Source organism: Marinobacter vulgaris, from assembly GCF_003344045.1.
Classification (GTDB): domain Bacteria; phylum Pseudomonadota; class Gammaproteobacteria; order Pseudomonadales; family Oleiphilaceae; genus Marinobacter; species Marinobacter vulgaris.
In genome coordinates this window covers 168,520-226,190 of record NZ_QFWX01000002.1, presented here as the reverse complement: position 1 = coordinate 226,190, position 57,671 = coordinate 168,520, and the positions used below count along the sequence as shown (strand labels likewise).

At 59.8% G+C, this 57,671-nt stretch carries 51 protein-coding genes (2 of these 51 only partly in view); 28 read left to right on the top strand and 23 right to left on the bottom strand.

Annotated features, from left to right (window positions below; genetic code table 11):
- The 4 genes in view from recC to DIT71_RS04315 are tightly spaced (at most 45 nt apart) and all read left to right on the top strand, a layout consistent with a single transcriptional unit that may run on beyond the window.
- A protein-coding gene (gene recC / locus DIT71_RS04330; protein ID WP_114611985.1) for an exodeoxyribonuclease V subunit gamma crosses the window boundary here: on the top strand, positions 1-1,099 show its 3' portion. Its footprint begins 2,495 nt before the window's first position; the window shows 1,099 of its 3,594 coding nt (coding positions 2,496-3,594); its start codon lies beyond the left edge, outside the window; the stop codon is at positions 1,097-1,099.
- Entirely contained in the window at positions 1,099-4,806 is a 3,708-nt protein-coding gene (gene recB / locus DIT71_RS04325) for an exodeoxyribonuclease V subunit beta (RefSeq protein WP_114611984.1), read from the top strand. Before recC ends, recB begins: the two co-directional genes overlap by 1 nt.
- On the top strand, positions 4,803-6,989 hold the full coding sequence (gene recD / locus DIT71_RS04320) for an exodeoxyribonuclease V subunit alpha (protein WP_114611983.1): 2,187 nt from the start codon (positions 4,803-4,805) through the stop codon (positions 6,987-6,989). Before recB ends, recD begins: the two co-directional genes overlap by 4 nt.
- A 45-nt stretch (positions 6,990-7,034) precedes the next feature.
- A complete protein-coding gene (locus DIT71_RS04315) occupies positions 7,035-7,493 on the top strand; it encodes an META domain-containing protein (protein ID WP_114611982.1) in 459 nt (152 codons plus the stop codon).
- A 13-nt stretch (positions 7,494-7,506) separates the two neighbouring features.
- Here DIT71_RS04315 and DIT71_RS04310 read toward each other — a convergent pair whose 3' ends face one another.
- Genes DIT71_RS04310 through DIT71_RS04295 form a run of 4 tightly spaced genes read right to left on the bottom strand, consistent with a single transcriptional unit; the run spans position 7,507 to position 13,091 of the window.
- The gene (locus DIT71_RS04310) at positions 7,507-8,037 is read right to left on the bottom strand and encodes a YqiA/YcfP family alpha/beta fold hydrolase (protein ID WP_114611981.1); all 531 of its coding nucleotides are present in this window, start codon (positions 8,035-8,037) and stop codon (positions 7,507-7,509) included.
- A gap of 22 nt (positions 8,038-8,059) precedes the next feature.
- Entirely contained in the window at positions 8,060-9,064 is a 1,005-nt protein-coding gene (locus DIT71_RS04305; RefSeq protein ID WP_114611980.1) for an LLM class flavin-dependent oxidoreductase, read from the bottom strand.
- A 56-nt stretch (positions 9,065-9,120) separates the two neighbouring features.
- Positions 9,121-11,400, bottom strand: coding sequence for an ATP-dependent DNA helicase (locus DIT71_RS04300; RefSeq protein WP_114611979.1), 2,280 nt, complete (start codon positions 11,398-11,400; stop codon positions 9,121-9,123).
- Positions 11,397-13,091: a VRR-NUC domain-containing protein gene (locus DIT71_RS04295; RefSeq protein WP_227537943.1), complete on the bottom strand. Its 1,695-nt coding sequence runs from the start codon at positions 13,089-13,091 to the stop codon at positions 11,397-11,399. The genes DIT71_RS04300 and DIT71_RS04295 overlap by 4 nt, the downstream gene beginning before the upstream one ends.
- 81 nt (positions 13,092-13,172) lie before the next feature.
- On the opposite strand from DIT71_RS04295, the gene DIT71_RS04290 reads away from it, so the two are divergent.
- Positions 13,173-13,712, top strand: a complete 540-nt coding sequence (locus DIT71_RS04290) for a glutathione peroxidase (RefSeq protein WP_167507446.1) — start codon at positions 13,173-13,175, stop codon at positions 13,710-13,712.
- Positions 13,713-13,722: 10 nt separating this feature from the next.
- Here the strand turns inward: DIT71_RS04290 and DIT71_RS04285 are convergent, their stop codons facing one another.
- From DIT71_RS04285 to DIT71_RS04270, 4 genes are all read right to left on the bottom strand, one after another.
- The gene (locus tag DIT71_RS04285; RefSeq protein WP_114611976.1) at positions 13,723-14,352 is read right to left on the bottom strand and encodes a metallophosphatase domain-containing protein; all 630 of its coding nucleotides are present in this window, start codon (positions 14,350-14,352) and stop codon (positions 13,723-13,725) included.
- Positions 14,349-14,498, bottom strand: a complete 150-nt coding sequence (locus DIT71_RS04280) for a hypothetical protein (protein ID WP_199490947.1) — start codon at positions 14,496-14,498, stop codon at positions 14,349-14,351. Before DIT71_RS04280 ends, DIT71_RS04285 begins: the two co-directional genes overlap by 4 nt.
- Positions 14,499-14,546: 48 nt before the next feature.
- Positions 14,547-15,593, bottom strand: coding sequence for an NAD(P)-dependent alcohol dehydrogenase (locus tag DIT71_RS04275; protein WP_114611975.1), 1,047 nt, complete (start codon positions 15,591-15,593; stop codon positions 14,547-14,549).
- 112 nt (positions 15,594-15,705) lie between these two features.
- A complete protein-coding gene (locus DIT71_RS04270; protein WP_114612329.1) occupies positions 15,706-16,581 on the bottom strand; it encodes an AraC family transcriptional regulator in 876 nt (291 codons plus the stop codon).
- A 147-nt stretch (positions 16,582-16,728) separates the two neighbouring features.
- Between DIT71_RS04270 and DIT71_RS04265 the strand changes: the two genes are divergently transcribed.
- The 13 genes from DIT71_RS04265 to DIT71_RS04205 all read left to right on the top strand — a co-directional run bounded on the left by DIT71_RS04265 (position 16,729) and on the right by DIT71_RS04205 (position 30,127).
- A complete protein-coding gene (locus tag DIT71_RS04265) occupies positions 16,729-18,219 on the top strand; it encodes a CoA-acylating methylmalonate-semialdehyde dehydrogenase (RefSeq protein ID WP_114611974.1) in 1,491 nt (496 codons plus the stop codon).
- A 9-nt stretch (positions 18,220-18,228) separates the two neighbouring features.
- Entirely contained in the window at positions 18,229-19,395 is a 1,167-nt protein-coding gene (locus tag DIT71_RS04260) for an acyl-CoA dehydrogenase family protein (protein ID WP_114611973.1), read from the top strand.
- Between the two features lie 14 nt (positions 19,396-19,409).
- The gene (locus DIT71_RS04255; protein ID WP_114611972.1) at positions 19,410-20,189 is read left to right on the top strand and encodes an enoyl-CoA hydratase; all 780 of its coding nucleotides are present in this window, start codon (positions 19,410-19,412) and stop codon (positions 20,187-20,189) included.
- Positions 20,190-20,216: 27 nt separating this feature from the next.
- Positions 20,217-21,302, top strand: a complete 1,086-nt coding sequence (locus DIT71_RS04250; RefSeq protein WP_114611971.1) for an enoyl-CoA hydratase/isomerase family protein — start codon at positions 20,217-20,219, stop codon at positions 21,300-21,302.
- Between the two features lie 53 nt (positions 21,303-21,355).
- Positions 21,356-22,249, top strand: a complete 894-nt coding sequence (gene mmsB / locus DIT71_RS04245; RefSeq protein WP_114611970.1) for a 3-hydroxyisobutyrate dehydrogenase — start codon at positions 21,356-21,358, stop codon at positions 22,247-22,249.
- Positions 22,250-22,348: 99 nt separating this feature from the next.
- Positions 22,349-23,998 carry an AMP-binding protein gene (locus DIT71_RS04240; RefSeq protein WP_114611969.1) on the top strand — a complete coding sequence of 550 codons (1,650 nt, stop codon included), beginning with the start codon at positions 22,349-22,351 and terminating at the stop codon, positions 23,996-23,998.
- The gene (locus DIT71_RS04235; RefSeq protein WP_114611968.1) at positions 23,995-24,411 is read left to right on the top strand and encodes a PaaI family thioesterase; all 417 of its coding nucleotides are present in this window, start codon (positions 23,995-23,997) and stop codon (positions 24,409-24,411) included. Before DIT71_RS04240 ends, DIT71_RS04235 begins: the two co-directional genes overlap by 4 nt.
- Positions 24,374-25,225, top strand: a complete 852-nt coding sequence (locus DIT71_RS04230) for an alpha/beta fold hydrolase (RefSeq protein ID WP_227537942.1) — start codon at positions 24,374-24,376, stop codon at positions 25,223-25,225. The genes DIT71_RS04235 and DIT71_RS04230 overlap by 38 nt, the downstream gene beginning before the upstream one ends.
- 71 nt (positions 25,226-25,296) lie before the next feature.
- Positions 25,297-26,073 carry an ABC transporter ATP-binding protein gene (locus DIT71_RS04225; RefSeq protein WP_114611966.1) on the top strand — a complete coding sequence of 259 codons (777 nt, stop codon included), beginning with the start codon at positions 25,297-25,299 and terminating at the stop codon, positions 26,071-26,073.
- The gene (locus tag DIT71_RS04220; protein ID WP_114611965.1) at positions 26,070-26,792 is read left to right on the top strand and encodes an ABC transporter ATP-binding protein; all 723 of its coding nucleotides are present in this window, start codon (positions 26,070-26,072) and stop codon (positions 26,790-26,792) included. The genes DIT71_RS04225 and DIT71_RS04220 overlap by 4 nt, the downstream gene beginning before the upstream one ends.
- A gap of 113 nt (positions 26,793-26,905) precedes the next feature.
- Positions 26,906-28,120: an ABC transporter substrate-binding protein gene (locus DIT71_RS04215; RefSeq protein WP_114611964.1), complete on the top strand. Its 1,215-nt coding sequence runs from the start codon at positions 26,906-26,908 to the stop codon at positions 28,118-28,120.
- 121 nt (positions 28,121-28,241) lie between these two features.
- Positions 28,242-29,129, top strand: coding sequence for a branched-chain amino acid ABC transporter permease (locus DIT71_RS04210; protein ID WP_114611963.1), 888 nt, complete (start codon positions 28,242-28,244; stop codon positions 29,127-29,129).
- Between the two features lie 2 nt (positions 29,130-29,131).
- On the top strand, positions 29,132-30,127 hold the full coding sequence (locus tag DIT71_RS04205; RefSeq protein ID WP_114611962.1) for a branched-chain amino acid ABC transporter permease: 996 nt from the start codon (positions 29,132-29,134) through the stop codon (positions 30,125-30,127).
- 65 nt (positions 30,128-30,192) lie between these two features.
- Here the strand turns inward: DIT71_RS04205 and DIT71_RS04200 are convergent, their stop codons facing one another.
- Entirely contained in the window at positions 30,193-30,696 is a 504-nt protein-coding gene (locus DIT71_RS04200; protein ID WP_227537941.1) for a hypothetical protein, read from the bottom strand.
- A gap of 337 nt (positions 30,697-31,033) precedes the next feature.
- Between DIT71_RS04200 and DIT71_RS04195 the strand changes: the two genes are divergently transcribed.
- Together DIT71_RS04195 and DIT71_RS04190 are read left to right on the top strand one after the other, a co-directional pair.
- A complete protein-coding gene (locus DIT71_RS04195; protein WP_244311930.1) occupies positions 31,034-32,083 on the top strand; it encodes an efflux RND transporter periplasmic adaptor subunit in 1,050 nt (349 codons plus the stop codon).
- Positions 32,080-35,190, top strand: a complete 3,111-nt coding sequence (locus DIT71_RS04190; protein ID WP_114611959.1) for an efflux RND transporter permease subunit — start codon at positions 32,080-32,082, stop codon at positions 35,188-35,190. The genes DIT71_RS04195 and DIT71_RS04190 overlap by 4 nt, the downstream gene beginning before the upstream one ends.
- On the opposite strand, the gene DIT71_RS04185 is transcribed toward DIT71_RS04190, so the two are convergent.
- Genes DIT71_RS04185 through DIT71_RS04165 form a run of 5 tightly spaced genes read right to left on the bottom strand, consistent with a single transcriptional unit; the run spans position 35,181 to position 41,125 of the window.
- Positions 35,181-37,148: a hypothetical protein gene (locus tag DIT71_RS04185; RefSeq protein ID WP_114611958.1), complete on the bottom strand. Its 1,968-nt coding sequence runs from the start codon at positions 37,146-37,148 to the stop codon at positions 35,181-35,183. The two genes, DIT71_RS04190 and DIT71_RS04185, sit on opposite strands and share 10 nt — an antisense overlap.
- Positions 37,149-37,151: 3 nt before the next feature.
- On the bottom strand, positions 37,152-37,970 hold the full coding sequence (locus DIT71_RS04180) for an ABC transporter permease subunit (RefSeq protein WP_114611957.1): 819 nt from the start codon (positions 37,968-37,970) through the stop codon (positions 37,152-37,154).
- The gene (locus DIT71_RS04175) at positions 37,963-38,862 is read right to left on the bottom strand and encodes an ABC transporter permease subunit (protein WP_114612328.1); all 900 of its coding nucleotides are present in this window, start codon (positions 38,860-38,862) and stop codon (positions 37,963-37,965) included. The genes DIT71_RS04180 and DIT71_RS04175 overlap by 8 nt, the downstream gene beginning before the upstream one ends.
- Positions 38,863-38,896: 34 nt before the next feature.
- Positions 38,897-40,015 carry a polyamine ABC transporter ATP-binding protein gene (potA, locus tag DIT71_RS04170; RefSeq protein WP_114611956.1) on the bottom strand — a complete coding sequence of 373 codons (1,119 nt, stop codon included), beginning with the start codon at positions 40,013-40,015 and terminating at the stop codon, positions 38,897-38,899.
- Between the two features lie 3 nt (positions 40,016-40,018).
- Positions 40,019-41,125, bottom strand: coding sequence for a polyamine ABC transporter substrate-binding protein (locus tag DIT71_RS04165; RefSeq protein WP_114611955.1), 1,107 nt, complete (start codon positions 41,123-41,125; stop codon positions 40,019-40,021).
- A gap of 288 nt (positions 41,126-41,413) precedes the next feature.
- Here DIT71_RS04165 and DIT71_RS04160 point away from each other — a divergent pair, with 288 nt between their 5' ends.
- Positions 41,414-42,778: a glutamine synthetase family protein gene (locus tag DIT71_RS04160; RefSeq protein ID WP_114611954.1), complete on the top strand. Its 1,365-nt coding sequence runs from the start codon at positions 41,414-41,416 to the stop codon at positions 42,776-42,778.
- Between the two features lie 7 nt (positions 42,779-42,785).
- On the opposite strand, the gene DIT71_RS04155 is transcribed toward DIT71_RS04160, so the two are convergent.
- The gene (locus tag DIT71_RS04155; protein WP_114611953.1) at positions 42,786-44,303 is read right to left on the bottom strand and encodes an aldehyde dehydrogenase; all 1,518 of its coding nucleotides are present in this window, start codon (positions 44,301-44,303) and stop codon (positions 42,786-42,788) included.
- Positions 44,304-44,515: 212 nt separating this feature from the next.
- On the opposite strand from DIT71_RS04155, the gene DIT71_RS04150 reads away from it, so the two are divergent.
- Complete coding sequence (locus tag DIT71_RS04150; protein WP_114611952.1) at positions 44,516-45,799, top strand: NAD(P)/FAD-dependent oxidoreductase; 1,284 nt, start codon at positions 44,516-44,518, stop codon at positions 45,797-45,799.
- Between the two features lie 4 nt (positions 45,800-45,803).
- On the opposite strand, the gene DIT71_RS04145 is transcribed toward DIT71_RS04150, so the two are convergent.
- The 5 genes from DIT71_RS04145 to DIT71_RS04125 all read right to left on the bottom strand — a co-directional run bounded on the left by DIT71_RS04145 (position 45,804) and on the right by DIT71_RS04125 (position 49,555).
- The gene (locus DIT71_RS04145; RefSeq protein WP_114611951.1) at positions 45,804-46,310 is read right to left on the bottom strand and encodes a gamma-glutamylcyclotransferase family protein; all 507 of its coding nucleotides are present in this window, start codon (positions 46,308-46,310) and stop codon (positions 45,804-45,806) included.
- A gap of 16 nt (positions 46,311-46,326) precedes the next feature.
- The gene (locus tag DIT71_RS04140; protein WP_114611950.1) at positions 46,327-47,952 is read right to left on the bottom strand and encodes a phytoene desaturase family protein; all 1,626 of its coding nucleotides are present in this window, start codon (positions 47,950-47,952) and stop codon (positions 46,327-46,329) included.
- Positions 47,953-47,995: 43 nt separating this feature from the next.
- Positions 47,996-48,397, bottom strand: a complete 402-nt coding sequence (locus DIT71_RS04135) for a hypothetical protein (RefSeq protein WP_114611949.1) — start codon at positions 48,395-48,397, stop codon at positions 47,996-47,998.
- Positions 48,398-48,433: 36 nt separating this feature from the next.
- A complete protein-coding gene (locus DIT71_RS04130) occupies positions 48,434-49,324 on the bottom strand; it encodes a mechanosensitive ion channel domain-containing protein (protein ID WP_167507447.1) in 891 nt (296 codons plus the stop codon).
- A 90-nt stretch (positions 49,325-49,414) separates the two neighbouring features.
- Positions 49,415-49,555 (bottom strand): helix-turn-helix domain-containing protein, encoded by a 141-nt coding sequence (locus tag DIT71_RS04125; RefSeq protein WP_264756325.1) that lies wholly within the window; start codon positions 49,553-49,555, stop codon positions 49,415-49,417.
- Between the two features lie 278 nt (positions 49,556-49,833).
- Here DIT71_RS04125 and DIT71_RS18370 point away from each other — a divergent pair, with 278 nt between their 5' ends.
- From DIT71_RS18370 to DIT71_RS04105, 5 genes are all read left to right on the top strand, one after another.
- Positions 49,834-50,028 carry an FAD-binding protein gene (locus DIT71_RS18370; RefSeq protein WP_264756322.1) on the top strand — a complete coding sequence of 65 codons (195 nt, stop codon included), beginning with the start codon at positions 49,834-49,836 and terminating at the stop codon, positions 50,026-50,028.
- The gene (locus tag DIT71_RS04115; RefSeq protein WP_264756321.1) at positions 50,025-50,456 is read left to right on the top strand and encodes an FAD-binding protein; all 432 of its coding nucleotides are present in this window, start codon (positions 50,025-50,027) and stop codon (positions 50,454-50,456) included. The genes DIT71_RS18370 and DIT71_RS04115 overlap by 4 nt, the downstream gene beginning before the upstream one ends.
- 88 nt (positions 50,457-50,544) lie before the next feature.
- Positions 50,545-50,811, top strand: coding sequence for a hypothetical protein (locus tag DIT71_RS18100; RefSeq protein WP_227537940.1), 267 nt, complete (start codon positions 50,545-50,547; stop codon positions 50,809-50,811).
- The gene (locus DIT71_RS04110) at positions 50,811-52,469 is read left to right on the top strand and encodes an acetolactate synthase large subunit (RefSeq protein WP_114611947.1); all 1,659 of its coding nucleotides are present in this window, start codon (positions 50,811-50,813) and stop codon (positions 52,467-52,469) included. The genes DIT71_RS18100 and DIT71_RS04110 overlap by 1 nt, the downstream gene beginning before the upstream one ends.
- A gap of 429 nt (positions 52,470-52,898) precedes the next feature.
- Positions 52,899-53,522: a response regulator gene (locus DIT71_RS04105; RefSeq protein WP_114611946.1), complete on the top strand. Its 624-nt coding sequence runs from the start codon at positions 52,899-52,901 to the stop codon at positions 53,520-53,522.
- Here the strand turns inward: DIT71_RS04105 and DIT71_RS04100 are convergent.
- The 3 genes from DIT71_RS04100 to DIT71_RS04090 form a co-directional block, all read right to left on the bottom strand.
- Positions 53,519-55,267 carry an ATP-binding response regulator gene (locus DIT71_RS04100; protein WP_114611945.1) on the bottom strand — a complete coding sequence of 583 codons (1,749 nt, stop codon included), beginning with the start codon at positions 55,265-55,267 and terminating at the stop codon, positions 53,519-53,521. The genes DIT71_RS04105 and DIT71_RS04100 overlap by 4 nt on opposite strands.
- Positions 55,268-55,276: 9 nt before the next feature.
- Entirely contained in the window at positions 55,277-55,786 is a 510-nt protein-coding gene (locus tag DIT71_RS04095) for a hypothetical protein (RefSeq protein ID WP_114611944.1), read from the bottom strand.
- Positions 55,787-55,958: 172 nt separating this feature from the next.
- A complete protein-coding gene (locus DIT71_RS04090; RefSeq protein WP_114611943.1) occupies positions 55,959-56,984 on the bottom strand; it encodes a DUF2235 domain-containing protein in 1,026 nt (341 codons plus the stop codon).
- 274 nt (positions 56,985-57,258) lie between these two features.
- On the opposite strand from DIT71_RS04090, the gene DIT71_RS04085 reads away from it, so the two are divergent.
- On the top strand, positions 57,259-57,671 hold the 5' end (the start) of the coding sequence (locus DIT71_RS04085) for an NAD-dependent malic enzyme (RefSeq protein WP_114611942.1). The gene runs 1,267 nt beyond the window's last position; 413 of the gene's 1,680 nt are visible here — the first part of the coding sequence; it begins with the start codon at positions 57,259-57,261; its stop codon lies off the right edge, out of view.

Genomic DNA, 57,671 nt, shown 5'->3' with positions numbered 1-57,671 from the left:
GTTGTCTGGCAGGCGGCTGTTTACCTACGACAGCGAATGGCTGAGTGCTCACCAGGCACCGAAAGCCGAAGCGGAGCAGGTCGAGCTATCCTACTTGCCGCCGGCGGACCCGATCACCCTGGGCGAACTCGGCGCCTTCCTCAAACGGCCGGTGGAAGTCTTCTACCAGCGCCGCCTGCAGGTGCGGTTTGCCGATGTGGAAAACCTGGATACCGACAACGAAGCGTTCGCCATGGACGGACTGCAACACTGGCGCCTGGAGGACGAACTGATACGCCATGCAGTCATGAAAGCCGATACCGTTGAGGCACTGCAGCAGTATCTGGACGACTCTCTGGCCAGTATGGCGCGCCGCGGCGAGCTCGGCATGGGGCTCACGGAATACGCCCTTGCGCAGCAGCTGGAAAGCCGTATGCCGGACCTGCATAGGCGTTACCAGGAGGCGCTGGCACTTTGGCCCGAGGCCATTGAAGAAGTAATCGGCTTCGAAGCCCACCATAAAAGTGGCGCGGATACCGTGGATGTCAGCGACCGCCTGGGTAACCTGCGCACCCGTCCAGACGGAAGTGTCTGCAGGGTCGTCATTGCCAGCAGCAATCTCCTGGAAGGGCCCAGGGGCTCACGCCAGCTGCGATTCCCGGCTCTGCTGGACCACTGGGTATCGCACCTGGCGGGCAACCTCCGCTTTGAAGCTTTTCATACTCTGGTCATCGCCAAGGAGGAACAGCGGGTGGTCAATCTGCTGCCGATGGAAAAAGCGGCCGCCGGCGAATGTCTGGCCACCTTGCTGGATTACTGGATGCAGGGCCAGACACAGCCGTTGCCCGTTGAGTCCGCGGCTGCCTTTGCCTATCTGAGGGGGCTATATCCCGCCAGGGGTGAGGGTAATGAAGATAAAGCACTACAAAAAGCAGAAGAAGCCTACAACAAGGCCCTGGCCCGTGACAGCGGCTACCTGCACAGGGCTTACCCGGAGTTCGCACAGTTGCTTGCCAGTGGGCAATTCCCGCTATTGGTGTCCGCACTCTACGAACCGCTCTGGCACGCAGAACAGGCGGGCCGGGTGAAGCCTGGCGGCGCCAAAAGGGAGAAAACCTAATGACCGGCAGCGTTCACACACTCGACCCCCTGACACTGCCCCTGCGCGGCAGCCAGTTGATCGAGGCCAGCGCTGGCACCGGCAAGACCTTCACCCTGGCTCTGCTCTACGTACGCCTGGTACTGGGGCATCGCACCGCGGAAGAGTCCCTGGGGGAGGGCCTCATGCCGCCCCATCTTCTCGTGGTGACCTTTACCGAGGCCGCCACCAAGGAGCTCCGGGACCGTATCCGTGCCCGCCTGACCGAAGCCGCTGCGCTCTTCGCGAAAGACCCGGATACCGCTGATACCACGGCAACCGCGAAAGATCCGCTGGTCAATCTGCGCAACGCCTGCCCGGAGGCGGACTGGCCGGCCTGTCGCCGCAAACTGCTGCTGGCGGCAGAATGGATGGACGAGGCCGCCGTTTCCACCATCCACGGCTGGTGTAACCGCATGCTCAGTGAGCACGCCTTCGACAGCGGCAGCCTGTTCCGCCAGACCCTGGAAACAAGCCAGACCGAGCTGCTGGACAATGTGGTCCGGGACTACTGGCGCACCTTTGTGTACCCGCTGCCGCCGGAATTGATGAACGAGGTACTGGATAACTGGAAAACCCCGGAAAGCCTGCGCCAGTCGGTTCGTAACCTGTTACCCCATGTCGATGCGCTGCCGCTTCCCGGCCGGGACCCGTTGGCGGCCGCGCAAGAAGCGAAAGCTCGGCGGGAAGCCAGGCTCAGGGAGCTTAAAGCGCCTTGGCCGGCCTGGTGTGATGAGCTGGATGAGTTGCTGGCGGAAACCGCAAAGCGCAAACCAAAGCCATTGCACGGCGGCACTAAAAATTCCATCCAGAAGGCTGTGGACTCCCTGCGGGAATGGGCCACCACCGACGCTGCCGAACCCCCTGATTTCCTGTCCAGAAGTCGCCCCAAGGGCTTCGATACCCTAGAGGCCGACGCCTTTGCGGAAAAATGGACCGGCGATGACGAGCCACCCCATCACCCGGCCATGGACGCCATTGCCGAGCTCAGGCCGGCCCTGAAAGCTATGCCGGTGGCAAAGCCGGACATCCTCAATCACGCCGCCTGCTGGATAGCCCGGCGCCTGGACAGTGAAAAACAGCGCCTTGCCAGCATGGGCTTTGACGACCTGCTCACGCGGCTGGATGAGGCTTTGGGCGGCCCCCAGGGCGAGAGACTGGCCGAAACCATCCGCCGCCAGTTTCCGGTGGCGATGATTGACGAGTTCCAGGATACCGACCCGGTCCAGTACCGGATCTTTGATCGTGTCTATCGGGTGGCCAGCAACGACCAGGATACTAGTCTGCTGATGATCGGCGACCCCAAGCAGGCCATTTACGGTTTCCGGGGCGCCGACATCTATACCTATCTGGACGCCCGCCGCGCTGTCAGCAGCCGTACCTACACACTGGGCACCAACTTCCGCTCCGCCGTCGCCATGGTGGATGGTGTTAACCGGGTGTTCGCGCAGGCTGACCAGTCACTGCCGGAGGGGGCGTTCCTGTTTCGTGCCGGCGACGACAACCCGCTGCCGTTCAACCCGGTGAATGCCAGGGGTACCGACCAGCACTGGTGCGTACAGGGCCAGGGCCAGACACCGCTAACCTTCTGGACCCTGGCGGATGAGCGTCCTGTCGCCAAAGAAGCCGGTCGCGAGGCTATGGCAGACGTCTGCTCGGCAGAGATTGCCCGCCTGCTGAACCTGGGCCAGGCCGGTGAAGCGGGCTTCCGGGCCGTGGACCGGGCATTCGAAGCTTTGCGACCCGAACATATTGCGGTGCTCGTGAACAAACGCGACGAGGCGGATGCGGTCAGGCAGGCCTTGGGTGAGCGGGGAATTCGCAGTGTCTACCTGTCAGACCGCAACTCGGTGCTGCACTCGGCTCAGGCGCTGGAGCTGCTGCAATGGTTGCAGGCCTGTGCCGAACCCGGCCAGTTGGCGCTGATCCGTGCCGCGCTGGCCACGCCCACCATGGGCCTGGCCTACCAGGACCTGGACCGGCTGCTCAGTGACGAGAATGCGCTGGACCGGGAGATCAACCGCTTCCAGGGTTACCGGGAACTCTGGCAGCAGCAGGGTGTACTGCCCATGCTGCGGCGCCTGCTGATGGACTATGAAGTGCCCGCAAAACTGCTGGCGGGGCGGGACGGTGAGCGCGGTCTGACCGATATCCTGCACATTGCCGAACTGCTTCAGCAGGACAGCCAGCAGCTGGACGGCGAACACGCCCTGATCCATCACTACACCGAGATGCTGCGGGAGTCCGACGACGAGGATGAGCATCGCAACATGCGCCTGGAAAGCGACGCCGGCCTGGTCAAGGTGGTCACCGTGCACAAGTCCAAGGGCCTGGAATACCCGTTGGTGTTCCTGCCTTTTGCCACCGAGTTTCGCGAGGAAAAGTCGAACCAGGCCTTTATCAAGTACCACGACGACGACGGCAAGCTGCGGATCTCACTGGAACCGGATGACGACACCCTGGCCCGGGCGGACCGAGAGCGACTCGGCGAGGACATCCGCAAGCTCTATGTGGCGCTGACCCGTTCCCGCCACGCTACCTGGGTGGGTGCCGCGGGCATCAAGGGCTGGCGCCAGAGCGGCCTGGGGCACCTGGTGGGGCGTGACGCCACCGAGAACGACACTGACCTGACACCCTTCCTGCAGACCATGGCCGCCGGCGAGCCTGCCATCGCGGTGGCGCCAGTCCCGGAACCGGGAGAGGATGCTTATGCCGGCGAGGCGGAACCGGAGCTTGGCAGGGCTCTGGAGCCCGTGCGCGACGCAAAGGAAAACTGGTGGATTGCCAGTTATTCCGCCATTACCTATGGCGCCCGCAGTGGTTTTGCCGACGACTTTGCCCCCGCCAGTGAAGACGCCGAGCAGGAGAACCTGCGGGAAGAAGACGAGACAGAAGGCGCCGATGCCGTAACCTCCGTCGATACCGGCGCCAACGGACCGCAACCTTTCAATCAGCACAGTTTCCCCAGGGGCGCCGGTCCCGGCACCTTCCTTCACGACATTCTGGAATGGTGCGCCACCCAGGGATTTGGCCGGGTGGCAGACGAGCCCGAAGAGCTACACGCACTGCTGGAGCGACGCTGCAAGCTGCGCAACTGGAGCGACTGGGCGGACACGCTGAAAGCCTGGATCCATACCCTGATCACCATGGACATTCCCCTGCCCGATAGCGGTGGAACCTGCGCACTTGCCAGTCTTGCAACCCTCCGCCCGGAACTGGAGTTCTGGTTCGAGAGCCACCAGGTCAATACCCGCACCCTGGACAAACTGGTTCGCGCACACACACTGAAGGGAGAGAGCCGGCCGGAGGCTCACGAAACCACCTTCAACGGCATGCTCAAGGGCTTTATTGATCTGGTCTTCGAGCATCAGGGCCGTTACTACGTGCTGGACTACAAATCCAACTCTCTCGGCGAGGATGATCAGGCTTACGTGAGCGAGGCCATGAAAGAAAAGATTCTCGAAAATCGATACGACCTGCAGTACGTCATCTACCTGCTGGCATTGCACCGCCTGCTGAAGTCGCGCCTGCCGGACTATGACTACGACACCCACGTTGGAGGTGCGGTCTATCTGTTTCTGCGGGGATGTGACACGGCGGGCGCCGGCGCTTTCACCGAACGGCCTGGGCGGGCCCTGATCGAAGAGCTGGACCAGCTGTTCAGCGGCCAGCGGGGGAAAGCCGCATGATTGGCGAAAGCGGATACATACAGGACCTGTTCGACACGCCCCCGGCGGAACCGCCAACCGTGCCCCAAACCGCCGCGGAGGCGCTGGCGCTGATGGACGACTGGGTCGAGCGGGACTGGATCCGTGCCCTGGACCATGCATTTGCGGCTTTCGTCTGCAACATCGTCGGTGAACAGGGCGAGCAGCCCTCGCACATGCTGGCACTGCTGGCCGCCATGGTTTCCCATCAGGTGGGGCGGGGGCACGTTTGCCTGGACATAAGGCACCTTTGCCGCGACACCGAGCCTACACTGGTGCTGCCGTCGGAGGGAGTGGCGTCGCTCCCGGCAGACTGCCTGCGGCCGTCGGACCTGTTTTCCGGTATCAGCCCGGACGAACTGATCGCTGACCTGGGCCGAAGCTGCGCGGTTGGTAATGGCGGGCAGGCGACACCATTGGTTCTGGACGGCACGCGGCTTTATCTGCGCCGGTTCTGGCGATACGAGCAGGCCATAGCCGCGGGCATCCGGGATCGCCTCGAAAACCCTGTGGAGCTGGACGATGCCGGCCTGCTGGCGCAAGCGCTGAATGCCCTGTTCGGCACGGGGCCTGAACCGGATTACCAGAAGATTGCCTGCGCCCTGGCAGCCAGGAACAGTTTCAGCGTGATCACCGGTGGCCCCGGCACCGGCAAGACCACCACAGTGGTGAACCTGCTGGCGGCCCTGCAGTCGGTAGCCTGCGAATCCGCGGGTGCCGGTGATGCCAGCCCCTACCTGCGCATCCGCCTGTCAGCACCGACCGGCAAGGCCGCTGCAAGGCTGAGCGAGTCTATCGGCGGTGCGGTGGAACGCCTGCCGCTCGCGGAGCTGCCAGGGCGACCGGATAAGTCCGCCATCCCCACCCAGGTCACCACCCTGCACCGGTTGTTGGGCAGCCGCCCGGGTTCCCGGAGATTCCGTCACGATCAGGACAACCCGCTGCCGCTGGATATTCTGGTGATTGACGAAGCCTCCATGGTGGATGTGGACCTGATGGCTTCGGTCTTTGCGGCGCTCCCCGCCAGAGCCAGGCTGATCATGCTGGGGGACAAGGACCAGTTGGCTTCGGTGGATGCCGGTGCGGTACTGGGAGAGTTGTGCCAGCGCGCCGAGGCTGCCCATTACCTGCCGGCGACGGCCCGGTGGCTGGAGTCGGTGAGCGGATGCCGCTTGCCAGCGGAACTGACAGACCCGCAAGGCCTGCCACTGGACCAGGCGGTCGCCATGCTGCGCAAGAGCTATCGCTTTGATGAGCACAGCGGTATCGGTGTGCTGGCCGCGGCCACCAACGCTGGCAAACTCGACAGGGAACTGATCAATCGGTGTCGGCAACAGGGCTTCGAAGACGTGGCCTGGGTGGCACCGGCCAGTGGTTCGGTGCGTCCCCTTGCCAGCGAACCGGGTACGGCACTGCTGGCGGACCATGGCCTCACCGGCAGCCCGGAACGCTTCCGCAACAGTGGCGAGGGCCGTCGGATCAATGATGTGTCGGTTGCCCCACCGGTGGGCTATGGCCATTACCTTCGCCTCATCAGGGACGGCAGGCCAGTGTTAGCGGCCGCCACTGAAGAGCGCGAGCGATGGGATGCCTGGGCCACCGACGTGCTTGAGGCCTTCAACCATTTCAAGGTTCTGTGCGCGCTGCGCCAGGGCCCCTTCGGGGTGGAAGGGCTAAACCGGGAGATTGCCGGGCGCCTGCGCCAGGCCGGCCTGATTGATCGCACCGAGGGCTGGTACAACGGACGTCCGGTACTGATCACCGGAAACGACTATAATCTGGGCCTGATGAACGGCGACATTGGCGTTACCCTGAGCGTGCCCTGGGATCGCGATGACAGCAACAAGCCGGTTGGCACCCTGCGGGTGGCGTTTCCCTCCAGTGACGGCAGCGGTACGATCCGGTGGATCTCCCCGAGCCGGTTGCAGTCACTGGAAACCGTCTACGCCATGACCGTTCACAAGTCCCAGGGCTCGGAATTTACCCATGCCTGCCTGGTGATTCCGGACCGGCTGACGCCAGTACTGACCCGCGAGCTGGTCTACACGGGCATCACCCGCGCCCGGCACTGGCTGAGCCTGGTAGTAAGCCAGGAAGGCGTGCTGAAAGAAGCCGTGGGTCGCGGTGTGGTTAGGGCGTCGGGGCTGGCCAGGTTGTTGGCCTGAGTTGGCCCGAAAAGTGATCATGGACTCAGAACAGGGAGAAGTGGGATGAAAAAGAAAGTGGTGGTTCCGGCGTATGTGCTCGCCCTGTTCGCTGTGCTTTTGCTGGCCGGTTGCGCAGGCTCGCCGGCTGGCAGTAGCCCGGGCGGTGATATTGCGGCGATGCCCCTGACCAACACCTATTGGCAACTGCTGAGCGTCGCCGGCGAACCGGTGCCTGAGACCGACCGCGAACAGAAAGCTCATATTCTGTTTCTGGACGATGGCCGGGTGAGCGGGTTCAGCGGCTGCAACCAGTACATGGGGAACTACCGGGTGCAGGGCGAAAACCTGCTGTTTGACTCGATGAGCAGCACCCGCAGAGCATGCCCTGACAACCAGACGGAACAGTTACTGTTTGCAGCGCTCGCAAAGACCGTGGGCGTGAACCTGGACGGTATCGAGCTACGCCTGTTGGGTGAAGCTGGAGAGGAACTGGCGGTGTTCGAGGCCTCGCGGATGAAATAGGGGCCCCTGCCCGTCAGTCTACGGCCAGGCAGCGGGTCATGAAAATCCGGAACTCGCTCACCAGCCTCTCGAGGCTGTTTTCCAGCCGGTGCCCGTCCGGCAGCACCAGTAACGGCAGCTTCTGTTCCCGTGCCAGTTCGATTACCGGCATGGGCAGTACCACATCATCGTCCCAGCCGTGAATGATCTGGGTATGCCGGGCCTGAATCCGCGGGCTCGATTGGGGATAGGCCGACATTGCCAGCGCCGGTGCCAACAGGAAACAGCCCCGCACCGGCGTTTCCGCGCTGGTGCGGGCACATACCCAGCCACCCATGCTGGAACCGGCCAGGATGGTGTGTTCCGGACTCGCGCCCGCCTCGGCAATGGCCGCTTTCATTTGCTGCAGGCGCTCAACGGGATCTTTGGTGTGACGATGGTCCAGCGCAATCGCGGTAACCCCGGCGAAGGTTTCAGCTTCCGCTTTCAGGGCCTGCACCTTGGTGCTGCCGGGGCCACTCTCCAGCCCGTGGGACAGGAATACATGAATATCGGGCGTTGCCATGGTTATTCTCCGGTAAGCGGGTTCAGTGTCGGGTTGCGGCCAGAATGTCCAGGGCGTGCCGGCGTTTCTCCGGATCATACAGGTCCACGGTGAACATCAGTTCATCCACCTCAACCGTCTGCAGCAATCGTTCCAGCTGATCGCGGATGCTGTCCTCGCTGCCCAGTAACTGTAGCGACAGGAAGTCCTTCACCCCCGCTTTTTCGCCAGGGTTCCACAAACCGTCCATGGATGTCACCGGCGGCCGCATCCACAGGGGCTGGCCACGGAACAGCGACAGAATGCGCTGGTAACTGGTTGTCGCCAGGAACTGCGCCTCCTCGTCGGTATCCGCCGGCACCGCAGGCACAGCCAGTATCACGTAGGGCTTGTCCAGCTGTTCCGAGGGCTGGAAATTGTCCCGGTACACCTGAATCGCCTCGCGGTAGAGCCGCGGCGCAAAGTGGCCGGCAAAGGCGTAGGGCAGCCCACGCATGGCGGCAAGCTGGGCGCTGTACAGGCTGGAACCCAGCAGCCAGATGGGCACGTTGGTGCCGGCGCCGGGTATGGCTTTAACCTGCTGGCCCGGTTGCAGCGGTCCGAGCAGCGTTTGTAGCCGGGCCACGTCCTCGGGAAACTGTTCCGCACCCAGACCTTCACGTCGCAGGGCGCGGCTGGTAATGGGATCGGTGCCTGGTGCCCGGCCCAGGCCCAGGTCGATCCGCCCCGGGTAAAGGCTTTCCAGGGTGCCGAACTGTTCGGCGACCACCAGCGGCGGGTGATTGGGCAGCATGATGCCGCCGGACCCTACCCTGAGGGTTTCGGTGGCACCGGCAATGTGTCCCACCAGGACCGCCGTGGCGGAACTGCTGATACCTTCCATGTTGTGGTGCTCGGCCAGCCAGAAACGCCGGAAGCCGAGGCTCTCCGCATGTCTGGCATAGGCCACGCTGTTGGCCAGGGTCTCGCCCACGGAGTCGCCCTCGCGGACCGAGGCCAGCTCCAGCAGGGAATAGGCGGGAAATTGAACGGTGGAAGACTGCGACATTGAATGCTCCGATTCTGAACTATGCGGCAGCATAACAAAAACCGGCGGGCATGCCGCTATAGGGAATCGTCGGTATCTTTGCTCGCGATCCACCAACCCGGCAGCAACTGGCGGATGTCAGGCTGCAGGAAGCGGTCATCAATCAGCCAGATCACGCCCCGGTCCTCTGGCGTGCGGATCACCCGGCCTGCGGCCTGGGCCACCTTCTGCAGTCCCGGGATCAGGTAGGTATAGGCCTGGCCGGCGCCAAAACGGCGCTCCAGTCGCTGGCGCAGGATTTCATGCCAGGCGTCGAACGGTGGCAGGCCCAGGGTCGCCACGAAGGCCCCGATCAGGCGGTCGCCGGGCAGGTCGATGCCTTCGCCGAACACGCCGCCGAGGACGGCAAAGGCAACACTGGCGTCACCTTCCCGGAAGTCCTCCAGAAAGGCGGTACGCTCCTCGCCGGACATGCCCGGCTGCTGGGCTCGCAGGGGAATGTCCGGGGCAAGGTCGGCCAACGTGTCCCGCACGCGGTTGAGATAGGCGAAACTGCTGAAAAAGGCCAGGTAGTTGCCGGACCGTTCCCGGTATTGCCGTGCAATGAGTTCGGCAATGGGCCGCAGTGAACGCTCCCGGTGAGCCTGGCGGGTGCTGATACGAGGGGTGAAATGCACTTCCAGCTGGTCTGCGGAAAACGGGCCGGGCAGCGACTGGAAACAGGTGTCTTCAGGCATGCCCAGCAAGTCGCGGTAGTAGAGACCCGGTGACAGGGTCGCCGAGAAAAGCAAGGTGCTGCTGGCCGCTTCAAAACGGGGGCGGAGGAAATCCGCCGGAATCAGGTTGCGGATGGCTACTTCCGCCTTGCCGCGTCCTGGCCGGACCAGTTCGCACAGGGAGTGGTCGCCAAACACCTCTGCCAGCCTGGTAAAGGCCAGGCTCTCGAACATCAGTTCCTGCAGCGCCAGATCCGGCGGGTGGTCGGCGAGGTAGTCGGTGATGGCGGACACCAGGCGGTTCAGGGCGCCGGTCAGTGAACCGGGCAGGTTATCAAGAATTACCGGCTCGCGGCTGATCTCGGGGGCATGGTCGCGGATGACTGATTGCCAGGCCCGGGAGACCCCGTCCAGCCCGGCTTTGAGTGCCTTGGGAGCCTGCCGCCGCAGCCTTAGCAGGCGGGCCTGGCTCAGTTCCACCGAGTACATACCCCGGGCCCGGTCCACCAGGTTGTGGGCCTCGTCTATCAGCAGGCTGGCTTTCCAGTCATTCTGCCGCACCAGCGCATGGAGCAGGGCGGACTGGTCGAACATGCGGTTCACATCTGCCACCACCACGTCGCACCAGCGGGCCATTTCCTGGGCCAGGAAATAGGGGCAGATACCATGGTCGCTGGCAATGTCCGCCAGTACCGCCTGGGTCAGGGCGCCGGTATGGCAGACCGCCTCCGCCCGGGCCTGCGGCAGCCGGTCGAAGAAGCCCTTGGCCAGCGGGCACGAATCCCCGTGGCAGGCCTTGTCCGGGTGTTCGCAGGCGTGGTCCTTGGCCACCAGTTCCAGGGTTCGCAGTGGCAGGGCATTTGGCTGCTTCTCCCGCAACAGGTGGACTGCATCCACTGCCAGGTGACGGGCGGTGTTGCGACTGGTGAGGTAGAACAGCCGGTCCTGGCTCGCCGCCGGCATGGCCATCAGCGCCGGGAACAGGGTGCCCAGGGTCTTGCCCAGGCCGGTCGGGGCTTCCAGCAGCAGTTTGCGGTTGCGGAGGCTGTTACGGTACACGGTTTCGGCCAGGGCCCGTTGCTGCGGCCGAAAGTGGGGAAAGGGGAACGTCAGTCGTGATAGCGCCTGGTCTCTCGCCTGGCGGTGACCTGCTTCCTGTTCCGCCCAGCCGCTGTAGAGTGCACACAATTGTTCCAGCTCCTGCCAGAGTTCTTCTGCGCTGGCAGTTTCGACGATGGGGGTTTCCCGGTCCTTGCCCACATCGTAGTAGATCAGGGCCAGCTCGAGCTTTTTCAGGTTCTCCTGGCGACACAGCATTGCCCCATAGACCCGCAGTTGCGCACGATGGAGGTTGCGCTGGGCTTCCCGGACCCGGGACAGATCACCCCGGTGGGTCTTGATTTCTTCCAGGCGGCCGGCAATCGGGTCGTAGCCGTCGGCCCGGCCGCTGACCATCAGCGGGCCGCATTGGCCTGCCAGGGCAACCTCGCTCTGATACCTCGGCCCGCGACGGGCCTGCACGGCACTGTGACCGGCAATGCCTTCCTCCGAGGTGGGTGCAGGCGTGTAGCGCAAGTCCAGGTCCCCCTTGCGGGCCGCGAATTCGCAGAGGGTCCGCACGGCAACCCTGAGTTCATTCATTCGCTCGCTCCGGCCCAGCGCACGTAGCAGACGGATACGGGAATGCCGTGGCTGACACAGAACTCCAGCCAGCGGGTCTGGTGGTCCTGCAGACGATCGCCTGGGCCTTTCACTTCGATCATCTCATAGCGCCGATCGGGATCGCTGTGGGCGGGCTGAAAGCGGATCAGGTCGGGGAAGCCGCTGCGGTGCTCCCGCAGGTTGTCCAGCAGGCGCCGGAACATCAGCTCCAGGTGGCGTGCGGGGATACACTCCAGGGCCAGGTTTAACAGGTCTTCCGACAGCACCGGCCAGATCACAAAGGGCGAGGCAATGCCCTGCTTTTCGTGCCAGGTGTTGCGGATCCTGGTTTTGTAATTGTCGCTGATCAGGGTATTCAGGCACTCGTCAAAAAGGGCCTGGCGACGTTCCACGAAATCTTCCCGATGCAGGTCAACGGGGCCGGTGTGAAATGGGTGGAAAAAGGCACCGGGCACGGGTGCGAACAGGGCACGCCAGCACAGCAGGCCGAACAGGCCGTTGATCAGGGTGTTTTCCACATAGGCAACCGGGGCGTGGGGTTCGCTCAGGTGTTGCAGTGCCAGCCCTTCCACCGGGTGTCCCCCGGGATTATCCAGTTCGATGGTAAAGGCCGTCAGTGCCGGGCGTGGGGACGGCCGGGGAGGAGCTTCTCCCAGTTTTCTGGCCAGTCGTGACAGGATGCGCTCCAGCCCTGGTTCTTCCGAGCCGACACCGGACTCCTTGCCCGCCGCTATCGCCAATGTCCAGGCTTCGCGGTGCCGCTTCAGCCGCTCCAGCAACCTCAGGTGGCGCAGGCGGGCTTCACGGTGGCCACTGTGCTGGTAGGCGGTCAAAGCCAGATCCGTGTTGCCGCCTCGCTCCGCCTGTTTGCCCAGCTCGAACAGCAAACGACCGCGCCTTGCCTCGAGCCACGGGTTGTCGTTGCCCGGTGGCACGTCCTGCCATACTGTTTCCGGCGGTTCGCCCTCGTCCAGGCGTTCACGGCAGCGGTGCATGACCAGGTAGCGGTCGACCTCATCGCGCTCGTCAAAGGCCCGGGACTCGGCGGAAAGCGGGACCTGCTCGTATTGCTGGTGGCCCAGTTCCACCAGCACGAAATCGGACCAGCTCTGGCGCAGGTTGCCGAAGAACATCAGCCGCAGGCGATCGAACAGGGTCATGTGGTTCAGCCGGATTACCTGTGAGGAAAGGCCTGGCAGCCAGTGATGCACGGGAAGTGAACCGGGATGCAGTGGGATAAGGGTGTCTTTCAACAGCCCCTTGGCGGCTCCCGTTGGCAAACCGGCAGCGGAGATCCTCTCGGCCAGGCCAGGACGAAGCTCGGCGAGGGTGAACAGACGAAACACCTCAACCAGGGGCAGCTGCGGGTTGTCTTCAACCCAGCCGCTGTGTGCCAGGGCTTTTGCCGTGGCGACGACTGGCGCGCCAAGCTCCGGGTAGTTGAGTTTCTCCAACCGGAACAGATCACCGGTGCGCATCACCATGCGGGCAACCAGCGCCCTTGCGGGCTGGTCCAGTGCCAGCAGGCTGTCTACAAGGCCGGTTTCCCTGGAGGTCAGCAAATCGCTGTGGTGCTCACGTACCCATTTCACGACCGTTTCAAAGTTCTCAAGGTAGTAGAGCGGATTGTCCAGATCGGCGGTGCCGGGCATGGCGGAGTGTCGTGTCAATGCGGGTGTCATAGGAACTGTTTGGCTGGCCGGATCGTAAGCATAGAATGACCAGTGATGATGCCTTATGGAGAAGCCGATATGCGAGCTCTGATTGCCATGATTTTCATGTTGTCCTCAGCGGCGGTGGCGGCTGCTGAGTGCCCGGCTTTCCTCAACCACGATCTGCGCAAGCTGCATTCTTCGGATTCCGTCAACCTGTGCAGCGTGGCTGGCGGAAAACCCATGCTGGTGGTCAACACCGCCAGCCGTTGCGGCTACACAGGACAGTTCGAGGGGTTGGAGGCCCTGCACAAGGAGTACAGCGACAGGGGCCTGGTGGTGGTTGGCTTTGCCAGTGATGACTTCCGCCAGGAGGCAGCAACCGAGGAGGAGGCTGCCAAGGTCTGTTTCGTCAACTTTGGTGTCAGCTTCACCATGATCGCCCCGACGGCGGTAACCGGAAGCGACGCCAACCCGGTGTTTCAGGCCATCAACAGCCAGAGCAGCCAGCCAAGGTGGAACTTCCACAAGTATGTGCTGAATGCTGAAGGCGAGGTTATCGGGGCGTTTCCCAGCCGCGTTACCCCGGACGCTCCCGAGCTTCGCAGTGCCATTGACCGTGTGGTGGCCGACCGCTGAATCTGCCGGGTTACAGGTCCACAACCACCGGCGGGTGCAGCGGATTGTAGCTGCTGGTACAGGTGCTGGCGTTAATGAATACGCAGTTATTCACCGTCTGCTGGCCGTAGCTCTCGTGAATATGCCCGAACACGTGCATCTTCAGCGCTAATTGCTCCAGTCTCCGGGCCAGGTCGTCGCAGCCGACGGACTGGGAGTCGCTGGCGGTGATCACCTGGTCAAGTATGCCGGCGGGCGGACCATGGGTGACCAGAACGTCGGTATCGGCCGGAATCTGCTGCCATCTTTCTGCAATGGTGGGCCCCCGGGCAAGGTTGAACGCCCAGTCATAGAAGACCGGTGTCCACGGGCTGCCCCAGAACTTCAGGCCCTCAATTTCAGTGCCGGTATCCCGCAGATAGATCGCATTCCTGATCAGCGCCTCGGCCTCTGCCGGTTCATCCTGCAGGCACCAGTCGTGGTTGCCCGCTATCAGTATCTTGTGACGGTGGGGTTGTTCGGAAAACCAGTTGTCGAGGTCTTCCAGTTCCTCAAGGGTGCCCACTCCCAGGCAGTCACCGGCGTGGATCAGGATGTCACCATCCGGCACCTTTACCTGGCGGTGCATGCTGTGGGTATCCGATATGCAGACCAGTCTCATGAAGGCTCGCTGGGTTTGTTGGCGGTGTTGAAAGCCCCGTGACGTCCGGCACCGCCCGCAAACCGGCCGGCGCCCTCAATCGCTTCTTCGAATACCACAGGATAGCCCCCGGCACCTTCCGCAGCCAGTGCTTCATGCAATTGCATGAAGCACTGGTGCATGGCCGAATGGCGGTCAGCCCGCAGAGATTCGGCTCATAGGGTTTTCATGTCGATCACGAAGCGGTACTTCACGTCACCTTTCTTCATGCGCTCATAGGCTTCATTGATGTTCCTGATATCGAGCATTTCCACATCGCAGGTGATGCCATGCTCGGCGCAGAAATCCAGTACTTCCTGGGTTTCCGGCATACCACCGATCAGCGAACCACCCAGCACGCGACGCTTGCCTACCAGGGCACCGGCCTGCAGCGGCGGCTCAACAGGGTCCAGCAGGCCAACCAGAATATGGGTGCCATCAAATTTCAGGCAACTCAGGTAGGGGTTGAGGTCATGCTGAACCGGTACAGTGTCCAGCATGAAGTCAAAGGATTCCCTGGCGGCTTTCATCTGGGCCCGGTCGGTGGAAATCACCACGTGGTCCGCACCCTGCTTTTTGGCCTCGGCAACCTTGCTCTCGGAGCGGGTAAAGATGGTGACTTCTGCGCCCAGGGCCTTGGCAAACTTCACGCCCATGTGGCCGAGCCCGCCCATGCCGATCACACCGACCCTGTCGCCGGCTTTCACGCCATAGTGACGCAGGGGGGAGTAGGTGGTGATACCCGCGCAAAGAATGGGGGCGGCAGAGGCCGGGTCCAGTTTTTCCGGAACTCTGACCACAAACCGTTCGCTGACCACCACTTTATCGGAGTAACCACCGTAGGTGATGGAACCGTCGTGACGATCCTCACCGTTATAGGTGCCGGTCATGCCCTCCAGGCAATACTGTTCAAGACCGGACTCGCAGGCGGCGCAACTGCGGCACGAGTCGACCATGCAGCCGACACCGACCGTGTCGCCGACCTTGTAGTTCTTCACCTCGGGGCCGACCGCCGTTACGTGGCCTATGATCTCATGGCCCGGCACCACCGGGAACTCGGTCACGCCCCAGTCGTTCTGGGCGAAATGGATATCGGTGTGGCATACCCCGCAATAATCTATATCGATGGAGACGTCGTCCGGGCGCGGGTCGCGGCGGTCAAAACTGAACGGGGCCAGCTTCGAGTCTGCAGACTTGGCTGCGTAGGCCTGGGTATTTGCCATGGTGAGTGTTTCCTTTTTTGCCAATGAGTGTGCGAGGCGATACGCACTAACTTCGGTTTCATGTCAGTTTTTCAACTGTAACTCTTTTTTTATTAAAGAAGTGTCACCGGGTTCAGTGACGATGGGTATGACGATAGTCGGTGGGGGACTGGCCCATCACTTTTTTGAACAGCCGCGAGAAATAGTAGTTGTCGTCGTACCCCAGCATGCTGCTGATCTGGGTGAATGAGTGGTCCGTGGTGTCCAGCAACTGGCAGGCCTGCTCCACTTTCAGGTGCAGAAAATGCTGGACGGGAGAAACGCCGGTGAGGGCACGGTAGCGGGTGGCAAAATGGGCCGGCGACAGGCCGGTCAGGTCCGCCAGCTGGCCAAGGGTGATGCGCTCGTCCAGGTGTTCCCGCATGAAGCTGTGGATGATGTCCAGGTCCGGCTGCTGGGCATGGCCGGCCTCGCCAACACTCAGGGGTACCGCAGCCAGCAACTGCCGCAGGCGATTGGCCACGTGCACCAGGCCCGGCGTGCGGAAGCCGGTCTGCCTGACTGACAGCAAGCCGTTGAAGTCCACAAGCAGCCTGGGCTGCCGCCCGATGTGCAGGATACGTGTGCCATCGGTAAACCCCATGTGCTCGCGGAAGTTTGCCGCCAGCGGGCCGGCATAGTGCACCCAATGAATTGTCCATGGGTTTTCCGGCGCGGCCGTATAGCGGTGCGCTGCCCCGGCAGGTATCAGCACCAGGTCGCCACCCCGGACCAGGCAGGGCTCGTCTTCAATGTTGAGGTAGGCCTCTCCCTCCGTGCAATGGATCAAAAGATCATCATTGTGATGCTCCCGGTGCATATGATGGCCTGCCGCGCGCCGGTAGTGGCCAAAGGCCAGCGGGTACAGGTCGCGGGTCAGGGGATGGCGTGAAAGGCTGCGTATTACCGGGTCCGGGATGACATAACGGATGCTGTCTGCGGGTACCGGCCACTGGGAGGTCTTGGTCATAATTGTTGGCTGCATTTCTCATGTATCGAAAGATAATCCATCATGGTCGAAACTTAGTCAATCATGAGCAGGCAGATTGCTGTGCTAGGCTTGATGTCAACCTGAGGGCATCGACCCACACCTACAACAATGACAGGGAACATCGCTATGAAAAACGTACCCCTTTATATCGCCGGTGAGTTCGTAGAGAGCCAGACCGACCAGTGGATTGACGTAACCGATCCTGCCACCAATGAAGTGATTGCCCGCGCCCCGTGCACCACGGACGCGGAAATGCGCCGCGCCATCGACAATGCCGGTGAAGTATTCAAGGCCTGGAGAGAAACCCCGGTTTCCGAGCGTGCCCGGGTGATGATGCGTTACCAGGCGCTGCTGAAAGAACATCACGATGAAATTGCCGAGATTCTTTCCAGTGAAACCGGCAAGACGTTTGAAGATGCCAAGGGCGACGTATGGCGTGGCATCGAGGTTGTCGAGCATGCAGCCAATATCCCGTCCCTGATGATGGGTGAAACCGTTGAGAACGTGGCCCGTGAAGTTGACACCTATTCCTACACCCAGCCCCTGGGTGTCTGTGCCGGCATCACTCCGTTCAACTTCCCGGCGATGATCCCGCTGTGGATGTTTCCCATGGCCATTGCCTGCGGTAACACCTTTATCCTCAAGCCGTCCGAGCAGGACCCGCTGACCCCGATGAAACTGGCCGAGCTGTTTGAGCAGGCCGGTGCTCCCAGGGGTGTGTTGCAGGTAGTCCACGGTGGCAAGGAGCAGGTGGACATACTGCTGACCGACCCGGCCATCAAGGCGGTGTCTTTCGTGGGTTCCGTGCCGGTAGGCCGCTACATCTACGAGACCGGCACCCGTAACATGAAGCGTGTACAGAGCTTCGCCGGTGCCAAGAACCACATGGTTGTGCTGCCGGATGCCAACAAAGACCAGGTGGTCAAGGCCCTGGTAGGCGCCTCCGTTGGCGCTGCCGGCCAGCGTTGCATGGCTATTTCCGTGGCAGTCTTCGTGGGCGAGGCCCAGGAGTGGATCCCCGAGGTAAGGGACGCCCTGGCCGCAGCCAAGCCCGGCGCCTGGAACGACAAGTCCGCCAGCTACGGCCCGATCATTAGCCAGAAAGCGAAAGAGCGTGTGGAGTCACTGATTACCCGCGGTGAGGAAGAAGGCGCCAACCTGCTGCTGGACGGCCGTAATTGCACTGTCGACGGCCTGCCGGATGGCAACTGGGTAGGTCCTACCCTGTTCTCGGGCGTCAAGACCGATATGGATATCTACAAGGAAGAGATTTTCGGCCCGGTGCTGTCCTGCATGGAAGTGGATACCCTGGCGGATGCCATCGCCCTGGTGAATGACAGTCCCTACGGTAACGGTACTTCCATCTTTACCAGCTCCGGTGGTGCGGCACGCCGCTACCAGCACGAGATCGAAGTAGGCCAGGTGGGCATCAACGTACCCATTCCGGTACCCCTGCCGTTCTTCTCGTTCACCGGCTGGAAGGGCTCCTTCTACGGTGACCAGCACGCCTACGGCAAGCAGGCGGTGAAGTTCTACACCGAAACCAAGACCATCACGGCGCGCTGGTTCAGCAGCGATGCGGTTGCCGAAACCAACTTCTCCATCCGCATGCGGTAAGGGGAGCTCATGAACTTTGATCTGACGGAAGATCAGCTGGCTTTCCGCGAGGCTGCCAAAGCCTTCGCGGAAAAAGCCATGGCGCCGCACGCGGCGAAATGGGACGCAGAGCATGTGTTTCCGGTGGAGGTGATCCGCGAAGCCGGCGAAATGGGCTTCTGTGGCATCTACACCCCGGAAGCACAGGGTGGCATGGGGCTGTCACGGCTGGATACCAGCGTGATCGTGGAGGAGTTGGCCGCGGCCTGCCCCTCCACCGCCGCCTACATCACCATTCACAACATGGCCACCTGGATGGTAGCGCAATTCGGCAATGCCGATATCCAGGGGCAGATCGCACCGAGAATGGCCAGCGGTGAATGGCTGGGTTCTTACTGCCTGACGGAACCGGGTGCCGGCTCCGATGCCGGTAATCTGCGTACCAAGGCCACCCGGGACGGTGACAGCTATGTGATCAGCGGCAGCAAGGTGTTCATTTCCGGCGCCGGTGCTACCCAGATGCTGGTGGTCATGGCACGCACCGGTGCCCCGGACAGCGGGCCTAAAGGCATCAGCGCCTTTGTGGTGCCCGCCGACAGCGACGGCATTCACTACGGCAAGGCCGAGGAAAAGATGGGCTGGAACAGCCAGCCCACCCGCCAGATTACCTTCGAGAACGTCCGCGTGCCTGCCAATAACCGCCTGGGCGAGGAAGGCCAGGGCTTCATGATCGCCATGAAAGGCCTCGACGGCGGGCGGCTGAATATTGCTACCTGTTCCATTGGTGGTGCCCAGGCAGCCCTGCTGCGGGCCCGCAACTACATGCACGAGCGTGAGCAGTTCGGCCAGGCACTGGCGGGCTTCCAGGCACTGCAGTTCAAGCTGGCGGATATGGCCACCAACCTGGTGGCCTCGCGGCAGATGGTTCGCCTGGCGGCTTACCGCCTGGATGAGGGCGACAACGAAGCCCCCCTCCATTGTGCCATGGCCAAACGTTTCGCCACCGATGCCTGTTTTGATGTCTGCAACGAGGCACTGCAGCTCCACGGCGGTTACGGTTACATCCGCGAATACCCGCTGGAGCGATACGTACGCGATCTCCGGGTACACCAGATACTGGAAGGCACCAACGAAATCATGCGTCTGATTGTGGCCCGCCGGCTGCTGGAACCCGGTGTTGCCGAGGCCATTCAATAATAAGGAAGCATCACATGAGCGAACTGATTCAGCTGGAAAAACGCGATCACACCGCGATCATCACCATCAACAACCCCCCGGCGAATACCTGGACGCTGGACTCACTGAAAGCGCTGGAAGACACCATCGAAGCGCTGAATGAGGACCTTAATATCTTTGCACTGGTGGTGACCGGTCAGGGCGAGAAATTTTTCTCCGCCGGCGCCGATCTGAAGAGCTTTGCCGATGGCGATATCGCCAATGCCGAATTGATGGGCAAGGCCTTCGGCCGGGCCTTCAGTGCCCTCAGCCGTTTCCGGGGAGTGTCCATTGCGGCGGTAAACGGCTACGCCATGGGTGGCGGCCTGGAATGTGCCATGGCCTGCGATATCCGTATCGCTGAGGAGCATGCCCAGATGGCCCTGCCCGAAGCGACCGTGGGGCTGCTGCCCTGTGCCGGTGGTACCCAGAATCTGCCCTGGCTGGTCGGTGAAGGCTGGGCCAAGCGCATGATCCTGTGCGGCGAGCGCATCAAGGCGGATAAGGCGCTGAGCATTGGTCTGGTGGAAGAAGTCGTGCCCTCCGGCAGCGCCCTGGACAAGGCTCTGGAGCTGGCACAGATGGCCAGCAAGCAGAGCCCGTCGTCCGTCGCCCGCTGCAAGACCCTGGTAATGAGCGCCCGCGATGGCCGCAGCCATGATGATGGCTGGCGTATGGAGCGTGAGCTGTTTGTGGACCTGTTTCGCACCGAGGACCAGCGCGAAGGGGTCAACGCGTTTCTTGAGAAGCGTACCCCTGAGTGGAAGAACCGATAAGTCTGGCAGCGATACCGAGTCAACATTATGAGCAACCAAGCAATCGTATTTGAAGAACTGGAAGCCGCCGGTGGCAGCCGTATTGGCGTCGCGCGGCTGAACGTCCCCCGTGCCATGAATGCCCTGTCGCTGGAAATGATCCACCTGCTGAAAGCGAAGCTGGACCAGTGGGCGGCGGATGACACTATCGGTGCGGTGTGGCTGGAAGGAGAGGGTGACAAGGCCCTGTGCGCCGGCGGCGACATTGTGGCGCTGTACCGGGACATGACCGAGCCCCGCTCAGACAGCCGTGCTCCCGGCGAAGGGGAGACTTTCTTCACGGACGAGTACGAGCTGGATTACCAGATCCACACCTATCCCAAGCCGTTTATTGTGTGGGGTAACGGCATCGTGATGGGCGGCGGCCTGGGCCTGATGGCGGGCGGCTCCCACCGGGTAGTGACCGAGCACTCGCGCCTGGCGATGCCGGAAGTGGGCATCGGCCTGTATCCGGATGTGGGCGCAGGCTGGTTCCTCAACAGGATGCCCGGCCGTACCGGGTTGTTCCTGGGCCTGACCGGTGCACGGATGAATGGCGCAGATGCGATGTTTGTGGGGCTGGCGGACCGGTTCATCCGCCACGAGATGCGTGAAGAAGTGAAGCAGGCCCTGCAGCACTCCGGTTTTGGTGCCGGGGCTCATGCTGCGGTCAACAAGGTATTGCGCAGGTTCGAGGCCGGTTCCCGGGATGCGTTGCCCCAGGCTGTTGTCCGGGAGCACTTTGATGTGATTCAGTCGCTCACCGACGGCGATTCGCTGCTGGATGTGGTGGATAACCTGGGCAAGTACGCCGGTGAGGATCCCTGGCTGATCAAGGCGGTGAAAACCGTGGCAGCGGCTTCGCCCGCTTCCCTGACCCTGACCTGGCGGCACTATCACAACACCCTGCATGACAGCCTGTCCCAGGTGTTCGACAAGGAACTGCAATTGTCACTGCGCAGCCTGAAAATGGGCGAATTTGCCGAAGGCATCCGCGCACTGCTCATCGACAAGGATCTGAAGCCGCGCTGGTATTTTCCAACCCTGGAAAGCGTGGACCCGGAATGGGTCGAGCGGTTCTTTATAAAACCCTGAATAACACCGAACAGACCTGACCAAACCTGATCAAAAAAGCGGAGAACAATAATATGGCGACTATCACGTTTATCGGTCTTGGCAACATGGGTGGCCCCATGGCCACCAATCTCGTCAAGGCAGGCCACGATCTGACAGTATTTGATCTGTCTTCGGAGGCCGTGAAGGCACTCACCAGCGAAGGCGCGAAGTCCGCGGCGACGATTCAGGAAGCGGTCGAAGGCGCTGAGGTGGTTATTTCCATGTTGCCTGCCGGGAAGCACGTGGAGTCGGTTTACCTGGGCGATAACGGTCTGCTGAAAAACCTGCCGTCTTCAACCCTGGTGATCGACTCCTCGACCATTGCGCCGGAGACCGCAAAGGATGTGGCGCAAGCCGCCGTTGAAGCCGGTATCACTTTCATGGACGCGCCGGTTTCCGGAGGTGTCGGTGGTGCCAAGGCCGGCACGCTGACCTTTATCTGCGGCGGTGAGGCAGACGCGTTCGAGCGCGCCAGGCCGATCCTGGACGCCATGGCCAAGAACATTTTCCACGCCGGTCCCCATGGTGCCGGACAGATCGCCAAGATCTGCAACAACATGCTGCTGGCGATATTGATGAGTGGCACCAGCGAGGCTCTTGCCCTGGGCGTGAAGAACGGCCTGGATCCTGCGGTGCTGTCGGAAATCATGAAGCAGAGTTCGGGCGGCAATTGGGCACTGAATGTCTACAACCCCTGGCCGGGAGTGATGGAAGGCGTGCCAGCCTCACGCAACTACGAGGGGGGCTTCCTGGTTGATCTTATGAACAAGGACCTGGGGCTGGCCTTTGACAATGCCGTCAAGAATCACGCACCCATCCCCATGGGGTCGCTGGCCCGTAACCTGTTCGAGCTGCACGCCAGCGAGGGCAATGGCGGGCTGGATTTCTCCAGCATCCAGAAGTTCTATTACCGCGGGCAGAACTGAAGGCGTGTATTTTCTGCTTATAGTTTACCTTTACGTAAACTAAAGCCTGTGCTAAAAATTGACAACAGAAATCGTCCACAACAATAAAAGGACCAGATTATGAGCCTCCCGGATTACCAAACGGTCTATGACAATTTCGATCCCGCCAGCCTCGAAGCGGAGGCCCTGGAGGGCAGCCTGGACGCTGGCCTGAACGTTTGTACTGAAATCTGTGACAAATGGGCAGGCGACCCTCAGCGGGTTGCCCTGTATTACGAAAGCGCTGACGGCGGCTCGGGCAAGCTTACTTTTGCCGAACTGAAAGAAAAATCCGCCCGTTTTGCCAACTACCTGACATCCCGTGGCATTGGTAAAGGCGATCGGGTTGCGGCCCTGCTGCCCCGCGGGCCGGAATTGCTCATCGTTATTGCGGGTACCCTGAGGGCCGGCGCTGTCTACCAGCCGCTGTTCACCGCTTTCGGCCCCGGCGCGATCGAGTATCGCTTCGAGCGCGCCGACACCAAGCTGGTGGTCACCGACCCGGTCAATTACCCCAAGCTTATCGAAGTCAAGGACTGTGCTCCGGTGGTATGTGTGAACGCCGTCGAAGTCAGTGGCGACATCCCCGACTTCGACAAGACCCTGGCCGAGCAGTCAGACCAGTTCGAGCCGGTGCTGATCAAGGGCAGTGACCCGTTCCTGCAGATGTTCACCTCCGGAACTGTCGGCAAGTCCAAAGGTGTGGCGGTGCCGGCCAAGGCACTGCTCGCATTCTATGTCTATATGAAATACGCCATCGACCTGCGGGACGATGATGTGTTCTGGAACGTGGCTGATCCGGGCTGGGCCTATGGCCTTTATTACGCGGTGATCGGTCCGCTGCTGATGGGCCATGCCACCCATTTCAATCCGGGCGCATTCACCCCGGAAACCACCTACGACATGATCCGCAAGTACGGGATTACCAACCTGGCGGCGGCACCAACGGCCTATCGCCTGCTGAAGGCCAATGATCATGTGTTGCCGGAAGGTGAAAACCTGGGCCTGCGGGTGGCCAGCAGTGCCGGCGAGCCGCTGAATCCGGAAGTGGTGAACTGGATTGAAAGGCGCCATTTCTGCCCGGTCAAGGATCACTATGGCCAGACTGAAACCGGCATGACCTGCTGCAACTTCCACGGCCTTGAGCATCCGGTACGCCCGGGCTCCATGGGCTACTCCTCCCCCGGCCACAAAGTGGTTGCCCTTAACGAGAAGAACGAGGAAGTGGGTGAGGACGAAATCGGCCAGCTGGCGGTGGATGTGAACGCCTCGCCGCTGTTCCACTTCGATGGCTACACCTGGGGTGAGAAAGACCCGTTCGTAAACGGCTACTACCTGACCGGCGACATGGTGGTGAATCACGGTGATGGCTGCTTCTCGTTCAGTGGCCGCGATGACGACATCATCACCACTGCCGGTTACCGCGTGGGCCCGGCCGACGTTGAAAGCACTCTGCTCGAGCACAAGGCGGTCGCTGAATCCGGTGTGGTGGCCAAGCCTGACGAGAAACGGGGCTCCATCATCAAGGCCTATGTGGTAATCAAGGGCGACCAGGAGCCGGAAAGTGAAGATGCCCTGAAGGACGAGCTACAGGAGCTGGTGCGCCACCGCCTGTCTGCCCATGCCTATCCGCGGGAAATCGAATTCGTGGATGAATTGCCGAAAACGCCCAGTGGCAAGATCCAGCGCTTCGTGCTGCGCAATCAGGCCAAGGAAGAGAAACACGGATGATTGTTACCTTCGAGGAGCTGCAGGCGTTTCTCGCCGAACAGTTTCCCCAGGGGGCCCGTTACGGCACCCTGGAGAAGCTGGGGGACGGTTGGGCGGAAATGAAGCTGGATGTTGACGACGAACATCTGCGCCCCGGTGGCACCGTTGCCGGCCCTGCCATGATGGGGCTGGCGGACGTGGCCCTGTACGCGGCGCTGCTGGGGAAGATCGGCTTGGTGCCGCTGGCGGTAACCAGCAACCTGAACATCAACTTCCTGCGCAAGCCGGTGGCCCATAGCCCGATTCGGGCCCGGGCCAACATGTTGAGGGTCGGCAGGGCCAGCGGCGTAGGCGAAGTTTATGTTTACTCTGACGGCCTGGAAGACCCGGTGGCCCATGCCACTATCACCTACGCCATCCCAGCAAAGCGGTGATCCCGTGAAGGTCAGCGACGTCTCTGTTCCGCTGGGAGACGAAGTGAGGGTTCAGGCGCGGCGCATGAGCCATGAAAAACGCAGCGGACCGGTGCTGGTCTTCCTTCACGAATCCCTGGGCAATATTGCCCTCTGGAAACAGTTTCCGCGGAGATTGGCGGAAGCGACGGGCCTGGACGCTCTGGTCTATGAGCGTCGGGGCTACGGCGCTTCTACTGATGAGCCGCTGCCGCGCCCCTATGATTACCTGGAGCAGGAAGGCACGGTCTGGCTGCCCCGGCTACTGGATGAACTGGAGATCGACAAGGTGATACTGGTAGGCCACAGCGACGGTGGCTCCATTGCCCTGATTGCCGCCGCCGCTCTGGGGCCGCGGGTACAAGGACTTGTCACCATGGCGGCCCATACCTGGGCGGATCATCTGACTCTTGCCGGCATTCGTGACATGCAGCGGCGCTATCTTGAGCAAGGTGTTCGCCAAAAGCTGCTGCGCCATCATGGCGATCGCACCGACACGCTGTTTAATGCCTGGCTGGAGGTTTGGCTGGACGACGGCTTCCAGCGGTCCCTGAATTTCGCGCCCTGGCTGGACGCCATCCAATGTCCGGCTATGATCATTCAGGGGGCGGACGACGAATACGGGGTTCCGGAACAGGTGACCCGTATAGTGGAAGGCATCGGAAACCACGCAGTGCCGGTTTTCATGGCAGAAACCGGCCACTCGCCGCATTTGCAGCAGGCGGACCGGGTGCTGTCGCTGATATGCGACTTTTTGCGCATAAATATCGATCAAAAAAGTGCGAGTTTTTGTTGACGTTTACGTATACGTCAATCTACTCTGTGAGTAGTTTAAATGCACAACAATAACAAAAGGTAGGATGGCTCATGAGTGAACCGTTCGTTCTGGAGACCCAAAGCCTCGTCAAAGAATTCAAGGGCTTTGTTGCGGTCAATGACGTCAACTTGAAGGTGCAGCGTGGCCATATTCATGCCCTGATCGGCCCCAATGGCGCTGGCAAGACCACGGTATTCAACCTGCTTACCAAATTCCTGATACCGACCCGGGGCAAGATCCTGTTCAAGGGTATGGACATCACTTCCATGAAGTCGGCTGCCATCGCCCGCGAGGGCGTGGTTCGCTCGTTCCAGATTTCTGCCGTATTCCCTCACATGACCGCGCTGGAGAATATTCGCGTAGCCCTGCAGAGCTTTGAGGGCAACTCCTTCCGTTTCTGGAAGTCCGGCGAATCACTGAACAAACTCAATGACCGCTGCATGGAGCTGCTGGACAGCGTCGGGCTGACCGAGTTCGCCAACACCACCACGGTGGAGCTGGCCTATGGCCGTAAACGGGCACTGGAACTGGCAACCACCCTCGCCATGGAACCTGAGCTGATGCTGCTGGATGAGCCCACCCAGGGCATGGGCAGTGAAGACGTGGAACAGGTGGTGGAACTTGTGCGCAAGGCCGCACAAGGCCGCACCGTGCTGATGGTCGAGCACAACCTGAGCGTGGTCAGCAAACTCTGCGACCGGGTTACCGTGCTGGCCCAGGGGTCGGTGCTGACAGAGGGTGATTACCAGCAAGTGTCCGACGATCCCCGGGTGCGTGAGGTGTACATGGGTGGCACTGCGACCAAGAAGCAGGAGACAGCGGAATGAGCCAGGCCCACCAGAAAGAATACGAACAGTTGCGGATATCGCGGCTTCATGCATTTTACGGCGAGTCCCACATCCTCCACGGCATTGATATGGAGGTTAAGCGTGGCGAATTGGTGACTCTGCTGGGGCGCAACGGTGCGGGCCGCAGCACGACCCTGAAAGCGATTATGAATATGGTGGGCCGGCGCACCGGCTCCATCATGATCAACGGTGAGGAGACCATGTCCTGTGCTCCCCACCACATTGCAAGGTTGGGAGTCGGGTATTGCCCCGAACACCGGGGCATTTTTTCCGGCCTTAATGTCATGGAAAACCTGACGCTGCCACCGATAGTGAGAAGCGGAGGACTGGAGCTGGAAGAAATCTTCTCCATGTTCCCGAATCTGTATGAACGTCGTGCAAGCCAGGGCTCCAAGCTCTCGGGCGGCGAACAGCAGATGCTGGCCATGGCCCGGATCCTGAGAACCGGGGCCAACATGCTGCTGCTCGATGAAATCACCGAGGGTCTGGCTCCGGTCATCGTTGAGAAACTGGGCGATGTGCTGGTCAAACTCAAGGAGAAAGGCCTGACCATCGTTCTGGTGGAACAGAATTTCCATTTCGCCGCACCCCTGGCCGACCGTCACTACGTGATGGAACACGGCCAGATTGTGGAGGAGATCAGCGCCGGCGAGCTTGAAAGCAAGCAGTCGATGCTGGACAAGTACCTGGGCGTTTGATGCCCGGGTTCGATAGTGCCTGTAGAAAGTGCCTGTAGAAAATACAGAGTGCAATAAAAGCAACAACAACGAATCCCGAAAACCAACGCAAAGACAGTAGCGGAGAAACAACAATGACAATTACCAAAAAGCTTCTGACATCAGCGGTTGCATCAGCCATGCTTGTGGGCGGTGCCCAGGCTGAGATATCCAACGACACGGTCAAGATCGGCTACCTCGCCGACATGTCCGGCACCTATCGTGACCTGGCGGGACCCAACGGCCTGACAGCTCTTGAAATGGCTATTTCCGATTTCGGGGGCACGGTCAACGGGGCGAAGATCGAGGTTGTCAGCGCCGACGATCGCAACAGCCCGGACTCATCCTCAAGTACGGTCCGCCGCTGGGTTGAGAACGAAGACGTGGACATGGTGGCAGGCCTGGTTGCTTCCTCGGTCACCATCGCCGTGAGCAATATCCTGGAAGAAAGCAACAAGCTGGGCATTGTCTCCGGCTCCGCCGCTTCCAGCATCACCAACGAGCACTGCACCCCGAACCACATTCACTATGTGTACGACACCTATCCGCTGGCCAACGGCACTGCCAGCGCCGTGGTGAAAGAGGGTGGCGAAACCTGGTTCATCCTGACCGCCGATTACGCGTTCGGGCACGCTCTGGAAAATGACGTAACCCGCGTTGTGGAAGAAAACGGTGGTGAAGTGATTCAGACCGTGCGTCATCCGTTCCCGACATCCGACTTCTCGTCCTTCATCCTGCAGGCCCAGTCATCCGGTGCTGACGTGGTTGCCCTGGCCAACGCTGGTGCAGATACCACCAACGCCATTACCACGGCCGGTGAGTTCGGCCTGACCCAGTCCGGGCAGACCCTCGCAGCCCTGCTGCTGTTCCTGACTGACGTTCATGCACTGGGCGCACAAACGGCACAGGGTATCCAGCTGACTACCGGCTGGTACTGGGACATGAACGACGAAACCCGTGAGTGGTCCGACCGCTTCATGGAAGAGACCGGCGTTCGTCCCACCATGGTTCATGCCGGCATCTACTCCAGCACCATTCAGTATCTGAATGCGGTCAAGGCAACCGGCTCCGACGATTCCCAGACTGTGCGCAAGCAGATGATGGATACACCCATCAACGACATGTTTGCCAAGAATGGCATTATCCGTGAGGACGGCCGCATGGTGCACGACATGTACCTGGCGGAAGTGAAGACGCCGGAAGAGTCTGAGAATGAATGGGATCTTTACGAAATCGTGCGGACCATTCCCGGTGACGAGGCCTATCGCCCGCTGTCCGAGAGCAAGTGCAAGCTCGTAACCCAGAACTGATGATCTGACCGACCGGGCCGTCCCGCCTTAACCAGCAGTTCTGGCTGGGCGGCCACTGACCTGCAGAAACGCACTTCGCCACTGGTAAGTTGAACGCTGCGCTGCTTTTGGAGTTTGTAACATGACCGAGATTCTGGGAGTCCCCGTGGCTGTGCTGTCTGGCCAGCTAATGCTCGGGATTATCAATGGTTCCTTTTACGCCCTGTTGAGTCTGGGGCTGGCGGTCATTTTCGGCCTGCTTAAAATCATCAACTTTGCCCATGGTGCCATGTACATGCTCGGTGCCATGTGCACTGTTCTCATGTTTGACGTCTTCGGTATCAACTACTGGGTGGCTCTATTTCTGGCTCCCGTGGTCGTGGGTTGCTTTGGCATTGTGCTTGAGTATTTCCTGTTGCGCCGCATTGCGGGCCAGGACCATATCTACAGCCTGCTTCTGACCTTTGGTATCGCGCTTATTCTCCAGGGTTTGCTGACCAATATTTACGGCGTTTCCGGCCTGCGTTATTCCATGCCGGAAATGTTCAGGGGTGGCATGAACCTCGGTTTCATGTTCCTCCCGTACTATCGTGCCTGGGTTATCGTGGCTGCCCTGCTGGTATGTTTCGGTACCTGGTTCATGATTGAAAAAACCCGGCTTGGCTCCTACCTGAGGGCCGGTACGGAAGACTCCCAGCTGATGCAGGGATTCGGCATCAACGTGCCCCTGCTGATCAGCCTGACCTACGGCTTTGGCGTCATGCTTGCCGCGTTTGCCGGCGCTCTTGCCGCACCCATCTACTCGGTCTCCCCGGTGATGGGGTCCAACATACTCATCGTGGTGTTCGCCGTGGTGGTGATCGGGGGCATGGGCTCCATAGCGGGTGCGGTGATTACCGGCCTGATGATGGGAGTTGTGGAAGGATTTACCAAAGTATTCTACCCGGAAGGGTCTGCAGCCGTGATCTTCCTGGTGATGGTGGTTGTTCTGTTGATTCGGCCATCGGGCCTGTTCGGTAAGGAGGCGTAACCATGGCGACCACAACCACTCAGACTGATATTCAGCAAAGTATCGTCAAGCAGCAGAAGGCAGAGCAACGCAAGAAGCTGATCCTCAACCTGGTGTTGCTGGCCCTGCTGCTGCTGGCGCCCGCGGTGTTCTACCCCGTGTTCCTGATGAAAATACTGTGTTTTGCCCTATTCGCAGTGGCATTGAACCTTCTGCTTGGCTACACCGGCCTGCTGTCTTTCGGACATGCAGCCTTCCTGGCGGCGGGTTCCTACACGACCGGCTACCTGCTATCGAGTTTCCCGGGGCTGACCACGGAAATGGGCATTGTCGTCGGTACAGTGGCGTCACTGGTGCTTGGCCTGGGCTTTGGTCTCGTGGCCATACGTCGCCAGGGCATCTACTTCGCGATGATTACCCTGGCCCTGGCGCAGCTGGTCTATTTCTTCTTCGTCCAGGCCCCCTTCACCGGTGGTGAGGACGGCATGCACGGGGTGCCCCGGGGTTACCTGCTCGGCATGGTGGATCTGAATGATAACACCGCCATGTATTACTTTGTGCTGGCGGTATTTCTGGCCGGTTACCTGCTGGTGCAGCGCATCGTAGGCTCACCGTTTGGCCAGGTGCTCAAGGCGATCAAGCAGAACGAACCAAGGGCGGTATCCCTGGGCTACAACGTTGACCGCTACAAACTGATGGCCTTCGTGCTCTCCGCAGGCCTCGCCGGCCTGGCCGGTTCGGTGAAAACCGTGGTCTTCCAGTTGGCCTCCCTGAACGACGCCCACTGGCACATGTCCGGCGAGGTCATCCTGATGACACTGCTGGGCGGCACCGGCACCCTGCTGGGCCCGGTGGTGGGTGCAGGCTTCGTGGTGACCCTGGAATACCAGCTGTCACAGGGTCCGCTGGGCGATTGGGTCGATCCCATCCTGGGTGCGATCTTCGTACTGACGGTACTGGCCTTCCGCTCGGGTATTGTCGGGGAAATCCAGAACTTCATGCGGAAGAACCTGAGCTAGCGTGTAAGTCATTTACTTAGTCTGACAGAGGCCGCCTATCAGGCGGCCTTTTGGTGATGGTGATGTCAGAAAGCGCGAGCCGGACTTCCAATGTAAAGATAAACCGACCGGCGCCAGCGATCCTCAATGTTATGCACAGAAACGACGGGTTTGGTGGAGGCGGGATGGTGGAAACGGGTCACCACACCGTCCGTCTGGCCGTCGCGTTCTCGCGCTTCTTCCGTGAACGTCCATTCTGGTCCCAGGCAGCCTGACAGTTGCTCTACTGCCTGCGTATAACGTCCAGTTGCGACCTGGGAGTCGGGAGCACCCACGGTACAGACATAGGCTGAATCCCCGTTGCCCCAGGCCCAGACTTCGCAATGACCCTTGATAAGTTCTTCTCTTGACCGGTAGATCGTCACCGACCGGTAATCGGTTCCGCCTCTCCGAAAGGCAGCAAATTCAGCGGGGTAGTTCTCCACAATGTTTTTCAGGGTGGCACAAGGGTCTTCAGAGCCGCTTTTCAGGGTTTCCTGAAAGGCGCAGCCACTGAGCGAAAGGGCTAGCAAGGCAATTGGAATAGTCACTCGAGTTGTCATCGTTTTATCCGTCAAACGATCGGAGGTCGGTATCCTGTCATTTAGCTTAAATACCCCTTGAACGCAAAAAATAAACCGGCTGGGTGATTAATAAATAGCCAGCTTTTGGGGTGTTGACTATCATTGAGTTCGAACCTGAGCATGCATTCCGGGCCCCTTTCGATTTCAAGGAAGACATGAGATGTTCAGCTCCCGGTATACCAGTCGGCTTGCCCGGAACCAATCTGCTACTTTTCTCGCTTTGTGTTTTTCGCTAGCTGCGATTGCAGGATGTTCTGAGTCAACGGAAACCCCCGAAACGCAACCGGTATCGGTGTCTGTGGTGGTGGCGGATAACGCTGAAGTGAGGCCATCCCGTGAGTTTGTCGCCAGAACCGCGGCGTCGGCGAAGGCCGGTATTTCCGCCCGAATTGAAGCAGAAATTCAGGAAATACATTTTAAGGAAGGCTCACGGGTCGAGAAGGGTCAACTGCTGATAAGTCTGGAAAGTACCAGTGCCGGGGCGGATCTCAGGCAAGCCGAAGCAGAACTGACCGCATCCCGGGCGGAATTACAGTCCGCCACCCGGAATCTCCAGCGTGGGGAGGACGTAGCCGATAAAGGTTTCCTCTCGGCCGCTGACCTGGACAAACTGAGAGACCGCTTCAGTGCTGCCGAGGGGCGGTTGCAGGCGGCGGAAGCAGCGGTGCAAAAGGCTGCCAATAACCTGGGTTATACCGAAATACGGGCCCCCTTTGACGGCTGGGTTGGCAAGCTGAAGTTTGATGTGGGGGCGGTGGTCAGCCCGGCCAGCGGCGCGATCACCGAAATCCTGGTAACCGATCCCATTTACGTGGAATTTCAGCTCAATGAAGCCGACTTTATCGCGTTTCGGAGGGCAGGCAGGGAGGCTGCCGAGAATATGGCCAGCAACCTGTCCTTGTACCTGACGTTACCGGACGGGGAACGTTATCCCCAGGGTGGTGTGCTGGATTTCGCCGATGTCAGCACTGACGCCAGTACCGGGACCGTTGCCATGAGGGCCGTGTTTCCGAATTCTGCCGCTGTGCTGGTGCCCGGTTTGTATGTGACCCTGCACATCGAAGGGCAGGCCGGCGAGCCCCGGATTCTTGTGCCGCAGGTGGCACTGCAGGAGACGATCGAGGGCCAGTTCGTGCTGGTGGTCAATGACCAGGAACAGGTTGTCCAGCGCTTTATAAAAACCGGCCCCCGCCAGGGTGCCATGGTGGTGGCGGAAACCGGGATCGAAGCCGGCGAGCGGGTGATTGTCGAGGGGATGCAGAAAGTCCGTTCGGGAGTGACGGTCAATCCGGTATCGAAGCGTATCGATCCCGATACGGGCGTGCTCGCGGGTGAAGAAGAGGCTGGCCAATGATCAGCGGCGTTTTCATCCAGCGGCCGAAGTTCGCCTTTGTTATTTCCATCCTGATCACCCTCGCAGGCCTGCTTGCCCTCCGCGGGCTTCCTGTGAACATGTATCCCGATATGGCGCCGCCCCAGATCCAGGTGTCTGCATCCCTGCCCGGTGCCAGCGCCGAGGTGGTAGAGGAAGCGGTAATTCGCCCGGTCGAGCAGCAGCTCAACGGTGTCGAGGGGATGATCTACATTGAATCCACGGCATCCAGCGATGGCGCAGCAAAGATAACCCTGACCTTTGAAAGCGGAACCGATACCGATATTGCCCAGGTCAACGTACAGAACCGCGTGGCTCTGGCGGAACCCTTCCTGCCGGATGAAGTGCGGCGGCAGGGGGTGGTCGTCAGCAAGCAGGCCGGCAACATGCTATTGGGTATTAACCTGACGTCTGACCGGCCGGATCTGGACGGTGTGTTCCTCAGCAACTACGCATCCAATAACCTGGTGGAGGCTCTGGGTCGCGTGCCAGGCGTTGGCTCTGCGGAAGTCATGGGGGCAAAGGACTACAGCATGCGTATCTGGCTGGACCCCCGTCGCATGTCGTCCCTTGATATCACGGTAGCCGATGTGGCTTCGGCAGTGCGGGAGCAGAACCAGATTGTGGCTGCCGGCAAGCTCGGACAGTCGCCGGTGCCCGCGGGGCAGCAGTTTGTTTACAGCATCCAGAGCCGGGAGCGGCTTTCCGATCCTGACGAGTTTGCCCAGACTATTCTCAGGGCAAAGCCCGATGGCGGATTTGTGCGGTTAAGAGACGTCGGTCGCATCGAGCTGGGCTCGCGGTCCTACGCTTCCACCGCCAAGCTGAACAACCGGGATACCGCATTCGTGGTGATCTACCAGTTACCCGATGCCAACGCGCTTGAGGTCGCAGAGCGGGTAAAGCAGGTTGTTGAAGATGCAGCCCCCGGTTTTCCAGACGGCGTCGAACACAGCATTCTTTTTGACAGCACCGAGTTTATCAGCCGCTCTATCGATGAGGTGGTTGTTACCCTGCTTCAGGCTGTTGGACTGGTCATCCTCGTGGTGTTTCTGTTCCTGCAGAACTGGCGGGCCACACTGATCCCAAGCATTGCCATTCCGGTTTCACTCATTGGTACCTTCGCGGTGATGGCGGTGCTTGGGTACTCCATCAACACCATCACCCTGTTCGGGCTGGTGCTCGCCATCGGTATCGTGGTGGATGATGCCATTGTCGTGATCGAAAACGTTGAGCGCCTTCTGCAGGAAGAGAAGATGCCCATCCGCGAGGCGGTGACCAAAGCCATGGCAGAGGTCACCGGTCCGGTCATTGCCACCACCCTGGTGCTGCTGGCTGTGTTTGTGCCGATGGGCTTTATGCCGGGCATAACCGGTGAGCTTTACAAGCAGTTTTCCGTCACTATCTCGGTGGCGGTGATTATTTCCTCGATCAATGCGTTGACCCTGAGCCCGGCGCTTTGCGTTTCGCTGCTGGGCCGAGGTGGCAGTCAGTCGATTCGCTGGCTGGGCCCTGTCGAGAAGTTGATTGCCAGTGGCACCAGAGGCTACGACGGACTGGTGACGCGGCTGCTTCGCAAGGGCGCCCTGATGGGTGTGGCGCTGGGGGCGATCCTGCTGGCCAGCGCTGGACTGTTCAAAGCGGTGCCGACGGCGTTTGTGCCTCCGGAGGACCAGGGATTTCTGTTTGTGGACGTGCAGCTGCCAGATGCGGCGGCCCTTGAACGCACGGATGTTGTGCTTGGCAAAGTCACCGATATGGTTCTGGAAGACCCGGCGGTGACCGATGTCATCACCGTGTCGGGGTTTTCATTGCTGGGCGGCGCCAACTCCAATAATGGTCTTGGCATCATTACCCTGAAGGACTGGGAAGAGCGTGAGGATGACCCATTGGGCCTGGGGCAGATCATTCCCCGGCTGTCGGCACGTCTGTGGACGTTGGCTGAAGCACAGGTGATGGTGTTCAACCCACCGCCCATCCCCGGGCTGGGCACCTCGGCCGGGTTTGATTTCCGGCTGCAGGACAATCTCGGGCGAGACGTTTCCGAGCTTTCCCAGGTCATGAACGGGCTGATTTTCGAGGCCAACCAGCAGGAATCCCTGTCCCGGGTTTACAGTACCTATCGCGCCAATATCCCCCAGTACCTCTTGCAGGTGGATCGCAACAAGGCCAAGGCACTGGGCATACAGCTTTCCGACATCTTTTCTACGCTGCAGACCCAGCTCGGCTCGCTTTACGTCAACGACTTCACCCGTTTTGGCAAGAACTACCGGGTACTGCTGCAGGCTGAGGGCAGCTTCCGGCAAGGTCCTGAAGACCTGTCCTACTACTACGTGCGCAACCAGCAGGGTGACATGGTGCCCCTGACCACCCTGGCGTCCCTGGAGCCGGTGCTGGGGCCTTCGAGTATCCAGCACTTCAACCTCAAGCGCTCAGTGACCATCTCCGGTGAGGCGGCAGCCGGCTTTGCCAGTGGCGATGCGCTCGCAACCATGGCAGCGCTGGCGGATAAACTGCCCCAGGGCTACGAATTCAGCTGGGCGGGCCAGAGCCTGCAGGAGATAGAGGCGGGTAGCCTGGCCGCAGTGATCTTCCTGCTGGCCATTGTGTTCGTATACCTGTTTCTCGTTGCCCAATATGAAAGCTGGAGCCTCCCGCTCGCCGTAATCGGTGCCGTTCCGCTGGCCATGTTTGGCGCCATGGGCGGGCTCTGGTTACTGGGGCTGGCCAACAATATCTACGCCCAGGTGGGGTTGGTGCTGTTGATCGGCCTGTCCACCAAGACCGCCATTCTGATCGTGGAGTTTGCGATGCAGCTGCGGCAGTCCGGCCTCAGTACGGGAGAGGCCGCCAGGAAAGCGGCCGTACTCCGGTTCCGGGCCGTGCTGATGACGGCGTTCTCGTTTGTGCTTGGTGTCCTGCCGCTGGTATTTGCCAGCGGTGCCGGCGCCGCCAGCCGCGTGAGCCTCGGTATTACCGTGCTGAGCGGAATGGTTGCGGCGACCATACTGGGTACGTTACTGGTGCCGGTTTTCTATCAATGGATCCAGTCGGTGCGGGACAGGCTTGGCGCCTCGCATCATCCATGAAGTTTTTCCTCCTCAGTCGCCGCCCAGCTGCCGTACCCCAGCTCCATGACTTTGGCCACTTCGGCCTCGGGAATGGCAGTCAGGTCTCCCAGCTCCAGGGTGTCATAATGGAAGGCATACAAACGCGAGGCAAATTCCGCGACGGGCAGGGATGCCTCGCCTCGTATCTCGCCGTTCCCGCGCGTTGAGCAGGTAATGCCCTGGCCCCAGTCCTGGCCGCTGTCGTTGTTGGGATTGAAGAAGTACACCCGCATCTCGTTGTCCGGGCTCAGTGCTACCCGCTGGATGGTGATGGCGTGTCGACCGACAAAACGGGCGGCGCTGTCGGTCACGGCAATACCGGCCGGCTGGTGGTGAATCACCGGAAGGTTACCGTTGTAATAGGGGTGGTAACTGGCATAGAAGTGGCGGATGAAACTGTCATAATCCTTTATTTCGCCGGTGTGGATGTCCGCTACCACCCTGAAACCGTGGCTGACCCACCAGCCATAGAATTCCGGGTTGATCCAGCGGTGGGCGTCGTCGTCCCGATCTTCACAGCGGCGCCACATTTCAGCGTAGATGCGATCCAGATGGGGGATCAGGATCAGCGACACCGGGTCCACGTCCACGGGTGTGTCCTTGACCAGGCCTGGCTCCAGATTCTTGGATGACACTTCCCAGCCCTCGAACCGACCCAGCACTTCATTGTCACGGGCTGCCCAGGCCAGTACCTGCAGAAGATAGTCCGCCTCGTTGGCCGCCCACATGGATAGCCCGATGGCAGACTGGCAGCTGGGATTGTTGCCCTGCCCGACGCCCAGCGGCTGCCCGAGCAGGTTCAGTACCCCGGCCAGCAGGAAAACCCGTGGCGGGACGGCGTTGCCAAATGCTTCGATGAGCGCCTGTTCGGTTTCTGTCGACAGTTTGAGCTTGATCTGCCGCCACAGCGCCTGGGCCGTCGCGGGAGTAAACAGCGAGCCGCGCTCCAGCATCATGGTGAGACCAAACACGGCCTGGCAGGTTTGCGGATAGATGGCTTCGTCGATCAGGGTGTGAACCAGCTGGTTGTAGCAATAGAAATCATCCAGCCCGGTCATGGTCAATCCCAGCGCCGTGGGAATCAGCTCTTCGTCGTTGCTGGTTCGCAGAAACCTGAGGAAAACCGCATGGTAAGGCGATGCCAGACCGGTATCGTGCATGTTGCGGGCAAATTTCCTGGCCTCGTCCGACAGCGCCAGCTCGTCCATCTGGGTCAGGCGCAGCTGGTAGATATCCAGGCCGGGGTCTTCCTTGCTACCCGGGGTAGGCGCGAACAGGGCGCGCACCAGGCGGGTGGCATCGGCAGCGCCGGTGGTCTCCAGCTCCGGGTCGTACAGGCACTTGGCGATCTGGCCGATCATGTCGCAGATGCTGTCCACCTGCACCGGGCCTTGCTCCAGCAGCCGCCAGACTTCGGCTACCAGGCTGTCCAGCAGGCTCTCGTAGCCGAGGTGGGAGATCAGGTACTGGTAAAGCCCTTCCACGATGATGCCAAGCTGCTTGGGCCGCTCCCGATCCGCTTCGGTCAGTGTGCCGGACAGCAGATCCAGGTTCAGTGCCATTACCTGGGTCAGGAAGTGCCGGGCCTGCTCCGAGGATATGCCGCGGTGGAAATAGTCGCCACGTACCACCGCCAACAGCCGGATCTCGCTGATAGCCTCGACCACGGTGGTGACTGCGCTCGCCTCACGCAGCGAGTGTTTTGCCAGGGCGGGCTGAAGGAGGCCCGGCCTGGACCAGTCGCTGGTGCCGAAAATACCCGCTGACTCCAGCGCAGGAACGCGTCGGTACAGCACGTCAAATCCGCCTGGCAGTGTCATCAGTATCCGGGCCCGCTCCAGCAGGCTGAGACTGGAAGCCTGGGGAGACACGCTCCGGGCGCGGGCGAAATCTGCCAGGGCGGCATCAAATTGTATTGAGGCCTGGGCGATATCCAATGGTCAGCTCCTTTTCCGTTTTTCCTCACTTCGTCGCATCAGGTACCAGGCGACAAATGCAACAAGAGATACGACGATGATGATGATGGTGGCCAGGGCGTTGATCTTAGGGGATACACCCATCCGGACAGACGAAAAGACCACCATGGGCAGTGTAGTCGCACCGGGGCCAGAAACGAAACTCGCGATCACCAGATCGTCGAGCGAAAGCGTGAACGCCAGTAACCAGCCGGACACCAGTGCAGGGGCAATTACTGGCAGAGTGATCACAAAAAACGTTTTCAGTGGCGTGCAGCCCAGGTCCATGGCCGCCTCCTCCATGGAACGGTCCACTTCTCGCAGGCGGGCACTGACCACCACCGCCACGTAGGCACTGCAGAAGGTGGTGTGGGCAATCCATATGGTCGCCATGCCACGGTCCACTGGCCAGCCGATGGTCTGTGCCATCTGCACAAACAACAGCAACAGCGACAGGCCGGTGATCACTTCCGGCATGACCAGAGGTGCACTGATCATGCTGGATAGCAGGGTGTGTCCGCGGATGCGTTTGAAGCGGGTCATCACGAACGCACACAGGGTACCCAGGCACACCGCCATGCTGGCGGAGTAGAAAGCAATTCTCAGGCTCATCCACACGGCAGACAGAATCTGCCGATCCCGGAGCAGTTCCCCGTACCATTGGGTGGAAAAGCCCGCCCACACCGATACCAGCCTGGAGGCGTTGAATGAGTAAACAATCAACACGAACATCGGCAGATAAAGAAACAGCAGGCCCAGCGCCAGCATGATCTTCGAGAAACTGAACGCCCGCGACCTAACCATGCTTTTCCATCTCCCTGGCCTGGAAACGATGGAACAGTACGATCGGTATCAGTAACAGCGCCAGCATCACCATGGCGAGGGAGGACGCCACCGGCCAGTCACGGTTATTGAAGAATTCTTCCCACAACACTTTGCCGATCATCAGTGTATCTGGCCCGCCCAGCAGTTCCGGAATTACAAACTCGCCCACGGCGGGAATGAACACCAGCATGGAACCGGCAATGATGCCCGCTTTTGACAGCGGCAGGGTGATTGACCAGAAGGTGGTCAGGCTGCGGCAGCCCAGGTCCGATGCGGCTTCCAGCAGGCGCACATCGAGTTTTACCAGGTTGGTGTAGATTGGCAGCACCATGAACGGCAGATAGGCATAGGCGATGCCGAGTACCACCGCAAAGTTGGTGTTCAGCATCCTCAGGGGCTCATTGATGATGCCCAGCCACATCAGCAGGTTGTTCAGCAGGCCCTGGTTGCCAAGGATGCCCATCCATGCATACACGCGGATCAGGAACGAAGTCCACGATGGCAGCATCACCATCAATAGCAGCACCAGTTGCATCCGCGCTGAGGCACGTGCCATGGCATAGGCCATGGGATAGCCAATCAGCAGGCATACCAGTGTGGCGACGACGGCGATCTTGACCGACCCCCAGTAGGCGGCGATATACAGGCTGTCGGACAGCAGGAACAGGTAGTTGCTGAAATTCACCGCCACCGAGAAGGTGTTGTCCACAAAACTGAACACTGGTTCGTAGGGCGGGATGGCCATCACCGCCGACGAAAAGCTGATCTTCAGCACCAGCGCGAACGGCAGCAGGAAAAACAGCAGCAACCAGACAAAGGGAATGCCAAACACTACCCGACGATGGAACAGAACGGCACGCACCCGCGCCATCAGCAGGGCTGGCATCAGTTTTTTGGCCATGGCATCAGTTCCACAACAGGATGGGGCTGGAAGCTTCCCAGGACACAAACACCGTATCGCCCCAGGTCGGTCGCTCACCACGGCGTTCCACGTTGGCCATGGTGGCCTGAACGCGCTTGCCGCTGGCCAGCTTCACGTAATAGGAAGTGATGTCTCCCAGGTAGGCGATGTTATCCACGATGCCACGGCTCCAGTTGGTATCACCTTCTGGCTTGTCGCTGGTGAGGTAGATCTTCTCCGGGCGCAGGGCCAGGAGTGTCGCGGTGCTTTCCGCCGGGGTGGTTACGCCGCGGTCGATAAACACCGGTGCGTCCAACGCATCGCTGTTAAGCGTGATGCTGTCGGATTCATCTTCCAGAATATGGGCCTCAAAGATATTCACCGAACCGATGAACTCGGCCGTCATGCGGCTGTTCGGGCTCTCGTAGATATCGATGGGCGAACCCACCTGAGCAATGCGGCCCTGGGCCATGATGGCAATCCGGCTGGCCATGGTCATGGCCTCTTCCTGGTCGTGGGTGACCATCAGGCAGGTTGCGCCCACCTTTTCCAGGATTTCCACCAGTTCCAGTTGCATTTCCGTGCGCAGCTTCTTGTCCAGCGCGCCCATAGGCTCGTCGAGCAACAGCAGTTTCGGCCGCTTGGCCAGGGAGCGGGCCAGGGCCACACGCTGTTGTTGGCCGCCGGATAATTGCTGGGGCTTGCGCTTGGCAAAGCTCTCCATCTTGACCAGTTTCAGCATGGCCTCGACCCGGTCGCGGATTTCTCCTTTGGCCAGCTTGTCCTGTTTCAGTCCCATGGCAATGTTCTGCTCCACCGTCATATGGGGGAACAGCGCGTAGGACTGGAACATCATGTTGGTAGGCCGCAGGTAAGGAGGCAGGGCGGTAATGTCCTGGCCATCCACTACCACGCGACCGGCGTTGGGCGTTTCAAAGCCCGCGAGCATGCGCAGCAACGTGGACTTGCCGGATCCGGAACCACCCAGCAGAGCGAAGATCTCACCCTTATGGATTTCCAGACTCACGCTATCCACGGCCAGCGTGCCGTCAAAGCGCTTGGAGATGCCCTGAATGCTGAGTAACACCTCCGCTTGCGCGGAGGTGTTGTTGCCGTTTTTCACCCCTTAACGACCCGACTTCACGCTGGTCCAGGTGCGGGTCATCAGGCGCTGGGCGTCCTGGGGCCGGCCTTCCATGATGTACAGCTTCTTCATCACCTCATCGGTGGGGTAGATGCTGGTGTCGCTGAGGATTTCCGGGTCAACGAATTCGTTGGCCGGCTTGTTGGGATTGGCATACCACACGTAGTTGGTTACGTCCGCAATGATCTCCGGGCGCATCAGGAAATCCATCAGCTTGTGGGCGTTTTCCACGTTCGGCGCACCGGCCGGGATGGTCATCATGTCGAACCACAGCACCGCGCCCTCTTTGGGGATGGTGTAGCGGATGACGTTGCCGTTGCCGGCTTCCTCGGCGCGTGCAGCGGCCTGCAGGATGTCGCCGGAATAGCCGGCGGCAACGCACAGGTCACCGTTGGCCAGATCGCCAATGTACCGGGACGAGTGGAAGTAGGTAATATTCGGGCGAACGGCCCTGATCACTTCACCACCTTGCCTGATGTCGTCGGCATTGACGCTGTTCGGGTCCAGGCCAACGTAGGCCATGGCCGCGCGTACCATTTCCTCACCGGAATCCAGCATGGCAATGCCACAACCGCCGACCGCCAGCTTGGCGGTTACTTCCGGATCGAATACCAGGGCCCAGGAATCCGTGGGCGCGTCATCACCCAGGATTTCGCGGATGCGGCCCTCATTGTAACCGTAGCCGTTGGTGCCCCATAGATAAGGCAGGGAGAACTGGCTGCCCGAATCAACTTTCTCCAGGTCGTCCATCAGGTCCGGGTTCAGGTTGGTCCGGTTCGGCAGCCTGGTGTGATCCAGCTTCTCAAATGCCTGAGCGGAAATCTGCTTGGCCACGTAGTGGTTGGAAGGCACCACCAGGTCATACCCGGAGCGCCCGGAAAGCAGTGCTGCTTCCAGGATCTCGTTACTGTCGTAAACGTCGTAAATCACCTTGATGCCGGTTTCCGCGGTGAACTTCTCCAGCGTGTCCTCGGCAATGTAATCAGACCAGTTATAAACACGCACTTCCTCCGCAGCAAAGGCAGAGGACGCACCCAATGACACAGCAATAGCGGCGGCAAGGGCCGCAGGCTTGTAAAACTTCAACATCGGTGGTGTCCCTCATAGAAAAGGGATGGATACAAAGCGTGCAGGACGCACGCAGTATTTTGCAGGGCTTTCGCGCGATATGTATCACGAGAATGCAGTGTGCGCTACGAAAATCTTCGAGTGGGCATCCGGGGTTGTGCTTATCAGGGATGACCTTTTCAAAAGTGTCGCTGAACGTGGTTTATCCCTATCTTGCAAAACGTCCTGGAAAGCAGGATAAAGGAGCCTTGAAACCCCTGTGCCGGCCCCTCGCCACAGGCCTGTTCGAGTTTCAGGAAGGCTTACCTTATGGGTTCTGGTTTTGCGAGCGCTGGCGCATTTCTCGAGGCGCATCCCGAGCTGCAGTTTGTTGATCTGCTGATTCCGGATATGAATGGCATTGTTCGCGGCAAGCGGGTGGACCCCTCGGCGCTGGCGAAGGTGTTTGAGCGGGGTGTAGCCATGCCGGCGTCCATTTTTGCCCTGAACATCCAGGGCACTACCGTGGAAGAAACCGGCCTGGGCCTGGACATCGGTGAGGCGGACCGGGTGTGCCTGCCGATCGACGCCACCCTGACCATGGAGCCCTGGCAGAAGCGGCCGACCGCACAGTTGCTGCTGACCATGTTCGAGCTGGACCGCGAAACGCCATTTTTCGCAGACCCGCGTGTGGTGCTTCAGAATATCGTCAATCGTTTTTCAGAGATTGGTTTGACGCCGGTCGGCGCCTACGAGCTGGAATTTTACCTGATCGACCAGGAGAACCTGGCCGGCAGACCCCAGCCACCCAAGTCGCCCATTTCAGGCAAGCGCCCGGCGGGTACCCAGGCTTACTCCATTGATGATCTGGATGAATACGCGGAATTTCTGGCGGATGTGCTGGGTGCCGCCCGTGAGCAGGAATTGCCGGCGGATGCGCTGGTGGCGGAATCCGCCCCGGGGCAGTTCGAGGTCAATCTGCATTACGTGGCTGATGCTGTGCGCGCCTGTGACCATGCCACGCTTCTGAAGCGCCTGATCAAGAACGTGGCTTACGACCATGAAATGGACACCACCTTCATGGCCAAGCCATACCATAACCAGGCGGGTAGCGGCATGCACCTGCATGTGAGCCTGGTGGATGGCGAAGGCCGCAATGTATTCGCCGGAGATGCCGAGCAACCCAATGACATCCTGCGGTGGGCGATTGGCGGGCTGGTGGCCACCATGAACGACGCCATGGCGCTGTTCTGCCCCAACATCAATTCCTATCGCCGGTTCAGCCCGGAGTATTACGTGCCCAGTGCGGCTACCTGGGGGGTGGACAACCGCACCGCTTCACTGCGCCTGCCGGGCGGAGATCCGGATGCCCTGCGCATCGAGCATCGTGTCGCCGGGGCCGACGCCAACCCGTATCTGCTGATGTCCGCAGTTCTGGCGGGCATTCACTACGGCATTTCCAACAGGATTGAGCCGCCTCCTGTCACTATAGGCAATGCCCATGAACAGCATGAAGCGAGTCTGGTCAATAACCTGCGGGATGCGCTGCGGGAGCTGGGACAGTCCGCGGTAATGGCGGAGTACCTGGGTAGCCAGTTCCTTGATGTGTTCGTGGCCTGTAAAGAGCACGAACTGAACGAATTCGAGATGACCATTTCGGACCTGGAATACCTGTGGTACCTGCACACCGTTTAAACAACCACTATTCAATCACCAGCCAGGTGGCCTTGATTTCGGTGTACTTGTCGAAGGCATGCAGGGACTTGTCCCGGCCGTTGCCAGACTGCTTGAAACCGCCAAAGGGCGCGGTCATATCCCCGCCGTCGTAATGGTTGATCCACACGCTGCCGGCGCGGAGTGCTTTGGCAACCCGATGAGCGGTATTGATATTGGAAGTCCACACCGCTGCCGCCAGCCCGTAAATGGAATCGTTGGCAATGGTGATGGCTTCCTCGGCCGTAGTAAAACTGATTACCGACAGCACCGGCCCGAAAATTTCCTCCGCGGCGATGCGCATGCCGTTATTCGCGCGATCAAATACTGTGGGCTGAACAAACAGGCCGCCGGTGTCTTCCATTACCCGCTTCCCGCCTGCTACCAGGGTCGCCCCTTCGGACTGGCCAATGCCGATGTACTCGATAATACGGGCCAGCTGGGCCTGGTCGACGATGGCACCGCAGGTGGTCGCGGGGTCCAGAGGATGGCCGGGTTGCCAGGATTCCAGGGCTTCACGGATCAGTCCGATGAACTCGGCACGGATGCTTTCTTCCACCAGTAGCCGGCTACCGGCGGTGCACACTTCGCCCTGGTTGAAGGCAATGGCAGTGGCCGCCGAGGCGGCGGCTTTTTTCAGGTCCGGCGCGTCCGCGAATACGATGTTGGGGCTCTTGCCGCCGGCTTCCAGCCATACCCGCTTCATATTGGACTGGCCCGCATAGATCATCAGCTGCTTGGCCACGTTGGTGGAGCCGGTAAATACCAGGCAATCCACATCCATATGCAGCGCCAGGGCCTTGCCTACCGTGTGGCCGTAGCCCGGCAGTACGTTGAATATCCCCGGGGGAATGCCGGCTTCTTGCGCCAGTGCCGCCAGGCAAATGGCGGTAAGAGGGGATTTTTCCGAAGGCTTGAGAATTACCGAATTGCCGGTGGCCAGGGCCGGTGCAATCTTCCAGGCAGCCATGATCATCGGGAAGTTCCAGGGCACGATGGCGGCCACCACCCCCATGGGCTCACGGGAAATCATGCCGATCTGATCATGGGGTGTCGCGGCCAGTTCGCCGTAAACCTTGTCGATGGCTTCAGCGGTCCAGCGTACGGCGCGTGCGGTTGCCGGCACATCCACGCCGCGGGCGTGACCAATGGGCTTGCCCATGTCCAGGGTTTCCAGCAGCGCCAGTTGGTCGCCATGGGCTTCGATCAGATCTGCGAAACGGATAAGAACGGCCTTGCGTCTGTCAGGAGCCAGTTGGCTCCAGGCGCCGCTTTCGAAGGCGTTCCTGGCGGCAACAACGGCAAGGTCCGCATCGGCCTGGTTGCAACTGACCACACTGACCAGCTCGCGCCCGTCAACCGGGCTGATGCAGGCAAACGTCTCGCCACTGACAGCCTCCCGGTAAGCGCCATTTATAAACGCGCGATTCTCCAGAGTGAGTTGGTCTGCCAGGGCCTGCCATCCGGCCAGGTCTTTGGGTGTTGTGGTGCGCTGGGAATGATTCATGGCTGTCTCGCAGGCAGGGATTTTGACCAATCATAGCAGCACTTTCGTGGCCAATCGCTGCCTCTGATATAGGTAGAAGAACCTGTCTTCCGCAATCTCGGGGTGTGGCATAAACTGGCGTCGGCGTTGCTTTTTCCAGCCGCCTCCAGATTCGTTTTAAAAAGCTCCTGATCAGCTCCTGATCAACCCGTCACCCTGTATGGCGTAGCATCATGACCCAGTATGCCCCGGCTCCTTCCTATTACATGGCCTCTGCCAATCCCGCACCGATACGCCCGCCGCTCAGGGGCCAATGCGAGGCTGACGTGTGCGTGGTGGGCGCCGGATACACAGGTTTGTCCACGGCGTTGTTCCTGGCCGAGGCCGGATTCCGGGTAGTCGTGCTGGAAGCAGCAACCGTGGGTTGGGGTGCGTCGGGCCGCAACGGCGGCCAGATTGTGAACAGCTTCAGCCGGGATCTGGACAGCATCGAACGCCAGACAACACCAGACCATTTGCATCTGCTGGCCGACATGGCCTTTGAAGGCAGCCAGATCATCCGCCAGCGGGTTCGGGATTACGGCATCCGTTGTGATCTGAAAGAAGGTGGAATCTTCGCGGCCCTGAACCCGCGACAGCTTGAACATCTGAATAACCAGCAGACCCTATGGCGCCGGTTCGGCTACCATCAACTGGAACTGCTGGATAGGCAAGCCATCTGTGGCAGCATCGGCACTGACCGTTATGTTGGCGGGGCTATCGACCATACTGGCGGGCATATTCATCCGCTCAATCTGGCGCTGGGTGAAGCGGCTGCCCTGGAATCCCGGGGTGGCGTGATTCATGAACATTCCGAAGTCGTACGGATTATTCCGGGCCAGCCGGCAACAGTGAAGACCGGGGAAGGAGAGGTCAGGGCGCAGTTCGTGGTGCTGGCAGGGAATGCCTACCTGGGCGGGCTGGTGCCGGAGCTGGGCGCAAAGTCCATGCCCTGCGGCTCGCAGATTATCGCTACCGAATCGCTGGACGAAGCCACCGCCAAACGGCTGCTACCCGACGATAACTGCGTGGAAGACTGCAACTATCTGCTGGACTACTTCCGGCTCTCCGGCGACAGGCGCCTGCTCTACGGTGGTGGAGTGGTATACGGCGCCCGCGACCCGGCCAATATCGAACGGCTGATTCGTCCCAACATGCTGAAAACCTTTCCGCAATTGGCGGATGTGAAAATCGATTACGCGTGGACTGGTAATTTCCTGCTCACCCTGTCACGTCTACCGCAGATGGGCCGCCTGCAGCACAATGTATTCTATTCCCAGGGCTGCTCCGGCCACGGCGTCACCTTCACTCACGTCGCGGGGAAGGCTCTGGCTTTGGCTATCGAAGGCCAGGCTGAACGCTTCGACGCCTTTGCCAGCCTGCCGCACTACCCCTTTCCTGGTGGGCGCTTGTTCAGGGTGCCATTCACAGCATTGGGTGCCTGGTATTACGGGTTGCGGGACCGGTTAGGAGTGTGAGCAATTAGTGGGTGATCCTGTGTTGCCCATAAATCGCCAATTCCCGTTCGTGTCGCTTGTACCTGGGGTCGTTGATCGATTCCACGGCCTCGATCTGCGCAATATAATCCGCCGGCAGACCGTTTTCCCGGGCGCCGATCAGAACGTGGTCCTTATACCAGTGGAAAGGTTTCAGTGAAGTATTGATACGGGTGGCAAAGTACATCCAGGCCCGCAGGTAACCTTCCCCGGTAACCAGTTCTACGTGCTTTTCGTCATATCCGCGCCCCAGTGCTTCATGCCGGTCCAGGTCTGGCTTTTCGTTGTCGGCGATCTCGTAGACCACACCGATCACCCGGTCTTGCGGATCTTCCGTCTCCGCTGCGTCGCATTTGGCGGAGCCGTCCATGGCGGCTTTATGGAAGCGCAAGCGGTGGGCATGCAGTTGGGCGACAGTGACAAACCGGGCCGATGGGACCCGGGCCTGAAGCCTGCGCTGAGACATATTGGAGCCGTAACAGAAGCAGAACATCAAATCTCCCTATGCGTTAACCCACAAACATCTTTTTGGCCAATGGCAGCCCCCTGAGGCCACTAACTGCCACGGTTGCCAGCAACCCACCGATCATGGCCCCTGCCACACCACAGGTCATCACATCCTGGCCGGTCAGGTAAAGGCCGGGTATGCGGGTTTTGGGCTTGAGCCAGTCCTGCTCGAAGCGGCCGGGGGTGTGGTTCAGGCCGTAGATTTCACCTTTACTGTAGCGGCAGAAATAGTCGGTGGACAGGGGCGTGGACAACTCGTAGTAATCCACCTTGCCTTCAAGATGCGGGAACTTCTCATACAGTTTTGCCAGCAGCCGCTGGGCGAAGGCTTCCTTCTTTGCTTCGTAGTCCTCGCCACGCTTGCCCCAGGTTTTATCCGACCATTCCTCGTACCACTCGTAAGGCCCGGGGGCGACAATTTCGATGGTGGCTCTGCCGGGGTAGCGCTCCGCAAAGCTCGGGTCCTTGGCGGAGGGGAAGGAGATGTAGGTCAGCGGAATATCGGTCTCCTCCGGGGCCGCCATGAAGTCACTCAACTGCTTTTCGTAGTCGGCACCCGGGTAGATCCAGTAGTTGGTTTTCGGCAGCTTCAGGTTCTGGGCGGTATCCTGCAGGCCGATATACAGGCAGTTGCTTGCCATGGAGCGCTCTACGGTTTTCAGCTTCTGCTGGTAATAGTCCCGCTGCGGCGCGGTTTGCGGCAGCAGTTTGCCGAAGGTGTTGAACACCCCGGCATTGCTGATTACCAGCGGGGCATGGACTTCCTCGCCATCTGCCATACGGACACCAACGGCCTTGCCTTTCTGGATCAGGATGTCGGTAACGTCGGCGTAGGTGAAGACCTCGCCACCGCTCTGCTGGATCACCGGGATAATGGTCCTGGCCATTTCCGAGGCGCCACCAATGGGGTAGTAGCCACCGTAGAGGTAATGGCGCGCTATTAGGGCGTGGATGATAAAGCTGGATTCAGCTGGCGGCAGGCCGTTGTCGCCCCACTGGCCGGTCAGCACGGCGATCAGTTCCTGGTCGCTGGTCAGGCCTTCCAGAACCTCGCGGGTGGGGCGGTTCAGAAACGCAGGCGCGGTTCGGTTCACCACCTTGCGCAGGGGGCCCGCGGCCAGGTCGGGCAGCACTTTGCCGATGACCAGCGCAGGCATGGCTTTGGCAACCTGCTTCAGGTAATCAAGGTAAGTGTCGATGGCCCGCGCTTCACCGGGAAAGGCTTTTTTCAGTTCGGCTTTGAAATTGTCCGGCCCGGCCACCAGATCAACATGGCGGTCGCCAATGAAGATGCGGTCAAAGTGGCTGTCCATGGGCGCCCACTTCAGCTGGCCGTCGGTGATGTGATCAAACAGGCGCTTGGTTAGGGTGTGGTCCGCGCCGACATCGCCGATGTAGTGAACGCCCACGTCCCATTCGTAACCATTACGGTCGTAACTGTGGGTAAATCCGCCAGCGGTGTAGTGCTGCTCGAACACCACCACCTTCTTGCCCAGTTTGCTCATGCAGGCTGCGGTGGTCAGGCCGCCAATACCGGAGCCGATAACAATGGCATCGTAGGGACCCTCCAGGCGGTTGGCACGGTAACGCCGGCCGACACGAATGGTGCTGGGTTTGGGGCTGTTCATGGTGCCTGGTCCTTGTGAGAGGGTTCGTTATCCGCGGCGTTCATCACCATCCCCTGACTTTGGCTGCAATGTATGGCGCCAGGGCCGTTACCAACAGTACAACTGGCCAGATGTTGCCGTCCCGGAACAGGTAGGCCTCGAAAAGCTCGGGCCATGGCTTACCCTGAATAACCCGGCCAAAGCTGAATTCGAATGCCAGGGTAAGGCAGAGCCAGCCGATGCCAATCGCTGCGTAACCTGTCAGCGGCAGCGGCCCGAACCAGGGCAGCGTCAGGTAGGCCACTGCAAGAATGAGGCCGCTCAGCATAACACCGCTAAGTACCATCCCGGTGGGCTTGCTCATCACCGGGATCAGTATTGCCTCGCGCAATAGGCCATTGGCGATGGCCAGAATCACGATGCCTATCCACACCAGGAAGACCTTGAAAGCGACATTCGGGATCAATGGTTTCTCCTGTGATGTCCTGACTGCGGACCTTTCTCAGAGGTCCCTCTCCTGCTTTTCATCATCGCAGGGGCGGGGCTCCTGGTTGAAGAAATCGGTGCTGGCAAAAACCTCTGAAAGAATAGCCTGCTCGATGTAACTGCGCTGTCCGGATTTGACCGGCAGCCGGACAGTGAGGTGGATTTCACTGGCAACCGGGGCCTGGATGGTCACCCGTGGGTCTACCGAGGGTGCTTCCAGACCCCGCAAAACGCCGACCTTGTTCATATGCTTGCGGGCAGATTCCAGATAGGGTCTGCAGTGGCGATTGGCAGCTTCCAGCAGAGCTTTCTGGGCGGCCTGCCAGTCGTCCTCCCGTTTAAAGGGCACGGTAAAAACGTGGAAGTCCCAGTGGTCGGTAAAACTTTCGTTGGTGACCGGTTCAGACACGAACAGAGCGTTGGGTATGACAACCATGCGGCCCGTGCGCTGATGGCCAGTCTTGCCCGGGCCAACTTCGAGGATGGTGGTCGCCAGCAGGGTCTGGTCGATAACATCACCGCGGAAATCCTTCACCTGTATGCGGTCACCCAGATTGAAAGAGCCGGCGCCGCTCTTGAGAATCGCGCCGGAAACGCAGAGGATCAACTCCTTGGTCGCGACCACAAAGGCGACGGCGATGGCTACGATGGACAATGCCAGGGAACGGATCTGGTCTCCCCAGATCAGCGCCACCCCCAGAATGCCCAGCAGCAGAAAACCGTTGCGAAAGTTTACCAGCAAGCGACCCCGCAACTCGGAGGATGCCACGTTTCGCCGTATAAAACGGGCGGTCAGGGTTCGCAGGATGATGATGGCGAGCAACAGCAGACCGGTGCTGATCAGCAGCCTCCACATGGAGTCCGGCAACGAAAAACTTTCAGGGGTCAAAGCCAAACTCTCGAGCATGTCTCAGTTCCACGATGGGGTGAATATAACAGTGCATTGTCAGGGCAAAGCGGGGATGTAACAAGACAAAAGGTGGGGCTGGCAGCGGGGTTAGTTTTGCTGTTTGCGCCAACGCACCGGCGGTGAACCTGTCCACCGCCGAAAGGCACGATAGAAGGTGCTGACCTCCGCGAAACCCAGAGACTCGGCAATCTCCGGCAGCGAGGCATTGGTATCAGCCACGGATTGCAGCGCCCGCCAGCTCGCCCTGCCGCATGCCAGAGCCGGGTGATGTCGTCGATAGGCCAGCGTTCATGCTCCCGCGCAGCAGCCGGAATGCCTGCCGTGGCCAGCAGGGTGTCGGTGCTGACGGTCAGGCGTTGTGCGGTGGCAAAAACGGTGTTCACCCAGCCAAGGGAAACGGTGGCCTATAATGTCAATTTAAATGGCCTTTGAAGTCAATTTTAAAGCCATGGTACCGGTATATCTTTGCTTCAGACAACTCATTGCCAGCAGGTCGGAGGCGGGGTATGGCCAAAATGATTGCTTCAGATGTTCTGGTGGTCGGGGGAGGCCTGGCCGGTATTGTCGCAGCACTTGAAGCCCTGCTAGCCGGGAAGAGTGTCACCCTGGCAGACCGCGATACTGCTGACAGTATGGGCGGCCTGGCGCTGTGGGCCTTTGGCGGGAAGATGCTGGTAGGCCGTCGCTGCAGAAACGCATGAAGATTGCGGATTCTCCAGAGAGGGCTCTGGAGGACTGGCTGCGCAGGGAAGGCATCAAACTCCTGCCGGCGGTCAACTGGGTGGAGCGCGGCCGCCTCGGCGATGGTAACCGTCTGCCCCGTTACCATGTAATCTGGGGCACGGCCCGGGAACCGGTCCGCTGCCTGCTGGAGGCTCTGCACCGTGAAAACAGTGCCGGAAAGCTGACCCTGCTGCACCAGCACAGGATAACCGCACTTGACCATGAAGCCGGTAAAGTCTGCAGTGCCGTGGCGATCAACGAAGCAAGCGGCAGTGAGGTCCGGCTGACCTTCCCTGCGGTGGTACTGGCTACTGGCGACATCAACGGCAGCCACAGGGAATGCCGCGCCGATTGGCCGGTCGCTCGTCCGCAACCTGCCCGGTTTTTCCACTATTATCCCCTGTAAATCCGCCCTTTGGCTGAACCACCGGGGTGAACGCATCGGCCCGGAGCTCCTGGTTACCGGATTCGATACCCACTGGCTGTGTCAGCGTGTGGCCGAGCAGGAAAAGTCCTGGACCTGGCACCTGCTCAACTGGCGCATTGCCGCCAAAGAATTTGCCATCTCTGGCGCCGAACATAATGCGTGGATACGGGACCAGCAGTTCCCTCTGTTCGTGAAAGAGCTGCTGCTGTCCCGCTGGCAGCAGGAACTGCGGCTGGCGATGACACTGACAGGCGTTACCCGTGTTGCCGATATCGGCACTGATCAACTGGACAAGTCCCATAAACCTGAATTTCCAAAGGCTGGAGAACAATAATGACAAACGGCGCACAAGCGTTGATGAAAACCCTGGTGGATGCCGGTGTGGAAGTCTGCTTCAGTAACCCCGGCACCAGCGAAATGCATTTTGTGGCTGCGCTGGACGATGAGCCGAAAATGCGCGCGGTCCTCGCCCTGTTCGAGGGTGTGGCCACCGGTGCGGCAGACGGCTATGCCCGCATGGCCGACAAGCCCGCCGCCACACTGCTGCACCTGGGATGCGGCCTGGGCAACGGGCTGGCCAACCTGCACAACGCCCGCAAAGGCAAGGTCCCTGTGGTCAACATCGTGGGCGATCACGCCACCTATCATGTGAAATACGACGCCCAGTTGCAGTCCGATATCGAGACCGTGGCCCGCAACGTATCACCGGGTTTTGTGCGCACTGCCCGGAGCACTGAAACCCTTTGCGAGGATGCCGCCGAGGCCATTGCAGCAGCACGCAGCGCACCCGGTCAGGTCGCCACCCTGATCCTGCCGGCGGATGTTTCCTGGGGTGAGGGAGGCGTCCCCAGCGCGCCCCTTGCACCACCAGAACCGGAACCCGCAGACGATGCCACTGTAGAGGCCATCGCCTCGGCCATCCGTTCCGGCGGGAAAACCGCCCTGTTGATGGGCGGCCATTCGTTACGGGAACCCAGCCTGCTGGCGGCAGCAAAGCTTGCTGCCCACAGCGGGGTCGTTCTGATGGCGGAGACCTTCCCGACCCGCATGGAACGAGGCGCAGGCCTGCCTCCGGCAGAGCGCCTGGCGTACCTGGCGGAACTGGCAACGGTACAACTCACGGATATTGAACATCTCATCCTGGTCGATGCCAAGGCTCCGGTTTCTTTTTTCGCCTATCCGGGCAAGCAAAGCTATCTGGTGCCCGATACCTGCAAGGTTCATACCCTGGCAGCGCCGGATCAGGACATCACCGCAAGCCTCGACAAGCTCATTGAAGTCCTGGGCGCCAGTCAGGCCGAACCCCGGCTGCAATCCGCCAGAAGACCGGGCCGGCCAAGGGGCAAGCTCACCGCGGAAAAAGTCTGCAAAGCAGTAGGCCACCTGATGCCCGACAACGCCATTATTGTGGACGAAGGCATTACCTCCAGTCTTATGCTTTCAATGATGACCGAAGGAGCACCGAGACACGATCTCATCACCCTCACCGGTGGCGCCATAGGGCAGGGCCTGCCCAACGCCGTCGGTGCCGCCGTTGCCTGCCCGGGCCGGCCGGTACTGGCACTGATCGGCGATGGTACGGCCATGTACACCATCCAGGCCCTGTGGACCATGGCCCGGGAACAGCTGGACGTTACCACCTTCATTTTCAACAACGCGTCTTACTCGGTGCTGAACATCGAGCTGGAGCGGGTAGGGGCAGAACGGGCCGGCACCAAAGCCAAATCACAACTGGATCTGCGCGGCCCGGTGCTTAACTTCGCCGAGATGGCGCTGGGTATGGGGGTTCATGCAGTGAGAGTCGACACCGCCGAAGATATGAATAAAGCCCTGGAATACGCCCTGAGCATGCCGGGGCCACACCTGATCGAAGTGATGACGCCAGAGTCACTGAGCGGCGTGAAACGCAGGATACTGCCGTGGATGCTGCGCGCATTGCCGAACCTGCCGCTGTCGGTCAACAAGGCGCTGAAGCGGAAGCTGGCACCCTAGAGGCCGCAGGGACGTGCTCCTTGCGAATGCTCTTGGCCAATCTGTAACTCCTCTGAGGACGATGTTCCCCGGGGTCCGAGGGCGGATCCGACCAGATAGGCCACGGTCAGGGGACACACGCGCCCGACAAACATCAGGAAGGGTGGATTAATGCGCCAGACAATCTGAGGGAAATGGTTATCAAGTCTTTGCCTGTCGCCCATGGCTCATGGCCCCGGAGCTATTGGTAAAGCAAGATTTTGGTAATAGCAGCCAGGATTCCGGACTGCCCGGTTACCCCTCGTACTCATTGTGGTGCTCTGCAGGTGAGTCTTCCGTATCGATTAGCCGGAACGAAAAATCAGAATCCGGCATTTGTCGTTTCCCGGGAAACCCTCTAAGATCTATGGGTTGCCTGGTGGAACAATCAACCAAATTCCGGACGCGCCAATGAAACTGCTTATTGTGGACGACCATAAGCTTTTTACTGATGGCATGCGTCATCTCCTGGGTCATCTTGGCGGTGCAAACACCATTGAAGATTGCACCCGCGCTAAAGATGCTATCCTCCGGCTTGAGAAAGACGACTTTGACCTGGTCCTGATCGACCTGGCCATGCCCGGCATGGATGGTCTGGCAATTCTACAGAGACTGTGGGAGATGGGTTCAGTCACGCCTGTTGTGGTTGTGTCCGCAGAGGAAGATATATCCCGGATCGACAATGCCCTTGCGCTGGGTGCCTTGGGGTACATCCCTAAAGAACAGAGCGCGGTAGAGATGCTTGATGCATTGCATCAGGTCCTTTCAGGTGAGATCTATATTCCCGTAAAGATTCGCGAACGGCTACGTGGTTTCCATGCCCGTCGACATCCGGAGGAAGGCACACTGACCAAGCGGCAGAGCGACGTCCTCGAGCTGGTGGCCAAGGGATATTCCAACAAGCAGATAGCTTGCGCGCTGTTTCTTGCGGAGCATACGGTCAAGGTCCACATTGCCTGTATCATCAAGGCTCTCAGTGCCAGCAATCGGACTGAATGCGTTCACAAGGCACGGAGCCTGGGCTTGCTTGATTAGTCCACACCTGTCGGAGTTGCCAGTTGCCTCTGGATAAAGCTTCTGAGTAAGGACGGTCTGACAGGCTTTTGAATCATCCTGAGTCCACTGTTTTCGACTTCCTGTAACTGCCGGGGATTGGTTGTACCGGTAATAATCATGCCCGGTAACTCTGGTCCGTAACGCTCTCTGATCATCTGTATCGCCTTGATGCCATTATGCGTTCCATCAAGGCTGAGATCCGAAAGCACCAGATCTGGCTGGTCTGGCAGGAGTCTTAATGCCTCCGTGGGGGATGTGACGGAGGTCACCCGGAAGCCCCACTTGTTTAACAGGGTGTCCATGGCATGGAGGACATTCTTGTCGTTGTCGATGACCAGAATGTGGTGGCCCGAATCCTGCCACTCAATCTCCATTGCTTTTCCGGAAGACTGCTTCATGCGAGCGGGATCACCAGCCGGGATGGAAAGACTGAAAACCGATCCCCTGCCATCCACGGATCGAAGATCCAGTGGCAGACCCATTAAGCTGCAGAGCTTGTGAACAATTGCAAGACCAAAGCCCAGCCCTTTATCTCTCTCATCTTCATGGGGTGATTCGTGAGCCTGTTGAAACTCAATGAAGATCCTCTGGTGTGCTTCCTGAGGAATACCGATACCGGTATCCCATATCTGAACCAGCACCGAGTTTTGCCTGGGGCGGGCACTGAGGAGGATGCCGCCGCGATCGGTATAGCGAATGGCGTTGGTTATCAGGTTGCGCAACACTCGCTCCAGTAGTACCTGATCCGTTCGCACGACCGCGGGTTGTGTGTGGAGCCTGAGGGACAGGTGCCGTTGCTCGGCCTTGTCCTGGAACTCCTCTTTCAACTGAATGAGGAAGGTTTCTATATCGAAGTCCTCTGGCTCTGGCTGGACGATGTTGGCATCCAGTCGGGACAGGTCGAACAGGGCATCGAACATTCTGCGCATGGCATCAAGTGAGGCATCAATTCGGCTGAAAATGCGTTTTTCTTCCCGGCGGCTGTCGGCGCCCTTCAGGGCATCGACAAAAAGCGACAGTGCGTGAAGAGGCTGCCGAAAGTCGTGGCTGGCCGTTGCCAGTGTCCGTGATTTTGTGCGAATGGCGTTCTGGAGCTCACGAGATTGTTCTTTGAGCTGTTCCGCCAGGTCAGCGGTTTCAAGACGCAATCGTATTTCCGAACGCACAATCGAATTGAGCTTCCGGGCAAAGCCGTAGGAGGCCAGGATGGCAAGGGCAACCATTATTGCCAGCGCAAGCCAGGCAACGTCAGCAAGCAGCACAAACTTTGCGGCCAAGGCGCCCTTAACGGGTATCCCGTAACTGTAATAGAGCGCCAGCCAGTGTGCCCCTGCGGAGATCGAGCCGATTCCGAGAGCAAGGGCCAGGGTAATTATGAAGAGCCGGTGCGGCGGTGATTCAAGATCGTGCATCAAAAAAACGGCGATAGCCCAGAGGAAACCCATATAGCCCTGCAGAATCAAAAGCCTTAGATGCCAGGGATGGGCGTTTTCAGGAGAGACGTCATTTCTATGATAACCAGAGGCAACCAGATAGAGTGCGCCGATGCCTGCGAGCATAAGCACGAACCAGCTCAACAACACAGCACGGTCAACCTGGTCCCACATGACCAGCGTGACGGACAGTGGGACCAGGATGGTGAAGGCAGCCCATTCCCTTATCTGTTTGAAGTAGGGGGCGAGAGCCTCAAAAGTGATGCGTTGCTCGATCTTAGTGGAATCCATCTATATGAGTCACCTCCCTGCTTTCATTGTTCGCTGGCTCTGCTCATATTGTTCTACCAGAACGGAGAAAGTTCGTGGATGACACTGAGCCCACCAGGAGCCTACGAAAGGTCTCTGGCGGTGCGAGCGTGTTACCTCGCGACCGGTCTGCACGAATCCCCAGTTTGTTGCCTCATCCAGAAGCATGACGCGCTTCCCTGACAAGGCAATTGGCTGGGTCCTGGGTGGGCCGCCGCGAGGATCGCTGGATTTTATGTTCCCGCAGATCAGAGGGTCTTTGCCCGGTTCGTTACCGGCAACGGCGTAGACGTTGAAGAGCTCGATTGAGCGGGCATCATCCACCAGTTCAGTAACTGAGTAGACGGCAGCTGCCTTTTGCTCACTCGATACCAGAACCAGGATCGGTTCCGGTTCATCGGCGAGGTCAGAGCTGAGAGCTGCGTAGCGCTGTGAGTCGGTGCTCGCACAACCGGTGATTACTGCAAGTATGAACAGTAGGGGTAAGGATTTTGTAGTCATCTCCGCTGCTCCCTATCTAGACTATTGTTGAGTCTTGCCCCAGGCCAGAAACGGCTCTGGATCCTTGTGTGAGGCTGGGATGAGCGTCACATACCAAGTATTGGGTATTGCAGGTGAGCCTGGTATTACTCTAAAGAGCTAATTTCATGATCGGGAACGAAGCGACTCTGACTTATGCTGGCCAGATCGGCGGCCACTCGCCATTGCGCTCCGCAAACCGCTCGATCGGCTCACTCTGGTAGCCGCTGTTGTACCGCGCTCGTACGCTCCCGTGCACCCAGGTTTTGATCTCGTCCAGTGGAGGTATTTCCCGCACCCGTTTCCCCAGTAACCTGTATTTGCCCTTGTACTCATTGTGCTGCTCGGCGGTGGTGTGGATAGTGGTTGGCAGAATACTGTTAAACACCAGCTTCTGCTTCCGCGCTTCTTCCGCCATCCACAGCAGGGGGATATCGGCCAGAATGCGGCCCTGTTTGTCAGGACCATAGCCGCCGCCGACATCGGAATGCACCCCGGCGAACCAGACCTGCTCGATGTCGGTCCCGGAACTGGGTTTCCAGATGGTAGGTTCGAAATCCTCACGGTGTTCATCCAGAGACAGGGCGTGCCGCGCAATTTCAATGTTGCTGCCGATCTCGCGGTCGTAAAACAGGTCCTGGTCTTTGATCAAACCAAAGAAGGTAAACGGTAGCCCCAGTGCGCCGACGGTGTCCCACACGCCCACGAACTTGATCGGGGTGCGTTCTGCCACCGAGTGTTGGCGCTTCCACGCCATGGCGTGGTCGCTGTTGGCTTTGTGTTTCTTGGTTTTGTAGAACCTGAAGGCGTTTTGGATCCGGTTGGCGTTTTCTTTTCGCAGAATACTACAGTTGTTGATCATGCCGCACAGGCTGCGGGCGGTGTAGGCACCCCGGCTGAAGCCAAACAGGAAGATCTCGTCGCCAGGCTCGTAGTTGTGAACCAGGAACCGGTAGCCGTCCATCACGTTCTTTTCGAGGCCATGACCGGTCGCGCCGGCGAGTAACTCGTCGTGATAGGAGCCGATGCCCCAATCGTAGAACACCACCTGTTCGACGCCGTTGCCATCGGTTGGGCGAATGGCACGGGCGAACTGCAGTACGTTGGTGGGGAATTCCTCCCCGATGTTTACTTCCGGCCGGTTCCAGGTGCCGTCAAAACAGATGGCGATGCGTTTCATGATGGTGACCTCCTGTCATCAATCTTCATTTTATATTATAGCCAGAGCCCCTCGGCCGGTGCGGAAAAATCAGTCTGTCGCGATTTTTACCCAAAGGCTTCCCTGACTTTAAAGTTCCAAGCCTTCCGGTCAGCGTGGGAGGAATGCTGCCACTGAGCCGGTAGGCGAAGGAGGGCGGTATCAGCTACGATCTTTATAAGCGGATTCTGGCGATTAACGAAAACAGCCCTTAGCCCGTTGGGTTCGCAGCCCCCGCCTGATCTACGAGGTGATTATGAGTAATACGGAAAAACGCCCTTTGTACATACCCTACGCCGGCCCGACTCTGCTGGAGATGCCGCTGTTGAACAAAGGCAGTGCTTTTACCCAGAGGGAGCGCCTGGATTTCAACCTGATCGGTCTGCTGCCACAGAATGTGGAGACCATCGAGGAGCAGGCGGAACGAGCCTATAAGCAATACCGGTTATGCCAGACCGACCTTGACCGGCACATCACATTGCGCGCGATCCAGGACGACAACGAAACTCTCTTCTACTACCTGCTGGAAGATCATCTGGAAGAGATGCTTCCGATTATCTACACCCCCACAGTGGGCGAGGCGTGCGAGCAGTTCTCCAACATCTATCGCAACCATCGCGGTTTGTTCGTATCCTGGCCCGACAGCGAGCACATGGATTACCTCCTTCG

Bases quoted from the DNA above. Each gene is read 5' to 3' on its own strand.
- DIT71_RS04290 (WP_167507446.1), top strand. From the start codon at position 13,173: ATGCGAGCTCTGATTGCCATGATTTTCATGTTGTCCTCAGCGGCGGTG.
- DIT71_RS04160 (WP_114611954.1), top strand. From the start codon at position 41,414: ATGGGTTCTGGTTTTGCGAGCGCTGGCGCATTTCTCGAGGCGCATCCC.
- DIT71_RS04210 (WP_114611963.1), top strand. From the start codon at position 28,242: ATGACCGAGATTCTGGGAGTCCCCGTGGCTGTGCTGTCTGGCCAGCTA.
- DIT71_RS04175 (WP_114612328.1), bottom strand. From the start codon at position 38,862: ATGGCGCGGGTGCGTGCCGTTCTGTTCCATCGTCGGGTAGTGTTTGGC.
- DIT71_RS04100 (WP_114611945.1), bottom strand. From the start codon at position 55,267: ATGGATTCCACTAAGATCGAGCAACGCATCACTTTTGAGGCTCTCGCC.
- DIT71_RS04310 (WP_114611981.1), bottom strand. From the start codon at position 8,037: ATGGCAACGCCCGATATTCATGTATTCCTGTCCCACGGGCTGGAGAGT.
- DIT71_RS04165 (WP_114611955.1), bottom strand. From the start codon at position 41,125: ATGTTGAAGTTTTACAAGCCTGCGGCCCTTGCCGCCGCTATTGCTGTG.
- DIT71_RS04110 (WP_114611947.1), top strand. From the start codon at position 50,811: ATGACAAACGGCGCACAAGCGTTGATGAAAACCCTGGTGGATGCCGGT.
- DIT71_RS04300 (WP_114611979.1), bottom strand. From the start codon at position 11,400: ATGAATGAACTCAGGGTTGCCGTGCGGACCCTCTGCGAATTCGCGGCC.
- DIT71_RS04215 (WP_114611964.1), top strand. From the start codon at position 26,906: ATGACAATTACCAAAAAGCTTCTGACATCAGCGGTTGCATCAGCCATG.
- recB (WP_114611984.1), top strand. From the start codon at position 1,099: ATGACCGGCAGCGTTCACACACTCGACCCCCTGACACTGCCCCTGCGC.
- DIT71_RS04155 (WP_114611953.1), bottom strand. From the start codon at position 44,303: ATGAATCATTCCCAGCGCACCACAACACCCAAAGACCTGGCCGGATGG.
- DIT71_RS04285 (WP_114611976.1), bottom strand. From the start codon at position 14,352: ATGAGACTGGTCTGCATATCGGATACCCACAGCATGCACCGCCAGGTA.
- DIT71_RS04220 (WP_114611965.1), top strand. From the start codon at position 26,070: ATGAGCCAGGCCCACCAGAAAGAATACGAACAGTTGCGGATATCGCGG.
- DIT71_RS04205 (WP_114611962.1), top strand. From the start codon at position 29,132: ATGGCGACCACAACCACTCAGACTGATATTCAGCAAAGTATCGTCAAG.
- DIT71_RS04130 (WP_167507447.1), bottom strand. From the start codon at position 49,324: ATGCTCGAGAGTTTGGCTTTGACCCCTGAAAGTTTTTCGTTGCCGGAC.
- DIT71_RS04255 (WP_114611972.1), top strand. From the start codon at position 19,410: ATGAGCGAACTGATTCAGCTGGAAAAACGCGATCACACCGCGATCATC.
- DIT71_RS04115 (WP_264756321.1), top strand. From the start codon at position 50,025: ATGAAGATTGCGGATTCTCCAGAGAGGGCTCTGGAGGACTGGCTGCGC.
- DIT71_RS04260 (WP_114611973.1), top strand. From the start codon at position 18,229: ATGAACTTTGATCTGACGGAAGATCAGCTGGCTTTCCGCGAGGCTGCC.
- DIT71_RS04145 (WP_114611951.1), bottom strand. From the start codon at position 46,310: ATGTTCTGCTTCTGTTACGGCTCCAATATGTCTCAGCGCAGGCTTCAG.
- DIT71_RS18370 (WP_264756322.1), top strand. From the start codon at position 49,834: ATGGCCAAAATGATTGCTTCAGATGTTCTGGTGGTCGGGGGAGGCCTG.
- DIT71_RS04270 (WP_114612329.1), bottom strand. From the start codon at position 16,581: ATGACCAAGACCTCCCAGTGGCCGGTACCCGCAGACAGCATCCGTTAT.
- DIT71_RS04240 (WP_114611969.1), top strand. From the start codon at position 22,349: ATGAGCCTCCCGGATTACCAAACGGTCTATGACAATTTCGATCCCGCC.
- DIT71_RS04250 (WP_114611971.1), top strand. From the start codon at position 20,217: ATGAGCAACCAAGCAATCGTATTTGAAGAACTGGAAGCCGCCGGTGGC.
- mmsB (WP_114611970.1), top strand. From the start codon at position 21,356: ATGGCGACTATCACGTTTATCGGTCTTGGCAACATGGGTGGCCCCATG.
- DIT71_RS04275 (WP_114611975.1), bottom strand. From the start codon at position 15,593: ATGGCAAATACCCAGGCCTACGCAGCCAAGTCTGCAGACTCGAAGCTG.
- DIT71_RS04230 (WP_227537942.1), top strand. From the start codon at position 24,374: ATGCCACTATCACCTACGCCATCCCAGCAAAGCGGTGATCCCGTGAAG.
- DIT71_RS04235 (WP_114611968.1), top strand. From the start codon at position 23,995: ATGATTGTTACCTTCGAGGAGCTGCAGGCGTTTCTCGCCGAACAGTTT.
- DIT71_RS04140 (WP_114611950.1), bottom strand. From the start codon at position 47,952: ATGAACAGCCCCAAACCCAGCACCATTCGTGTCGGCCGGCGTTACCGT.
- DIT71_RS04265 (WP_114611974.1), top strand. From the start codon at position 16,729: ATGAAAAACGTACCCCTTTATATCGCCGGTGAGTTCGTAGAGAGCCAG.
- DIT71_RS04280 (WP_199490947.1), bottom strand. From the start codon at position 14,498: ATGCAATTGCATGAAGCACTGGCTGCGGAAGGTGCCGGGGGCTATCCT.
- DIT71_RS04305 (WP_114611980.1), bottom strand. From the start codon at position 9,064: ATGTCGCAGTCTTCCACCGTTCAATTTCCCGCCTATTCCCTGCTGGAG.
- DIT71_RS04090 (WP_114611943.1), bottom strand. From the start codon at position 56,984: ATGAAACGCATCGCCATCTGTTTTGACGGCACCTGGAACCGGCCGGAA.
- DIT71_RS04095 (WP_114611944.1), bottom strand. From the start codon at position 55,786: ATGACTACAAAATCCTTACCCCTACTGTTCATACTTGCAGTAATCACC.
- DIT71_RS04190 (WP_114611959.1), top strand. From the start codon at position 32,080: ATGATCAGCGGCGTTTTCATCCAGCGGCCGAAGTTCGCCTTTGTTATT.
- DIT71_RS04150 (WP_114611952.1), top strand. From the start codon at position 44,516: ATGACCCAGTATGCCCCGGCTCCTTCCTATTACATGGCCTCTGCCAAT.
- DIT71_RS04315 (WP_114611982.1), top strand. From the start codon at position 7,035: ATGAAAAAGAAAGTGGTGGTTCCGGCGTATGTGCTCGCCCTGTTCGCT.
- DIT71_RS04105 (WP_114611946.1), top strand. From the start codon at position 52,899: ATGAAACTGCTTATTGTGGACGACCATAAGCTTTTTACTGATGGCATG.
- recD (WP_114611983.1), top strand. From the start codon at position 4,803: ATGATTGGCGAAAGCGGATACATACAGGACCTGTTCGACACGCCCCCG.
- DIT71_RS04225 (WP_114611966.1), top strand. From the start codon at position 25,297: ATGAGTGAACCGTTCGTTCTGGAGACCCAAAGCCTCGTCAAAGAATTC.
- DIT71_RS04180 (WP_114611957.1), bottom strand. From the start codon at position 37,970: ATGGTTAGGTCGCGGGCGTTCAGTTTCTCGAAGATCATGCTGGCGCTG.